Here is a 57058-nt window from a genome sequence, read left to right on the forward strand (position 1 = left end):
TTATGTGTCAAACATCAGCTCATCGTGGGAAGGAATCGGCAATGAGCAAGAACGTGAACAAGAACATCAATGGCGGCGCTGCGGGTAAGGCGAAGGCCGCCGGGCGTATGGGACAGTTGCTGCGGCAACGATCGCCATGACGGGCGGGTCGCTGCTGTCTCCGCTGACTGCGGTGGCGCAGGGTGCGAACGGTGCCGACGCTACTGCGAAGCCGGCTGCGGTGCTGTCTCCGTTGACGAGCGCGGCTGCTGCTAGCGCTGGCGCGGGCACGGTGTCAGCGGTGCAGAAGGTCGCCAACCTGCAGGCTGCGGTCGATGCGGCTCGCGCTAAGGCCGCTGCTGCCAAGGCCGATTTGGATGCGGCCGCCGCTCCTTACGACGCCGCCGCTGCCAACCAGCAGCAGGCTCAGAGCGCCTACGATGCGGCCCGTGGCACAAGCGACGCTGCCGCTTCTGCAGCTTCGGCCGAGCTGGAGCAGCAGATGGGTGCCGCGCAGGACAAGGCCGATGCGGACGTGAAGGCGCTCGAGGACGCTCAAGCTGCACTCGATGCCGCAAAGAGGGATCTGACGGACAAGGGTGAAGCCCTGACCGCTGCCCAGAAGACCGCCGACGATGCCCAGGCTGCGCTCAAGTCCGCGCAGGCCGCTGCTGCCGATGCCACGCCCGAGGCTGTTGCCGCGGCTCAGGCCGCTGCCGAGCAGGCCGCGAGCGAGCTGGAGCAGGCAAAGCAGCAGGCCGCCGACGCGCAGGTCAGGCTTTCGAATGCCCAGGCTGGCGTTGATGCCGCCGCGGCCAAACAGCAGGACGCGCAAGGCAAGCTTTCGGCAGCTCAGCAGGCAAAGGATGCGGCCGATAAGGATGTGAATGCCGCTCAGGCGAGCTATGACGCCGCCAAGGCCGATCTCGACCGTGCCGAGCAGGGTGCCGCGGGCCCGGAGTACGAGGCTGCCAAGGCCAAGGTGGACGCCGCCGCTGCCGCGCTGGACGCCGCCAAGTCGGTCCAGGCGCAGCGCGAGGGCGAACTCGCTGCTGCCTCGCAGGAAGTGACCACTGCCGAGGGTGAGGTGCAGGCTGCTCAGCAGGCGCTCGCCGTCCAGCAGCAGGCTGCGGCTGACGCGCAGTCCAAGTTGGACGCTGCCACGGCTGCTGCGACCGCGGCAGACGCCGCCGTCGATCAGGCTAAGGCCGAGCATGCCAATGCGCTTGCGGCGCTGGCCGACGCTCAGGCCAAGCTCTCGGCCGCTAAGGACGAGAAGAACGCTGCCGACAAGGCGCTCGACCAGGCAAAGGCTCAAAAGCAGCAGGCCGATCAGGCTGTAGCTCAAGCGCAGGCCAAGCTCGACGCCGCTCAGGCTACGGCGAACGCCTCGGCGGAAAACTACCGCCAGGGCGCCATTGCGTTCTTTAAGAGCGTGGGTGCCGACGATGCGGCGGACCTGATTCTCAACTGCAAATATGCCAGCCTCACCAAGGTGGGCGAGGAGGTTGACGCGACGAGTCTGACCAACATGAAGCAAGCGATTGTGTGGCTCAAGGCGTGCAACAAGTATCGTGCGAGCGTTGGCCTGGGTGAGCTCAAGGTGACGTATGCCATGATGGCGACCGCGATTGCCGATGCGAATTTCTCCGATACCAAGACTGCGCACGCCATGCAGTTCAACGTGGGCGAAAACGTGGCGTGGAACTACGGAAGCGACCCGTTCATCCAGTGGGTCGATCAGGAGAAGGCCGTCTTTGACCGCGCTGCGGCTACGCTGGGAGCGACGGGCCTTACGGGAAAGGCTGCTTTTGATTTCTACGAGCAGCATGGCGACGAAATCGATCGCTACGTGGCTGCGCATGGCGGGAGCGTGCATACAGTCGGTCACTACATGAATGTGATCGATCCCGATTACACCGTAACGGGTATGGGGGTTTGCACGCGCGGGACGATGAACCGTTGGCTTACGCAGGCGCAGACGTTCTCTATGTCTGGAGGATGGTACACGAATGCCGCCAATCCGATGACGGTTGCCGAATACGAGGCTGCGCTTAATGCGTGGTGTGACTCGTTGGCAAATCCTGGGCAGGGCGTGGACGCGGCTCGTCAGGAGCTTTCTGCCGCTCAGGGCGCGGCTGCGCAGGCTGGCGGCAAGGTGAGCGCCGCGTCGCAGGCCGCCGCTGCAAGGCAGGCTCAAGTCGATGCTGCTGCCGCCGATGTTGACGCTGCTGCCGCTGGGGCCTCGGATGCCCAGGCTGCCGTGGGGGAGAAGCAGGCCGCGGCTGAGGCCGCTGCGCGTGCCGTGGCTGATGCCCGCGCCGACGTGGACGCTGCCAGCGCTGCGGTTACCGCGGCGCAGAGTGTCGTGACTGCCAAGTCTGATGAACTCGATGTCGCCAAGGGCAAGGCTGCCGCTGCCCGGCGTGCGCTGGATGCCGCTCGCGCCGGCGTTGGCGACAAGGAGAGCGCGCTTGCTGCCGCCCAGGACGAGCTGGCTGCGTACTCTGCCGACGTTGCCGCTGCTCAGCGTGCATTTGATGCGGCCTCGGCGGTGCTCGAGGGGGCGCGTGCCGTTCAGGCTGACGCGCAGGCTGCAGTGAATGCCGCGCAGGGTGCGGCAGGCCAGGCAGATGCCGACGTCGCTGCTGCCCAGGCCGAGCTTGTTGCCGCCCAGGCTGCTGCGAGCGGTGCCGGCACGGCTGTGACCGCGGCTCAGGCCGCATCCGTCGCGGCTGCTGCTCGTGCGGCTCAGCTACATGATGCCGCCGCGGCGCTTGCTCAGGCGACGGAGGACAAGGCCGCTGCCGATGCTGCTGTTGAGGCAGCGGCTTCGGCGAAGACCGATGCCGAGTCTGGCGTGACTGCGGCGGACGACGCCGTAACGGATGCGACCGCTGATCGCGATGCTTCTGCCGCCGCGGTTGCCCGCCTGCGCAGGATCAACCTTGCCGACGCCATCGCTAGCGGCCGTGCCAACGATGCGGATGAGGCGCTCAACGCTAAGATCGCTGCAGCCCACGATGCCGCCGAGCGCGCCGCAGCTGCCAAGATTGAGCTCGACGCTGCCGTTGCTGCGACGGATGCTGTGGCACCTGCCTACTTGGAGGCGCTTGCCAACTATACCGCCGCCAAGGCCGAGCTCGACCAGGCTATTGTCGAGCTCAACGCCGAGATCGCTCGCCAAGAGGCCGCCGAGCGCGGGAATGGCGAGCAGACTCAGCCTGCGACGCAGGTGGCGTACCAGGCCAAGCACATGACCTCGGCGTCCGAGGCCACCACGCAGCAGACGACGATGCCCGCCACGGGCGACGTGTCCAACCTGCTGGGCGAGACGTTCGTAATTGGAGGCACGGTCCTGGTTGCCGCCGGCGTCTTCCTGTCCGACAAGCGCCGCCAGCTGATCCGTTAGGGACGGAGGAAAGCGGATCATTTTCGGCGCGCGCCGCAAGGGCATGGGTCCTGCGGCGCGCGCCGCTTTTATCTTCAAGATTAATTAAGGAGGGACATATGCAAATTAGAGGAGAGGCCGCGATTGCCTGTGGGTTCATGGCGGGCTTGGCAACGGGGCTGCTGTTCGATGGATGTTTCGACAGCTACATCAATCGATTCTGCGATTCTGATTTTCCGAGAGGCTGGCCTCGGAAAACGGCACCGGCTCGTCAAAAGGCGGATGCGCCCATCAAGTCCCGCAGCGTGGCTGCTTCAAAAACCAAGGTGATCGTCATCAAGAACGGCAAGATTTATCACCGTTCTGGGGGATGCAAAAACCTTCCTCAAAATGCCATTAGAACAAGCGTGCCACTGGCGACCGCGCTCAAACGAGGAAAGACCCCCTGTTCAGTATGTTGCCCGCCAGCGGCTTAGACGATTCTTCGGGGGTGTTCTGCAAGGACATGGGTCCCTGCGGATACATGGGTTTAAAAACGTGTCCGCACGGCATGGGACACTTACCCTGCCGCCCTGCTCTGTCGCGGCGGCATGTACCCAAACAACGATCCTCTAAGGAGTTCGATACCAATGAGCGATAACACCAAGCATCTCGCAAAGAAGTGCGTCAAGGACGCGGGGCCGTGCCTCGCGTTGTGCCTTGCCGGCGCAGCGGTCGCGCTGCTGGCTGTTCTGGGGCCATTCGACGTGCTCCGAAGTGCCAGTTCTCTGCACGTTTGCATGGCCCTTGCCGGCGCCATGATGACCGGCGGCGTACTCGATCTGATTTTTTGGGTGCTCGACCCGTTTGGATGGAAGAACGAGGGGTAAGCCCTAAGGGATGGATACCCCGCAGCAACAGGAGGTCCCCGTGATCTGGTTTACCGGCGATACTCACTTTGGACACGAGAACATGCTACGGCTTAGCGATAGGCCTTGGTCGACTGTTGCGCAGATGAACGATGCCATGGTCGCCAACATTAACAGCAAGGTTGCTGCGGATGACGAGCTCTACATCTTGGGTGACTTTAGCTTTAAGATGACGGTCCAAGACGCCTACGAGCTGCGCAAAAGCATTGTCTGCAAGCGCGTCCACCTACTGCCCGGCAACCACGACAAAGACTGGACGCAGCCTGCCGTAGCGGATGCTTTTATCGTCGAGCCGCCCATTTGCGTGCTCAAGATTGACCGCCAAAAAATCGTGCTGAGCCACTATCCCATGGTCGACTGGCAGGGCATGTCGCACGGTAGCTGGCATCTGCACGGGCATATCCACAGCTGTGGCGACGCGTACAACAAGTTCAACCTCAGACAGGGGCTGCTGCGCTATGACGTGGGCGCGGACGCTAACAGCTACGCCCCGGTGAGCCTGGAGGAGCTCAAGTCGTGGTTTGTGCAGGTAGACGAGCCGGTGAGCTGCGTCAAGTGGCCGTGGTGGGTCAACGCCACGGGCAACGAGCAGATCGAGCACGATCTCGAAACCTATAAGAGGGAAGTGGTGATCCGATGACGGTCTATGTGACGGGCGACATTCACGGTGGCGTCGACATGCAAAAGCTGCGCGACTGGGATCTTGGGGATAGTCTGACGAGTGACGACTATCTGATTGTTGCGGGCGACTTTGGCTTTCCCTGGGATTTCTCTGCCGAGGAGTGCGCCGATATCGCCTGGCTGGAATCGCGTCCCTATACCGTGTTGTTCGTCGACGGCAACCACGAACGCTTCGACCATTGGGCGGAGCGCCCTATGGAGCTGTGGCATGGTGGTCTGACGCAGCGCCTGTCGGACACCTCGCCCATACGGCGCCTGACGCGCGGCGAGGTTTTTGAGCTCGACGGCTCAACGATTTTTACCATGGGCGGCGCTACGAGTGTGGATAAGGAATACCGCATTCCCTATTCCAGCTGGTGGCCGCAGGAGCTGCCGGATGAGCGCAACTTTGAGGAGGCGCGGGCAAAGCTCGACAGCGTGGGTTGGAAGGTCGACTACGTGATCACCCACACCTGCTCTACGCGCATGCTTTCGCCCACGCTCTATCCGGGGCCTGGCTGGAATTATCCCGCCGTTGATCGGCTGACGGCATTTTTCGATGAGCTGGAAGACCGCTTGGATTACAAACGCTGGTATTACGGGCATTTTCATCGGGATGCCAACCCGGCCGAGCGCCACACCGTGCTCTACGACTGTATCGTTCGCCTGGGCGACGAACTCCAGCCCTGGGATGTTGCGTAGGGGTGGAGTGAGCGGCTACTCGGCCGTTACGGTGATGTTTTCCCGGTGTGCGCGGATGACGTCCCAGCTAAAGTGCTCGACCAGTTGCTCGGCAGAGCGCGGTGTGGCGTCCGGTGCGATGCCCGTTTGCCTGGCGAGCCAGCCCAGCAGTGCCTCGGGCGTGCCAAAGCGGGCGCGGAGCTCGCCCAGGTCCAGGTCGCGGTCGCGCTTGGAAAGGCGGCGGCCGTCCGGCGACATGAGCAGCGGAATGTGCGCGTAGTGCGGCGTGGGAAGTCCCAGCAGATGCTGCAGGTAGATTTGGCGGGGCGTGGAGCCAAGCAGGTCGCATCCGCGTACGATCTCGGTAACACCCATGGCGGCGTCGTCGACCACCACGGCCAGCTGATAGGCAAAAACGCCGTCGCTGCGGCGCACCAAAAAGTCGCCGCACTCGGTGGCGAGTGCCTCGCATTGGGCCCCGTACGTGCGGTCCACGAATTCGACCACATCGTCTGCGAGGTTATCGACGGAGGGCACGCGCAGGCGCGTGGCCGGGGCGCGCAGGGCACTGCGGCGGGCAACCTCTTCGGCAGAAAGACCTCGGCAGGCGCCGTGGTAGATGGGCGTGCCGTCGCTGGCGTGCGGCGCGCTTGCGGTGTGGAGCTCAGCGCGCGTGCAAAAACAGGGGTAGGTGAGGCCGGCGTCTTTCAGCTGATGCAAGGCGTTCTCGTACAGATCCAGGCGATCGTGCTGGTAGTAGGGGCCTTCGTCCCACTCCAGTCCCAGCCAGGCTAGGTCGTCGATGAGCTGAGCGGCAAGTTCCGGGCGCTTACAGCGATCGTCCAGGTCCTCGATGCGCAACACGATGCTGCCGCCCTGACTGCGGGCCGAAAGCCACGCGCACAGGCAACTGAACACGTTGCCCAGGTGCATGCGGCCCGAGGGCGACGGGGCAAAGCGGCCCACGACGGGGGTGGGAACGGGGGCGGGCTGCGTCGTTGGCGCGTCCGCGGCGGGCGTTGCTATGTTGCGTGTTTTGATATCCATGCGGACGAGTATAGCGCGGGGCGCGATGGGGAGGCGTCACTGTGGTCCGCAAGTTGTTGAGGACCCGCATTGTGTATTGTGGGCCGCAGGCTCGGTGCTTTGATTCCTGTCCATCAACTCAGCACCTTAGACAACAGAAACCCCGGCAGCTCTTCGCAACTGCCGGGGTTTCCGCGGAAAAGGGGGACATGATCCTCGAGCGAACGGGAAAGGGGCAACCGTTATCGCTCAACTGCTTTATGCCCCTTGCTCACAGGCTCAATCAGCGCGTGCCGCAGCAACACAAAGCCGCTACACCTGTGACGGAGCTGTGAAGTGGTATCTATTGCTGGCGCAGGACTCGGCCAAAGAGCGTCCCAAACGACAAATTTGTTGCAGTCCGTCGGTTCAACCCAATGATCCGTTTTCCTCCGTCCCCAATAGATCATTAGGAACGTCCCTAAGTGCCAGACTCGGGTGGGACTTTTGTCCCATTTGACGTTCCGTTGGCCCAGATATTCGTCATGCGTACCCGCAAACGTGGGACAATGGCGCTGTTGGTTTTACAGACAAAGGATGTGCCTATGAACACCCTCGCCGCCAAAGTCAGCCGGCAGCGCCGCCCGTTTGCGCGATTTGTTTCCATTTGCGCGCTCGTCGCGTGCGCACTGCTGCTGTTGCCCGCCGTTGCACGTGCCGACGGCTACTCCATGACCCAAACCTATATCGGCGCCACGGTTGAGGCCGACGGCTCGCTGACCGTTGTCGAGGGACGCCAGTTTGATTTCGATGACGACATCAACGGCGTGTTTTGGGAGATCAATACAGGCTCTAACCAGCAGGGCGGCGCGGCGAGCGTCGACGTGCTGGGCGTTGAGGAAGGCGACGCCGCATTTAACAAGGTCGACTATGCAAACAAGGGCGACCGCGGCGTGTATACGGTTGAGCAGACTGGTGACGGCGTAAAGATCAAGGTTTTCAGCCCCCACGAGAGCGGCGACAGCGCGATCTATTACGTGAGCTACACCATGACCGGTGCGGTTATGAACTGGGCCGATACCGCCGAGCTCTACTGGAAGTTTGTGGGTGACGGCTGGTCCGCGGATTCCGATGACGTCGAGATGGAAGTGCGCTTCGCAAATGCCGCTGCCGGGACGGCGGCCGTCAAGGGCGATAACTTCCGCGCGTGGGGCCACGGCCCGCTGACGGGCGACGTGTCGCTCGATGAGGACGAGCCCATGGTCACCTATGCCATTCCCTGCGTGCATCAGGGCGAATTTGCCGAGGCACGCATCGCCTTCCCCAGCGACTGGGTGCCGCAGCTTGCCGCTTCGGGCGAAGAGCGCATGTCAACGATCCTGAGCGAAGAGAAGGAATGGGCTGACGAAGCTAACGCCCGACGTGCTCACGCTCGCATGATCGCCAATGCACTTGCCGTGCTAAGCGTTGTCGCGGCGATGGCCTTTACCGGCACAATCGTTGTGCTCAAGCTGCGTAAGCGCAAGCCCAAGCCGCTTTTCCAAGACGAGTACTTCCGCGATGTGCCCTCCGCCGACCATCCCGCGGTGCTTGCAACTCTTATGAGCTGGAACAACGTGCCCGATCAGGCATATATCGCCACGCTGATGAAGCTGACCGACGACCGCGTGATCAAGCTGGAAGAAGCGACCGAGGCCAAGAAGAAGGGCCTGCTCCGTCGCGAAAAAGAGGAGCAGACGTATCGCATCACGGTGACCGACGAGGCCTGGAAGGCTGCCAAGAAGGACGGCATCGATCGCGATGTGCTCAAGGTCTTCTTCGCCGGCGTTAAGCCCGATAAGGACGGAGTCCGTTCGCGCACGTTTAGCGAGCTGGAGGAGTACGCTAGCGAGCGCACCACATCTGTTGGCGACAAGCTCGAGGACTATCAGAGCACGGTTAAGGGCAAGCTGGAGGCGCGCGAGTTTATCGCATCGGATGGCACTATCGCGATGGTGGCCGGCCTGGTTCTCGGCATCATCATTGTCTTTGGCATTCTGGGCTCTCTGATCTATACCGACTTTGCGGACGCCAACGTCGGCGCCGCTATGATCTCGATTCCCGTCACGATCGTGGGCTTTGTCCTGAGCTGCACCTTCCGCCGTTACACGCCGGAGGGCGCCGAGGTGGCGGCTCGCTGCAAGGCGCTCAAGCATTGGCTCGAGGACTTTACGCGCCTGAAGGAGGCTATCCCCAGCGACCTGATCTTGTGGAACAAACTGCTGGTGATGGGCGTTGCCCTGGGCGTTTCTAAAGAAGTGCTGCGACAGCTGGCCGAGGCCGTGCCTGCGGATCTGCGCAACAGCGACGATTTCTACGACAACTACCCCTGCTACTGGTGGTATTACCATCACTACGGCAACGAGTCTCCGCTCGATTCGTTCAACGATGTGTATCACGAGACCATCCGCGAGCTGGCTTCGAGTTCCGATAGCTCGAGCGGCGGCGGTGGCGGTGGCTTCTCTGGCGGCGGAGGCGGCGGCGTCGGCGGAGGCGGCGGTGGAACGTTCTAGCGGTCCTAAATTATGGGATGGGCTTTTCTCGACAGCCGTCGGGGGGAGCCCATCTCCTTTTTTATGCGCTACCTACGAAGACTGTCCCCAACGACTAGTCACTGGGGACGTTCCTAAATGACTAGGTATGGCTGCTGGGCCTAGGCTGTTAGGTCCAGCTCGTAGAGGAAGCTTTCGCGCGGCATGTCGTGACGGCGCTCTTCGCGGTTGGCGCGGTGCGTGGCCGCGCGCTTAAAGCCGTGCAGCTCGTAGAACTTCCACGAGCAGTTGGAGTCGGTGTACAGGTGCGCCCTCGTCGCCCCGCGCGAGGACAGGTACGATACCGCGGCGTCGAGCAACACCGAGCCAACGCCCAGGCCGTGGACATCGCGATCCACGGCAAGCAGCGTGACCTCGTTGTCGTGCGGCAGCGGGCTGCTCTCGAGCAGGCGGTTGTTGGTTCGGATAGTTGCGCGCACAAACGAGAGATACTCGGCGCAGGCATCGGGCTCCAGCTCACGCATTTGCGATAGCAGCGCGCGTTCGGTATCCATCCAATGTTCCTTAACGGTGGCGCCGGAGCTCTGTCCCGCACGCGCGAGCGAAATGCCACGCGCCTGACCGTCGATTACGGCAACCTGCGAAAACGTCGACGACGAAAGGCAATAGGCGAGGTCGCACGCGGCCTCAAGGCGGTTGTACTCATCGTTATCCGAATTGTTATGCCAAAGCTGCTGCAGAATCAGCGCGATGGCGTCGAAGTCTTCGGTATCAAACGGTCGGTAGAGAACCCGCGAGACCATGGTGCCTCTTTCTTTTGCGGATGCATATCGAGCACAGTTCTACCACGCTATTGGCATCTAATTATGGTGCCCCTGTGTTCCATGAACTCACCGTGCCCGGTGCTGTGCCCATCCTCTCCGCTCACAAACTTTTTCTGCACATGCGCCCGTTGCGGGGTGCATCGATGCGCTCGATGCGCTACATTGAATCAGTATTTTCAATGCCGCTGCGCGAGCGCTGCAGATCGACGTATCACCGACTCACAGAGCACGGCGGCGTACCAGACAGGAGGACTGCATGGGATCTGATGTGAAGATCGCACGCGCGTTGATCTCGGTTACCGATAAGACGGGCGTCGTCGATTTCGCACGGACGCTGGTTGACGACTTTGGCGTCGAGATCATCTCTACGGGCGGCACGGCTCGTGCCATCGAGGACGCGGGCGTTCCCGTAACCCCCATCGAGGAGTTCACGGGCTATCCCGAGATGATGGACGGCCGCGTTAAGACCTTGCACCCCAAGGTTCACGGCGCGCTGCTTGCTCGTCGCGATTCCGAGCAGCACATGCAGGAGGCCGCTCAGCACGGCATCAAGCTGATCGACTTGGTCGTCGTCAACCTGTACGAGTTCGAGAAGACCGTCGCCAACCCCGAGGTCACCTTCGCGGATGCCATCGAGCACATCGACATCGGCGGTCCCTCTATGCTGCGCTCCGCCGCCAAGAACGCCGCGAGCGTTACCGTCATCTCCGACCCGGCCGACTATGATGCCGTTCTGGCCGAGATGCACGAGACCGGTGGCTGCACCACGCTTTCCACCCGTCGTCGCCTGCAGGTGAAGGTCTACCAGACCACCGCCGCCTACGACACGGCTATCTCACGTTGGCTTGCCGCCCAGGCAAGCGATGTGGCGGACACTTCTGCCAAGCTCGAGATCTCGCTGGAGAAGGTCGACGACCTGCGCTATGGCGAGAATCCTCAGCAGAAAGCTACGGTCTACCGCTTTGCCGAGGGCTGCGAGAACACCGCGAGCTCGCAGTTCCCGCTCGTTGGCTCCGAGCAGATCCAGGGCAAGCCGCTCAGCTACAACAACTATCTGGATGCCGACGCCGCTTGGAACCTGGTCCGCGAGTTCGACGAGCCGGCCTGCGTGATCCTCAAGCATCAGAACCCCTGCGGCTCCGCCGTGGCCGAGGGCATCACGGCCGCCTACGACCGCGCCTTCGCCTGCGATCCCAAGAGCGCCTTTGGCGGCATCATCGCCTGCAACCGCGAGGTCCCCTATGAGCTGGTTGAGCACTTTGCCGATCAGAACAAGCAGTTCGTCGAGGTTATCATTGCCCCGAGCTACACTGCCGAGGCGCTCGAGCGTATGGCCAAGCGCCCCAACCTGCGCGTGTTGGCTACCGGCGGCGTGGACCACGGCGCCCAGGTGGAGCTGCGCTCCGTCGACGGCGGCATGCTGGTGCAGGAGGTCGACCACGTGACCGAGGATCCCGCGACCTTTACGTTCCCCACCGACCGCAAGCCCACCGACGCCGAGATGGCCGAGCTCGAGTTTGCCTGGAAGGTCTGCAAGGGCGTCAAGTCCAACGCCATCCTGGTCTCCAAGGGTAAGGCCGGCATTGGCATGGGCCCGGGTCAGCCCAACCGCGTTGACTCTGCACTGCTTGCCTGCGAGCGCGCCGAGGACTTCTGCGAGCGCGAGGGCGTGGAGAAGGGCGGCTTTGCCTGTGCAAGCGACGCGTTCTTCCCGTTCCGCGACAACGTCGACGTGCTTGCCGCGCACGGCGTGACCTGCATCATCCAGCCCGGCGGCTCCAAGCGCGACGACGAGAGCGTCCAGGCCTGCAACGAGCATGGTATTGCGATGGTCTTCACGGGGGCCCGCCACTTCCGCCACTAAGTAGGGAACCGGCGCTGCGGCTTGCCCAGCCACCGCACCTTGCCGTTCATTCGTCGCTCGCGTACCCAAGTACGCGTCGCTCCTCTTTCACGGCAATCTGCGGCACCTGGGCAACCCTCGCCGACCTGTTAGGTTGACTGGGGAGGATGGGATGTTATCTCGTCCCTTGGATTGGCCTCGCTTCTAAAATAATCTCCGCAAAAGACGGTCGCTCCGTTTGGAGGGCCGTCTTTTTGGTATAAGAGGACGGAATGACTAACACGAAAGGTATGACCATGCCCCAGATTGATGATGCCGAGCTGTTTGGCAATGCCGAGGACCAGCGTGCGTACGAGGACTTTTGCGCCAATCAGGAGGCGGTCGAGAAGTTCACGCTCGACAAGCCCGCGCTTGTCTGCCGTTGGCGCATGTCCAACAAAAAGGTGCCCATGCTCAACCGCCACATCCGCGCACTGTCCGAGCGCCTGGTGCAGGGCGAGCCGCTTACCCATAACATGCTCAGCTGGGCCAAACAGCACGTTGAGTGGTCGCTTGCCGAGGGCGATTACACCGCGCGCGACGGCGTGCTCATGCTGGTGATCGACATCAACGGCAACGCCGCCATGACGGTGGGGGAGTACGAGCCGCTCGCCGATACGTCGGCCAAGGCGCTGCGCGCCCGCTCCGCTGAGGCCCGCTCCGAGGCCGACGAAACCGGCGTGGCGCCCGAGCTGCTCGCCGCCGTCAACAACGGCGAGCTTGCCTTTGTGGCGCCGGCGGACGAGTGCCTGTGCGGCACGGCGACGCTCATCGAGCAGCTGGCCCAGACCAAGGGCATCCCGGTCACGCGCGTAGACATTCCCGCGCAGCTTAAGGGCGCGCTGTTCCTGGTGAGCGACGAGCACGGCGTGGTCCCTGCCACCGACGGTGACGCTGCCGACTCCGATGCCGCCACGGTCGCCTTCTTTGCCGACGGCTACGAAAAGCTTCGTGCCCGCCGCTAAATGATTTTTCTGGGACGGGGATTTAATAATCACTTGATCCTCGCTCCCGTTGCGAGCGAGGGGCGAACCAAACGCTTTCGTTCGCGAACAGTTCTGTCACCTTGGCGCCGCGCGCGGTGCACACCTGCAGTTTCGCAGCCATAATGGTGGCAAGACAACCAAGAGGGGAGCGGAACCCATGCCGCTGATCTATATCGTTGAGGACGACGAGACCATCCGTCGCGAGCTCGCCGACATCCTCGCCCGTGCCGGTTTTGGGGTTGAGGCCTGCGGATCGTTCGAGCACGTCTCGCGCGATATTCTCGCCGCCGCGCCCGACCTGGTGCTGCTCGACCTGACGCTTCCCGTCAAGGACGGCCAGCATATCTGCCACGAGGTTCGCCGCGAATCCGAGGTTCCCATCATCGTCCTCACGTCTCGCACGACCGAGATCGACGAGGTCATGGCCATGACGCTCGGCGCGGACGACTTTGTTCCCAAGCCCTACAGCGCCCGTGTGCTCGTGGCGCGCATCAATGCCTTGCTGCGTCGCACCGCAGCGGCGGGCGAGTGCAGCACGCTCGTCCACAAGGGACTGGAGCTCGACCTCGCCCGCTCCATGGTCACCAACATGCAAACCGGCACCAGTACCGAGCTCACCAAAAACGAGCTGCGTATCCTCTCGCTGCTTTTGAGCCGTGCGGGCAAGATCGTTTCGCGCTCGGCCATCATGCAGGACCTGTGGGACTCCGATACCTTCGTGGACGACAATACGCTCACCGTCAACATCAACCGCCTGCGTACTACGCTCGAAAAAATCGGCATCAAGGGATATCTGACCACGCACCGCGGCCAGGGCTATTCGGTCTAGGGGCCGGTCATGTCGTTTGCCAAGTTTTTTAAAGATGCACTGCTTCCCGTCGCCGTGTGGACGTGCGGCGTGCTGCTGAGCTGCTTTGTGCTGACGGTCGCTGGCGCTTCCGTTTCTATCGTGGTCGTGGCGGTCTGCGTGTCCTTTGTCTTTGGCATGCTCGGCATTGTGATCGAGTACGCGCGCCGTCGCCGTTTTCTGCGTCAGCTGGAGCGTGCGGCCGAGGAGCTCGAGAGTCCCGCATGGGTGCAGGAGATGGTGCAATGCCCGACCTATGCCGAGGGCGAGCTCGAGTACGAGGTCTTGCGTCGCGTGGGCAAAGCTGCTTGCGACGAGGTTGCCGAAGGCCGGCGTCAGACCGATGACTATCGCGACTATATCGAGAGCTGGGTCCACGAGGCCAAGCTGCCCCTGGCGGCGGCCCACCTGATTTTGGAAAACCTGGACGGCAGCGAAGACGACCTGTCGCGCGTGGATGACCTGGGCCGTGAGCTGGCTCGCGTGGAGCGCTATATCGACCAGGCACTGTACTACGCGCGCTCGGAAGTCGTGGAGCGGGACTACCTGATTCGCCGCTGGGATCTCAAGACCTTGGTGACGGGCGCGATTAAAGCCAACGCGCGCGAGCTCATCGCGGCGCACGTGGCCCCGGTGTGCGAGAACCTCGACTTTGAGGTCTTTACCGACGAGAAGTGGCTCGAGTTTATCTTGGGGCAGCTCATCCAGAACAGCATTAAATACGCGTGCGAGGACGGCGCGAAGATCGTGTTTTCGGGCGCGTTGCTGGACGAGGGTCTGGCGAGTGAGCGCATTGAGCTCACTGTTGCCGATAACGGCTGCGGCGTGAGTGCGGCAGACCTGCCACGCGTGTTCGAGAAGGGCTTTACCGGCGACAACGGCCGCACCACCAAGCGCGCAACGGGCATCGGCCTCTATCTGGTGGCACGCCTGTGCTCCAAGATGGGCATCGACGTCACCGCGGCATCCGATTCCGGCGAAGGCTTTGTTGTCACGTTTGCCTTCTCAACCAACAAGTTCCAATACTTTGAGTAGTCAGCCCGTATAGCGTAGACGTTCAGGATCTTCCCATTTAAGAAGAAATCAGGCTTTTCGGCAGCTATATTCCCGAACGGGAACATTGCTAATGTAGTCAACACTATATTCCCGTACATGAACATAGTGCTACAGTTTTATACTATGTTCACGGGCAGGAATATAGCTGGAGGCGTTATGAGAACGGTGACAACGATTAAAAAGCTGGATGGGCGCGTCAAGCTCAAACCGTCGGAAGCCGCTTTCTCGGAGCGCACGGTTTTCGATCCCTCTGAGATAGGGAAGGCCCTTAGGCTCAGAAGGCGTGAGCTCGGCTTGACTCAACGTGACGTCGCGACTATGACGGGTCGCAGCCTTCGTGTGATTGGTGATATCGAACGGGGGCGGACAACGGTCGAAATTGGTGTCATTTTCGATTACGCCTCCATCGTGGATATTGATTTTATTCTGAAGGTGAGGGGGAAGTAATGGATGGCACGCTGTTCGTTCACCGTGAGTTTAATGGGTCTTACCAGCTGGTCGGCATATTGGAGGAAAATGCGGGGTTTCCGATATTCACCTATAGCCCCAAATATCTCGAGAGCGGTGATGCGGCGCCGATTTCGATCTCGCTGCCGTTGACGGCCGAGACATTTAGTCCGGACGCAACGGGTTCCTTTTTCTCCGGCATTATTCCGGAGGGGCAGCTCAACAGGGACCTTGAGAAAAGGGCGCGAGCGGAACGCGGAGATTACTTCAAGGTACTCGATTTGGTCCGCGATGAACCCGTCGGCGCCCTGGTTCTGACGCGAGAGCCTTCGGGCGACAGCCTCGAAATGGACTATGAAGAGATAGGTGCGGAACAGCTAAGCGGGCTGGCATACGCACCGGCGGAGGTTGCTTTTGATTTAGCGCTAGAGAGTCGAATCTCCCTTGCAGGTGCTCAGGCGAAGATCGGTCTCTACCATACGGGCGATGACCCATGTGGTGGATGGTACCTGCCTCATGGAGCGGCTCCATCCACGCACATTCTCAAGGCGGGGTCGAAAACGTTCCCGGGCGAGACAGTGTGCGAAGCGATGTGCGTGAGAGCCGCCTCTCTGATGGACCTATCGGCCGAAGAGTGTTTTCTTATCCGAGTTGAGGATGCCGAGCCAATTATCGCCGTGAAGCGATTTGACCGAGTAACGTCTGATGCCGGACGCTCGGTTGACGGATTGCCAATTCCATACCGTTTGCATCAGGAAGATGTTTGTCAGGCCAAGGGCGTCTCGCGTGAGCTTAAATATGAGCCGACGGGCGTCAATTACCTGGGGCTTATCGTCGATGCGGTGCGAAGGGCGTCGACGAATCAAATGGAGGACAGGTTCCTTGTCGGCTATAACCAGCTGTTCGACTATGCCGTAGGTAACTGTGATAACCATCTAAAGAACTGGTCGCTCGTATGGGACGAAAGTTGGAAGCAGGTGAGGTTGGCGCCGCTCTATGACGTGCTGTGCACAACGGTTTACCCCAGTCTCGTTCGTGAGATGGGCGTCTCGTTTGGTGGGAGCCGCAAGATTGACGAAGTAACGCGCGGGTCGGTGATGAGCCAAATGATTGGGGCGGGTTTGCCCGGGGGAATTGTCGCCGGAATGATTGCTGATACCTGCAATGAGGTTCCAGACGCGCTAAGAGACGCCGCGCGCGGTCTCAAAGAAGAGGGTTTTCCCGAAGCGGAGGTAATGTTCGAGAAGATCATTCCAGAAGTGCAAGCTCGTCTAAGCAGGATCGCCTTATAGTAAAAACGTGCCATCCCAAACAAAACGTGCCGCCCCAAACGGGGCGGCACGCCATTTTTCTATCAGACAACTCGCTGAAGTAAGGCTGCGAAGGCCGCGAGGCCGGGAGGGGTTTCCTAAGGGCACATCCCGCAGCCGCGAAGCGGCGAGGACGTGCCTGTGGAAACCCCGCAGGCCCCGCGGCCGGTGGGAGCAACGCTACTTTACGACCAAGATGTCGCAGTCCGTATTGCGCAGCAGGAACGTCGAAATCGAACCCAGGAGCGCGTACTTGATCGAGGACAGGCCGCGTGCGCCGCAGAGTACCAGGTCGGGCTTGACCACGTCGAGCATCTCGTCTTTGAGCGTCTCGCGAATACGGCCGGCGCGAATCATGACCTCGACCTCGGGAATGTCGGGATTGGCCTTGGCCTCTTCGAGCTGCTTGGCGATGGAGTTCTTAAATGCCTCCTCCAGTCCGTTGACCAGATCGACCGGATAGGAACCAGCGCTCTCGAGTGCCGTGGAATCGATAACGTGGCCGATGATTAGCTTGGCGCCGTTGTTCGCGGCGACCTTGATGGCGCGTGCGAGCACAAAATCCTGCTGCTCAGTACCGTCGAGTGAAACAAATACCTTGGTGTAGCCCTCGTTCATGGTTTCCTCCTTGGTCTATCGCACGGGCGTGGGGCTCGTGCATCGGGCGGGCGCGGATGCGTGGCCGCCGGACACTTTATCTTGTTGCAGTTATACCCAAGGATTTGGGTTTGACCGCTCGCAATTCTGTGAACGGGCGAGTTTTTTGGTAAGGGTAGGCGCAGGCGCGCCGCCAACGGTTGATAATGGGACATCGCCCGCACCGTCCGCAGAACAATATCGGCGGGTGTCTAACGAGGGGGTCCCTTTGGATATCATTGAGCTTCTAAAATCTGCCTTCATGGGCCTGGTCGAGGGCATCACCGAATGGCTGCCTGTTTCGTCGACCGGTCACATGATCTTGGTGGACGAGTTCGTCAAGATGAACGTGAGCGAGACGTTCTGGAATATGTTCCTGGTCGTGATTCAGCTTGGCGCCATTTTGGCCGTCTGCGTTTTGTTCTTCTACGACCTCAACCCGTTTTCTCCCAGCAAGGGCAAGGAGGGCCGTCGCGACACCTGGGTGCTATGGGGCAAGATTGTGCTCGGCTGCATTCCCGCCGCGGCGATCGGTCTGCCGCTCAACGACTGGATGGAGGAGCATTTCTACAATGCTCCCGTCGTGGCGCTGGCGCTCATTGTGTACGGCGTGCTGTTTATCGTGATCGAGAACTGGCGCGCGAACAAGCGCGACCAGGCTGCTCTTGCCGGTTCGTTTGGTTCGCGTGCCGTGGTGGTGGGCGGACGCCCCGCCGGCGCGCATTTTGCCGCGCCCGCTGCGGCTGCCGCTTCAGATGATGACGATAACCTTGACTTTGGCTCCATCACTACGCTCGAGGATCTGAGCTGGAAGACCGCGCTGGGTATCGGTTGCTTCCAGGTGCTTTCGCTGATTCCGGGCACATCGCGCTCCGGCTCCACCATCATCGGCGGCCTGCTACTGGGCTGCACGCGCTCGGTGGCGTCTAAGTTCACGTTCTTCCTAGCCATTCCCGTCATGTTTGGTGCGAGTGCGCTCAAGCTGGTCAAGTACTTTATTAAGGGCGGCACGTTCGGCACCAACGAAATCGCCATCCTGGGCGTGGGCTGCGTCGTCGCCTTTGTGGTGTCGCTCATTGCCATCAAGTGGCTTATGGGCTTCGTGCGCCGTCACGACTTCAAGTGCTTCGGCGTCTACCGCATCATCCTGGGCATCGTGGTGCTCGCGTACTTCTTTGTCCTGGAGCCTATGCTCGGCCTGTAACTTGGTTGACGCTGCGCGGCGACCAGAGCGACAACTTGTCATTCAAAGGGGGTGGCATGACCAAAAGGTCTATGCCGCCCCCTTTTCATGCCAATTTGTTCGCTCTGGCCGCCGCTCGCTGCTGCTGTCATGACATCGGCGGTTTCGTGATTGTCAATAGATTGGTGCAAAGCAACCTGACCCCAATGCACCAAATTCGCTGGGGCGGGCCTGACGGTGGCGCACGGAGTCGTGGTGTGATTTGCGTCGGTGTCCGCGCGGCTCGGTATACTGGTACGGCTCAAACTATGGCGCCGCCCGCAGGCGCGCCGTCCGTCAGATGAGGAGTCGCCCATGACCCAGCCCCTGCCCTGGGAAAAGAACGCCGCGGTACCCGTACCGCCCGCGCCGGAACCCGTGCCGCTCGATGCATACACCGCCCCTGCTGCGCCGGAGCCCGAGCTCGTTCCGCTCGACATCTACGACGCTCCCGCGCCGGCGCCCAAGCCCGCCAAACCGCTCGTCGACATCGACAGCCTTAATCCCGCCCAGCGCGAGGCGGTCCTGTCCACCGAGGGCCCGTTGCTGGTGCTCGCCGGCGCCGGCTCGGGCAAGACCCGCGTCTTGACCTTCCGCATCGCACATATGCTCGGCGACCTGGGTGTTAAGCCTTGGCAGGTTCTTGCCATTACGTTTACCAACAAGGCCGCGGCAGAGATGCGCGAGCGTCTGGCGGCACTCATTCCCAGCGGCACCCGTGGCATGTGGGTGTGCACCTTCCATGCTATGTGCGTGCGCATGCTGCGCGAGGACGCCGACCTGTTGGGCTACACCGGCCAGTTCACCATCTACGATGACGATGACTCAAAGCGCATGGTGCGCGACATTATGCAGGCGCTCGGCATCGAGCAAAAGCAGTTCCCCATCAACATGATCCGCAGCAAGATTAGCTCGGCCAAAAACGCCATGATCGGCCCCGAGGACATGCTCAAGAGTGCCGATAGCCCCAACGACAAAAAGGCCGCGCAGGTCTACCTAGAGCTGGAGCGCCGCCTGCGCGCCGCCAATGCGATGGACTTTGACGACCTGCTCGTGCGCGCGCTCGAGCTGCTGCGCACCCGTCCCGAGGTGCTCGATAAGTACCAAGAGCGCTTCCGCTACATTAGCGTCGACGAGTATCAGGACACCAACCACGTCCAGTACGAAATCGCCAACCTGCTGGCCGCTAAGTACCAAAACCTCATGGTCGTGGGCGACGATGACCAGTCCATTTACAGCTGGCGTGGCGCCGACATCACCAACATCCTGGACTTTGAGAAGGACTTTAAAAACTGCAAGACCGTCAAGCTGGAGCAGAACTATCGCTCTACGGGTCACATCCTGAGCGCCGCCAACGCCGTGGTGCGCCACAACTCGCAGCGCAAGGACAAGCGCCTGTTTACGGCCGAGGGCGATGGCGAGAAGATCCAGGCCTTCCAGGCAAGCGATGAGCGCGACGAGGGTCGCTGGATTGCCGGCGAGATCGAGAAACTGCATGCCAAAGGCACGAGCTACGACGACATCGCCGTGTTCTATCGCACCAACGCCCAGTCGCGTATCCTCGAAGATATGTTCCTGCGCGCGGGCGTGCCCTACAAGATCGTGGGCGGCACGCGATTCTTCGACCGTGCCGAGATCCGCGACGTCATGGCCTACCTTAAGATGATCGTGAACCCGGCCGACGAGATGAGCGTCAAGCGCGTCATCAACACACCTCGCCGCGGCATCGGTTCCACCTCGATCCAAAAGATCGAGCAGCTGGCGCGCGACAACCGCTGCTCGTTCTTCCAGGCTTGCGAGATCGCGTGTGCCGAAACCGGCATGTTTAGCGCCAAGGTGCGCAACGGCCTGTCGAGCTTTGTGTCGCTGGTGCGCGAGGGTCGCCGCATGGACGGCGAGCTCAAGGACGTTGTCGAGATGATCGTCGATAAGACGGGCTTGCTGCAGGCGTTTCGCGCCGAGGGCACCATGGAGTCCGAGAGCCGCGCCGAGAACATCCAGGAATTCCTGGGCGTCGCTGCCGAATTTGAGGAGACGCACGAGGACATCGAGGGTACGCTCGAGAGCTTGGAAGAGCTGCGCGCAGCCGGTGTTGCCGACGTGCCTGCCGGCGCCGAGCCCGAGCCCGTCGTGGTGAGCGCGCCTGCGCCCGAACCGGGGCCATCTGCCCCGGCATCCTCGTTTGAGGCACTCGTCGGCGCGCGCGATGCCGCGGGCTCCAATCCGCTCGATAGCCTGGCTGCTCCGGCGCTGTCTCCGCAGGATGCCCTGGCTGCTGCCATCGCGGGCAACGCGTATGCCGCGCCGACGGAGATGCCGGCGGGTGCCGTGCATGCCGACGAGATTGAGCGCACCTACGGTCCGCTCACCTGTAAGGCGCTGCCGGCACTCATGGAGTGGCTGGCCCTGCGCTCCGACTTGGATTCCCTGGCCGGCGAGACGCATGCCATCACCATGATGACCATCCACTCCGCCAAGGGCCTGGAGTTCCCTGCGGTGTTCGTGGCCGGCATGGAGGAGGGCATCTTCCCGCACGTGCACGACTTTGGCGGCAGCGATGACCCGGGCAAGCTCGAGGAGGAGCGTCGCCTGGCCTACGTTGCCATCACGCGCGCCCGCAAGCGCCTGTTCCTGACCTATGCGGCCACGCGTCGCACCTACGGCTCGACCTCTGCCAACCCACGCTCGCGCTTTCTCAATGAGATTCCGTTTGAGGATATCGAGTTTAGCGGTATCGGTTCTGCCGGTTTTGAAGGCACGGGCTGGGAGAAGCGCGGCGACCGTCACGGCACCTTTGGCTCGGGCATGGGTTCGGATATGTATGGCGGCAAGGTGTTTGGCTCGCATACGCGCTCGACCGGCGGTTCCGGTTCGCGCGGTGGATCGAGCTTTGACGATTTCTGTGGCGGCAGCAGCTACGGGACCGAGCGCCATCGTGGGGTCTCGCCCGACGCCGGCCGTGTTGCATCGACCTTTGGCTCGGGCGCGCCGCGAGCCAAAAAGCCGTCGTCCAAGGTGTCCCCGACGGTGGAGCGCAAGGTCGATCGCGCCAGCGCATCGCAGGACTTTGCCGCGGGCGATACCGTGAGCCATAAGACCTTTGGCACGGGTACCGTGATCTCGGTCGCCGGAGACATGATCGAGGTCCAGTTCGAAAAGACCGGCCAGACCAAAAAGCTGATGAAGGGCTTTGCGCCGATCGTCAAGCTGTCGTGATTCCGGCGGACCTGGGCGGGCGTATAGGGCAACATCGCCTGCTCGGACAGTCCTGCGCAAGACGGAGAGCACATTAAGTGCTCTCCTTTGCGTGCGGAACTCGCGATCGATGTTGCCCTATACGCCCGCCCAGGTCCTTAGATAACGTTGCTTGCGAACGTCGCTCTGCTCGTTCGCTTTTTGATCTGGAGAGCCGGGTGGGCTGATAGATTAATAGATATGAGTAGGGGCTCCCCCGTTAAAGAACGGGGGAGCCCCTTGTTGCGTTTGGGTTGTTGGTGCGACCTAGAGGTGCGAGACGATCAGTTCCATCTTGCCTTCGAGTTCGATCTGGTCCACGGTGCTCGGAGCTAGCAGGTGGCTTCCCTTGTGGACGGGGTCGCCGCAGACGGTGCCTTCGCCGTCGATGACCGACAGGCACATGAAGGGCCAGCGCTGGTCGATGGTTTTGCTGCCGTCGACGCGCACGCGATCGACGGTGTAGCAGGGGTTGGACTCGAGCTCGGTTACGCCGTCCACCTCGGGCGCGGTCACCGTGCCGTCGGTCGGAGCCTGAGCATCAAAGTCGATGCAGTCGAGGCTCTGCTCAATGTGCAGCGGGCGCAGGTTGCCGTCGGTGCCGGGACGGTCGTAGTCGTACAGACGATACGTCACGTCGCTCGACTGCTGCGTCTCCAAAATGAGCGTGCCGGTCTTGATGGCGTGCACGGTACCGGAATCAATCTGGAAAAAGTCGCCCTTGTGAATCGGCAACACGTTGAGCATGTCGTCCCAACGTCCTTCCTCGATCATTTGTGCGGCCTCGGCGCGGTCCTTGGCACGCTGGCCGACGATGATCGTGGCGTCGGGCTCGCAGTCCAGCACATACCAACACTCGGTTTTGCCCAGGCTACCGTTCTCGTGCTCGGCAGCGTACTCGTCGTTGGGATGAATCTGGATCGAAAGGTCGTCCTTGGCGTCCAGAATCTTAATGAGCAGCGGGAACTCCTTGCCCTCGCAGTTGCCAAAGAGCTCGCGATGCTCGGCCCACAGCCACGACAGCGTGTGGCCGGCATACGGGCCCTCCGCAATCTGGCAGTCGCCGTTGGGGTGGGCCGAGATGGCCCAGCACTCACCGATGGGGCCATCGGGAATGTCGTAGCCAAATACGGTTCCGAGCTGGCGACCGCCCCAGATCTTCTCGTGGAAGATCGGCGTCAGCTTAATCAAATCGGACATGTTCATACCCCCATTGTGTTGCGCGGGCGCTGCACAAAACAGCTCAAAGCGAGCGCCCGGATGACTACAAAAACCTATGCCAACGTTACGTTGTGCAACTCAAAGCGGTCGCCAACGTTGCGCGAGACCGAATACTCAAAGGCGGTGCCGCTGTCCAAAAAGCCAATCTGGGTGAGCTCGAGCAGGGGAGAGCCAGGCTTGGTGTCCAAGCGCTCGGCTTCTTCCTCGGTTGCTGCCACGGCGCGAATGGTACGGTGGAAGCTCGAAATCTTCAGCCCACATTGCTCGCGGATGAAGTGGTAGACCGATCCGTACAGGTCCTTCTTTTTAAGGCCTGGAATCAGCTCGAGGGGCATGTAGGTGTACTCGATAACGATGGGCTTCCCATCGGCCTGACGCACGCGCACGATGTGATAGGCAAAGTCATCCTCGGCAATTCCCAGCTGGGCTGCGATGTCCGCTGGTGGATTAACAATCGAGAAATCGTAGACCACCGAGGTCACCTTCTCCCCGCGGTGCTCATACGAAAAGCCCTGGGCACGGTCGTTTTTGCCCTGGAAAAACGCCTGACCGGGAAGTCCCGCCGTGTCCTTAACGTAGGTACCCGATCCGCGTCGGCTGGTAATAAGACCTTCCTCGGTGATTTGCTCGATAGCTCGTTTGACGGTGATTTTGGAAACGCTATAGAGCTCGCAGAACTCAACGACGGTGGGAAGCTTGTCGCCCGGTTTAAGAGTGCCATCCTCGATGCTTCGACGAATATCTGCAGCTATCGCCTCGTATTTGGGAATCATTGAACCTCCTTTCCGACATATATCAATACGCAAGTAAGTATAACCCTTAACAAGGCACCCATATAACCTTTATCTAAGAAGCTCGAGAAAGAAAAAAGAAAAAGACGCTTTACTTTTAGAATTAGAGCGCTATAGTTTAAGCAACGAACGGAATCTTTCCGCAGAACAGGATCGACCGTTTGGGGACGGTTTTGTTTTGGCGGGTTGGATATCGGTATGACCGGTGCGCGCCCGCGCCGGATAACCTGCCAAAGCAAACCCGTCTCCAACCGGAAGCTCTAGAACACGAAAGCGAGGACTTTGATGGCACAGTATCAGCTGCCCAACGACTTCTTCTTTGGCGCTGCTATGTCCGGCCCGCAGACTGAGGGTCAGTGGAACCAGGGCGGCAAGCTCGAGAACCTGTGGGACACCTGGTCCATCCAGGATCTGGGCTCGTTCTACAACTGCGTTGGCTCTTACGCCGGCAATGACTTTATGGCCAAGTACCAGGAAGACCTTCGCATTTTGAAGGACTTGGGCCTGGATACCTATCGCACTTCCATCCAGTGGAGCCGTCTGCTCGATGCCGACGGCAACCTTAATGAGGAGGGCGCCGCGTGGTATCACGAGTTGTTCCGCGCCTCTCGCGAAGCCGGCCTGGAGCCGTTTGTCAACTTGTACCACTTTGACATGCCCACCTACCTTTTTAACCGTGGCGGCTGGGAGAGCCGTGAGGTTGTCGAGGCTTACGCACATTACGCCGACGTCGCCTTCCACGAGTTTGGCCAGGAGATCAAGTACTGGTTCACCTTTAACGAGCCCATCGTCGAGCCCGAGCAGCGCTATCAGGAGGGCGTGTGGTTCCCGCAGCTCCACGACTTTAGCCGCGCTCGCACCGTGCAGTATCACATCTCGCTGGCACATGCGCTGGCCGTGGCCAACTACCGTCGCGCCTATGACGAGGGCGCCGTTCGCAGCGATGCCAAGATCGGCATGATCAACTGCTTTACCCCGGTCTACACCAAGGAGAACCCCAGCGAGGCGGACCTCGAGGCCGTGCGTATGACCAGCGGCATCAACAACCGCTGGTGGCTCGACCTCATTACCAAGGGCGAGCTTCCCGCCGACGTGCTCGACAGCCTGGCCGAGGGCGGCGTTAAGCTTCCGTTCCGTGCCGGCGACCAAGAGATTCTTAAGCAGGGTGTTGTCGACTGGCTCGGTTGCAACTACTACCACCCCACGCGCGTTCAGGCGCCGGCGAGCAAGATCGACCAGTACGGTCTGCCGCACTTTGCCGACGAGTACGTGTGGCCCGACGCCGTTATGAACGAGAGCCGCGGCTGGGAGATCTACCCGCAGGGCCTCTACGACTTTGGCATGGACTGCGCTAAGAACTACCCCGATCTTGAGTGGTTCGTTTCCGAGAACGGCATCGGCATCATGGACGAATACAAGAACCGAGACGCCGAAGGAACCATCCAGGATGACTACCGCGTCGACTTTGTACGCCAGCACCTGGAGTGGGTTGCCAAGGCAATTGCCGAGGGCGCCAAGTGTCGTGGATACCATTATTGGGCCGTCATCGATAACTGGTCTTGGGCGAATGCCTTTAAGAACCGTTACGGTTTTGTCGAGGTCGACCTTATGGACGGCTACAAGCGCCGCCTTAAGAAGTCGGCAGCTTGGCTCAAGCAGGTCGCCACGACTCACGTGGTTGATTAGCGAACGGGCGAACGCCCAGACCGCGCGCCGCTGCGCGCAACACATGGCACATCTGGTGGCAGAGGGCGACAGACCACCGTGCGCATAGGAAAAGGCCGGATTTGAAAGTTAGGAGCAATCATGGCCAGTGACAACGGAAAGAGCTTCCTCGACAAGTTTGCCGAGGTCTCTGCGAAGGTGGGAAACCAGGTTCACCTGCGTTCCCTGCGTGACGCCTTCGCGACCATCACGCCGCTCTATATCCTTGCGGGTATCGCGGTTCTTATTAACAACGTCGTGTTCCCTCTGTTCCCGCTCGATGCGGCGGGCCTTGCCAACCTTCAGACGTGGGGTTCGGCAATTACGCTGGGCACCCTCAACGTCTCTGCCATCATCTTGGCTGGACTGATTGGCTACAGCCTCGCTAAGAACGAGCGCTTCGATAACCCGCTCGCTTGCGTGGTCGTCGCCATCTCCGCTTTCGTCATCATGATGCCGCAGCAGATCACCGCCACGCTTGCCGCCACGAGTCCGCTGCTCACCGACAAGATTACCTCTGCCGAGGTCACGGGCGCCCTTTCGACTGCCAACACCGGTACCAACGGTCTGTTCGCGGCCATTATCATCGCCCTGCTCTCCGTTACGCTCTTCATTAAGATTTCCGGCGTCGAGAAGCTCAAGGTCAAGCTGGGCGAGGGTGTGCCTCCCGCGGTCTCCAACTCCTTTAACGTCATGATCCCGATGCTGCTCAACCTCTCGATCTTCGCCATTGCCGCGGCTCTGCTCGCCGTGTTTGCCGGCACCGATCTGTGCACCATCATCTCCACGTGCATCTCCAACCCGCTCAAGAGCATCATGAACGCCGGTCCGTGGGCTGTTATCCTCATCTACACCCTTGCTAACCTGCTGTTCTGCGTCGGTATTCACCAGTCCACCATCTCTGGCGCTACCGTCGAGCCGATCCTGACCATGCTCATCGTCGACAACATGGCTACCTTTGCCGCCGGTGGCACCATCCAGCCCGATCACTACATGAACATGCAGATCGTTAACAGCTTCGCCCTCATCGGCGGCTCGGGCTGCACCCTCATGCTTCTGCTCGACACGCTCCTGTTCTCCAAGAACAAGGCTTCCGAGACCGTTTCCAAGATGGCTATCCTGCCTGGTCTGTTCAACATCAACGAGCCGGTTATCTACGGTTACCCCATCGTGTACAACCTGCCGCTCATGATCCCGTTCGTCCTTCTTCCCGATCTGTTCATCGGCATCACCTATGGCCTTACCTGCGCAGGCATCATCAGCCCCTGCATCGCCCAGGTGCCCTGGACCATGCCTCCCGTCATCAATGCCCTGCTCGCTACGGGCTTTGACTGGCGCGCCGGCGTGTGGCAGGCTATCGAGCTTGTCATCGGTATGGCTGTCTACCTGCCCTTTATGAGGATCTCCGAGAAGGCCATCGCCAAGCAGGAGGCCCTTGCCGAGCAGAACGCCTAAACGTTCGTTTTCCCTTTCACCTTTGCGGGCGCCGGTACGCGGTGCCGGTGCCCGCACCTCTCTTTTGCGTAAGGGCGCAGAAGGAGGGCACAATAACCGCAAGGAATACAACCAGTCGTCGTCTGCGCGCCGCGCAGTTATAAGGAGGAAACCATGAAGAAGATCATGCTCTGCTGCAATGCCGGTATGTCCACGAGCCTGCTGGTCCAGAAGATGCAGGCCGAGGTTGCGAACCGTGGTCTGGATATTGAGGTCGAGGCTCGTCCCATGAACGAGGCCCACGATCACCTGGACGAGTGCGACATGTTGCTGCTTGGCCCGCAGATCGGCTACACCAAGGGCGATTTTGAGAAGGAGGCCGCCGGTCGTTTTCCGGTCGAAGTCATCAACATGGTCGACTACGGCCGCATGAACGCTGCCGGCATCATCGACCACTGCGTCAGCGTGATGGGCTAGGTGCTCCGCATGGACGATATGAACGAACTGCAGATGACCTGCTTTGAGATCATCAGCTACGTCGGTACCGCCAAGAGCATGTACATCAATGCCGTGCAAAAGGCCAAGGAGGGCGATTTTGACGCCGCCGAGGAGCTTATCAAGCAGGGCGACGAGGCCTATAACGGTGGTCACGATGTTCACATGGGGCTTCTGAAGAAGGAGGCCAACGGCGAGCGTAACGGCGAGGCCCCGTTGATTCTGCTGCATGCCGAGGACCAGATGGCCGGTACCGAGACCATGCGAGTCATGGCGACGGAGCTCATCGAGGTTCACAAGCAGCTGCAGGCACTTCAGGCCTAGTCGGCGTTATCGCCGCGATGGACCGTGCGGTCCAACAGACAACATAGTCCCTTTGACGGGCGCCGGGAGTCACCGCCTCCCGGCGCCCTTATTTTTGGGAATGGTCTTGCGTGGCCTGTTGGGCAGCCATTTGCGTTTTCCCAGATAAAACCTGCCAAAACAAACCTGTCTCTTTTTGGTAGGTTTTTGCCTTGGGAGCGGTACCATACAGGCAATGTTTAAACGAGAAAGGTGGGCTCCCATGGAACCTAAACAGTACTACATCGGCATCGACGTCGGCGGCACTTCGGTTAAGGAGGGCCTGTTCGACGAGGACGGAAACCTGCTTGCCAAGGCCAGCGTGCCCACGCCTCCCATCGTTGACGCTGCGGGCTTTGCCGCGGTGACCGAGGCTATCGACCAGGTGGTCGCCAAGGCGCAGATTCCGCGTGCCTTTGTGGCAGGCATTGGCCTGGCCGTTCCGTGCCCCATCCCGGCGTCGGGCGATGCCAAGGTCAAGGCCAACATTGCCATTAACCTGCCCGAGCTGAGGGTCGCCATTCAGGAGCACTGCCCCGATGCGGTCGTTAAGTATGAGAACGATGCCAACGCCGCTGCCATGGGCGAGGCCTGGCTCGGTTCTGCCAAGGGCGTGCAGAACGTGGTGATGGTCACCATCGGTACCGGCGTGGGCGGCGGCGTTATCGTTAACGGCGACGTGGTATCGGGCGTTGTGGGTGCCGGCGGCGAGATTGGCCACATGTGCCTGAACCCGGCCGAGGAGCGCACCTGCGGCTGTGGCGGCCATGGCCATCTGGAGCAGTATTCCAGCGCCACCGGCGTGGTGAGCAACTACCTTGCCGAGTGCAAGAAGGCGGGCGTCGAGCCCATTGAGCTCACCGGCCCCTCCGATTCCAAGGACGTGTTCCAGGCCTGCCGCGAGGGCGACAAGCTCGCGCTGGCCGCAGCCGACACCATGGCCGACTACCTTGGCCGCGCCCTGGCGCTTATCGCCAACGTGGTCGACCCCGAGATGTTCCTGATCGGTGGCGGCGCGTCCGCTTCGGCCGATGTTTATCTCGACAAGGTTCGCGAGCACTTTAAGCAGTACGCGCTCTCTGCCTCGCGCGAGACGCCCATTAAGGTCGCTTCGCTCGGAAACGACGCCGGCATCATCGGTGCCGCCTACGTAGCCCTGCGCGCCGCCGGTAAATAGTCGGTGCAGGAGGGCGGTGGTACAAGGGGGCAGACTTCGCCCCCAGGCTCGCCCCAAATTGCGCCGCGGCCCTTGCGTCTCATAAGGTTCGGCGCCAGCGTGCTACCATAGCTACGTCCAAGTACACATATCAAGTGGAGGATATCCATGGCAAACGTTCTTGTCTTTGGTCACCAGAACCCCGATAACGACGCCATCATGAGCGCCGTCGTCCTGTCCCAGCTGCTCAACCAGGTTGAGTATGCCGGCAACACCTACGAGGCCTGCGCCCTTGGTCAGCTTCCGGCCGAGTCCGCCAAGCTGCTCGCCGACGCCGGCATCGCCGAGCCCCGCGTGATCGAGTCCGTCGAGGCCGGTCAGCTCGTCGTCCTCACCGACCACAACGAGTCTGCCCAGTCCGTCGCCGGCCTTAAGGATGCCACGGTCTTTGGCGTTGTCGATCATCACCGCATTGGCGACTTCGAGACCGCCGGCCCGCTGCACTACATCTGCCTGCCCTGGGGCTCCAGCTGCACCATCGTCACCAAGCTCGCCGGCGTGCTCGGCGTTGAGCTTTCCGACGTCCAGGCCAAGCTGCTGCTCTCGGCCATGATGACCGATACGCTCATGCTCAAGAGCCCCACCACCACCGATGTCGACCGCGCCGTCGCCGCCAAGCTCGGCGAGCAGGTGGGCGTCGACCCGGTCAAGTTCGGCATGGAGGTCTTCCTCACCCGTCCGTCCGGCTCCTTCACCGCAGCCGAGATGGTCGGCAACGACATCAAGATGTTCGAGCCCGCCGGCAAGAAGCTGCTCATCGGCCAGTACGAGACTGTCGACAAGAGCCGCGCGCTCGGCATGATTGACGAGATCCGCGAGGCCATGCGCGCCTACGCCGCCGAGAAGGGTGCTGACGGCATTGTCCTGTGCATCACCGACATCATGGAGGAGGGCTCGCAGGTCCTGCTCGAGGGCGAGACCGAGGCTGCTCAGAAGGGCCTGGGCATTGCCGACGAGCACGACGGCGTCTGGATGCCGGGCGTCCTCTCCCGTAAGAAGCAGGTCGCTGCCCCCATCATGGCCGCCTGCTAGGTTTAGTTGACCGAACGCCACGACCGGATCGCGGACGCCCCGCGCTCCGGTCGTTTTTTGTGCATGCGCCGCGTCGTCTCTTGGACAGGCGTGCCCGTGCCGTTGAGCAAATAATGTTCAACCTGTGGTTCCGCTTTTCGGCCACGCCTGCGTGCTTGTCGTGCAGGGTAGGCTAGATGCAAGCGTAATACGTTAGAGCGCGGCGCCGCCACTTGGGCGGGCCGTGCTTTTTTAAGACGGGAGCTTTCCCGTGAAAGGAGCCGCCCATGGCAGCAACCGAGCAGCTGTTCAACGTCCGTGAGCGCAAGCGCTTTGAACGCCACGACATTTGGGAGCGCATCGCCGAGAACGGCACGATTTCCGCCGCGGTTATGGTCATCGCCGCCATCGCCGCCGTCATTTGCGCCAATACCGATGCCTACGAGGCCATCCATCACTTTTTGGAGACCCCGCTGTATGTGGGTCTGGGCAACCTTACGGCCGGTCTTACCGTTGAGCTTTTCGTCAACGACTTCCTCATGGCGATTTTCTTTTTGTTGGTGGGCATTGAGCTTAAGTACGAGATGACGGTCGGCGAGCTCAAGAATCCACGTCAGGCCATGCTTCCCATGCTGGCGGCCGTGGGCGGCGTCGTCGTTCCCGCCTGCATCTACCTGATCTTTAACCATGCCGGCGCCCGCAACGGTTGGGCCATCCCCATGGCAACCGATATTGCCTTTGCGCTGGGCGTGCTATCGCTTTTGGGCAACCGCGTGCCCAACGGCGTGCGCGTGTTCTTCTCGACGCTCGCCATTGCCGACGACCTCATCTCCATCGCCGCCATCGCCATCTTCTACGGTCAGAGCCCCAATCCGTTTTGGTTGGGCGCCGCCGCGCTTGTGACCTGCGCGCTCGTGTGGCTCAACAAGACGCAGCATTACCGCCTCGCCCCGTATTCGGTACTGGGTCTGCTGTTGTGGTTCTGCATGTTCAAGAGCGGCGTGCACGCTACGCTTGCTGGCGTCATCTTGGCCTTTACCATCCCGGCCAAGTGCGGTGTTAAGCTCGATAGCCTCACTGATTGGTTGGGCGAGTGCCTGCCGCTGCTCGATGACCGCTACGACGACGAGGCGCACATCTTGGGCCAGCATGACTTTACCGTCTCGACCACCAGGGTCGAGCGCGTCATGCACCGCGTGACCCCGCCGCTCATCCGCATGGAGCGTCTGATCTCCACGCCGGTCAACTTTGTGATTCTGCCGATCTTTGCGTTCGTGAACGCACAGGTTCGCCTGGTGGGTGTGGATATGAGCACGTTGCTCACCGACCCGGTGACGCTCGGCGTGTACTTTGGCATGCTGCTGGGCAAGCCGATCGGCATCTTTGGCATGACGTTTGCCCTGGTTAAGTTTAGGGTCTGCGAGCTGCCGCATAACGTTAACTGGCACATGATTGCCGGTGTGGGCATTCTGGGCGGCATCGGCTTCACCATGTCGATCCTCATCAGCGGCCTTGCCTTCCCGACGGCCCAGTTTGAGGTTCTGGCTGCCAAGGCCGCCATCCTTGCCGGTTCGGTCACCGCTGCCGTGCTCGGTATGATCTACATGAGCGTGGTCTGCAAACACCCCGCGCCCAAAGACAAGTAAAAGCACATACAAGTTTGAAAACGCCGCCTGTGAACACCATCACAAGCGGCGTTTTAGTCATTGGGGACGTTCTTAAACGACTAGGTTTATTCCACCGTTCCGTAGACGGCGCCCCAGCCGTGGGCGGCAAGGGCGGAGTTGAGCTGGTCGCAAAGCGATTGGCGGTCGTAGTAGCCGGGCGGCAATAGGTTCACGATTTCCATGAGATCGGGCGCCAGGTCCAAGATCTCGGCCTGTACGATGAGATCCAGGCGGTCGATGGCGCGGCGGTCGTAAAACAGCCCGTCGACCAGGCGCTGCAGGTCGCCGAATTCCTCGGCCTGAAACGATCCGTACTCCATAGTGCCTCCTTGGGCGCCCCACGCCGGCATGCGCGGCGATTCGTAAATCATTGCGATGAACTTAATCTATCACGGCTTCATGCCGTTGCGGCGGTGGCGGTCTATACTTAGACGAACTGCAACGTCCCGCTTCGCGAAAGGTCGCACCCATGCAGACGATCTACCAGAAGATGGAAACCACCGAACTCGATGCCGCCATCGAGGCGCTCAAAGCCGAGGTCGCCGAGGTCAAGGCCAAGGGCCTGGCGCTCGACATGGCCCGCGGCAAGCCGTCGCCCTCCCAGGTGGACATCTCTCGACCCATGCTCGATATCCTCAATGCCGATGCCGATCTGCACGACGGCAACGTCGACTGCTCAAACTACGGTTGCTTTGAGGGCATTCCCTCGGCGCGCAAGCTGGCGGGGGAGTTCCTGGGTTGCCCTGCCGAGCAGACGCTCGTACTGGGTTCGTCGAGCCTTCTGATCGAGCACGATATCGCCGGCATGTTTTGGCGCTGCGGTTCGTGCGGCAGCGAGCCTTGGGAGGCTTACGAGGCCGCGCACGACGGCAAGAAAGTCAAGTTCCTGTGCCCTGTTCCCGGCTACGACCGTCACTTTGGCATCACCGCCGACCTGGGTATCGAGAACGTCCCCGTCGCGATGACCGACAACGGCCCCGACATGGACGAGATCGAGCGCCTCGTTGCCGCCGACGATTCCATCAAGGGTATCTGGTGCGTGCCCAAGTATTCCAACCCCACGGGTATCACCTTTAGCGAGGACACTGTGCGCCGCCTGGTCGAGATGCCCACGGCCGCGCCCGATTTCCGCATCTTCTGGGACAACGCCTACTGCGTGCACGACCTGTACGACGAGACCGACGAGCTCGCAAACATCTTTGACCTCGCTCGCGCGGCGGGCACCGAGGACCGCGTGGTGGCCTTTGCCTCGACGTCCAAGATCACCTTCCCGGGCGCCGGCATCGGCTTTATCGGTGCGAGCCCCGCGGTTATCGCGGAGTTCTCCAAGCGCCTGAAGGCCGGCCTTATCAGCGCCGACAAGCTCAACCAGCTGCGTCACGTGCGTTTCCTTCCCACCATCGAGGCGGTCAAGGAGCATATGAAAAAGCATGCCGAGTTCTTGCGCCCGCGCTTTGAGGCCGTCGAGCGCAAGCTCACCGAGGGTTTGGGCGACACGGGCTGCGCCACTTGGACGCATCCCCGCGGCGGCTACTTTGTGAGCTTTGATGGTCCCGAGGGCTCGGCCCAAAAGGTCGCAGCGCTTTGTGCCGACCTGGGCGTCAAGCTCACGCCGGCTGGTGCTACCTGGCCTTATGGCAAGGATCCGCGCGACACCAACATCCGCATCGCGCCGAGCTATCCCACGGTCGAGGACCTGGAGGCAGCACTCGACGTACTGGTGCTGGCCGTCAAGCTCGTCGCTGCCGAGCTCGTTCGTGCCGAGCGCGCCTAACGCCTAGGGCCCCGCAAGTCCGCGCCCAGTACTATCCGCATTTTCGATACGTAAAGGAGCGTATACATGGATTTGGGTATTTCCACCAACCCCACACCGGAGATCTACACCATTAAGGTAACCGGCGAGATCGATATCTCTAACGCCGATAGCCTGCGCAATGCCATTGACCTGGCGCTCGAGCAGCCCACTGAGGCCGTTGAGCTCGATTTTGCCCAGGTGAGCTACATCGATTCGACGGGCATTGGCGTGCTCGTGGGCGCCGCGCACCACGCGGTCGACCACGGTAAGCGCTTTAGCTGCACTAATGTGCAGCCCCAGGTGATGCGCGTGGTTCAGCTGCTGGGCGTCGACCAGGAGATTTCGATCACGGCGGCATAATCTTTGCCCCCAAAAGGGCGTGCCGTTTGGCATATGTTTGTGATGCGCTCGGACGTTTTGGCGTCCGGGCGCTATACTTGACCGAATGAATAGACGAGTTCCGGCCGAATGGCGCGGTGCGGGCTCGACTCACATCGAGCCTTGGAGGTATGTGTGTTTGGTATTGGAGAGGGTGAGCTCGCGATCATCGTGGTCTTCGGCTTTTTGCTGTTTGGCCCGGATAAGCTCCCGCAGATGGGCCGCACGATCGGCCGTGCCATCCGTCAGTTCCGCGAGACGCAGGAAAAGATGACGGCCGTTGTTCAGTCCGAGATCATCGATCCGGTAAGCGAGGCCGCGTCGGCTCCGGTCAAGCCCAAGAAGGCTGTCGTCGATGACGATTCCGATGCGGACGAGGATGCCGCCGGGACGGCTGCACCCGCAAAGAAGGAGACCTTTGCCGAGCGCCGTGCCCGCCTTGCCGCCGAGAAGGCTGCGAGCGAGGGTGCCACCGAGGGCGAAGGCGCTGCTGATGAGGCCGAGAGCGCCGAGCCCGCCAAGGCCGAGCCTGCTGCTGCCGCCGTCGAACCCGAGCCAGCTGCAGAGCCGGAGCCCAAGCCCGAGCCGGCAGAGCCCACGACGGCTGACCTCTACGCCCGTCGTCCCCGTAAGCGCAAGGCCGTCGTCGACCAGCTCGCTCGCGAGCTCGAGGCCGAGGACGACGCTGCTGCCGCCGACGCCCCGAAGGGAGGTGATGAGTAATGCCTATCGGACCTGCGCGAATGCCGCTTTTCGATCACCTGGGGGAACTCCGTCGCCGCCTGACCATCGTGGTCGTGTCGGTGTTTGCCGCCGCTATCGTGCTGTATTTCGCCACGCCTGTAGTGCTCGACATCCTGGAAGATCCCATCCGCTCCTTTGTGCCGGACGGTAAGTTCTACATCACTACCACGCTCGGCGGCTTTGGCTTGCGCTTCTCGCTGGCCATCAAGATGGCCGTGGTCATGTGCACGCCCATGATCATCTGGCAGATTCTGGCGTTTTTCCTGCCGGCGCTTCGCCCCAACGAGCGCAAGTGGGTCGTGCCCACGGTGCTCGCCTCGACGGTGTTGTTCTTCCTGGGCGCCATTTTCTGCTATTTCATCATCATTCCTGCGGGCTTTGAGTGGCTCATCGGCGAGACCTCGGCCGTCGCTACGGCGCTGCCCGATCTGGAGAACTACGTCAACATGGAGCTGCTCTTTATGATTGGCTTTGGCGTGGCGTTTGAGCTGCCGCTCATCATCTTCTACCTGTCCGTCTTCCACATCGTGTCCTACGCGGCCTTCCGCAGTGCCTGGCGTTATGTATACGTTGGCCTGCTGGTGGGCTCGGCTGTGATTACGCCCGACGGCTCGCCCGTTACGCTGGGGCTCATGTATGGCGCCCTGCTCTCGCTCTACGAGATTTCGCTCGCCATCGCTCGCGTGGTCATTACCGCGCGCGAGGGCAAGGAGGGCTTGTTTGTGAGCCGTCTGGACCTGTTTTCGGACGACGAAGAGGACGACGAGGAGTAAATCGGTATGCACGAGGTTGGCATTGTCAACGGCATACTCGATACAGTGATTCGCGCGGCGCGTGGGGCGGGGGCCTCGCGCGCCGTTTTGGTAACGCTGCGTATCGGGGATATGACCGAGGTCGTGCGCGAGGCGCTCGACTTTGCCTGGGAGACGTTTCGCGACGAGGACCCGCTCACGCGCGGCTGCGAGCTTGCCGTGGAGGAGGTCCATCCACAAAGCGAGTGCCAGGACTGCGGTGAGGTCTTCGATCACGACCGTTTCCATTGCCGCTGCCCTCAATGTGGCGGCGCCAACGTGCGCCTGCTGCACGGCAGCGAGCTCGACATCGCCAGTATCGAAATCGAAACCCCCGACGATTAGCCCGCTAGCCATCTGGTGATGGGGTATAAAGGGGCCAAATTAAGGAGCGCTAAGTATGGCTGAGAAAACGATTGATATCGCGTCGCCGATTCTGTCGCGCAACGAGCGCCTGGCAGATCAACTGCGCAAGCGTTTTGAACAGACAAACACCTATGTGATCAATGTGCTGTCGAGCCCCGGCTCGGGTAAGACAACAACGATTCTGGGCACCAACGAGCGCCTGCGCGACAAGGCCGGCTTGCGCTGCGCCGTCATCGAAGGCGATATCGCCTCGGACGTCGACGCCATCACCATGAAGGAAGCCGGCATGCCTGCCATCCAGATCAACACGGGCGGCCTGTGCCACCTCGAGGGCAACATGATCATGGAGGCCGTTGACGCGTTCGACCAGGCCGTGGGTCTGGAAAACATCGACGTCATCTTTATCGAAAACGTGGGTAACCTGGTCTGCCCAGTCGACTTTGACCTGGGCGAAAACCTGTCCATCATGATTCTCTCGGTGCCCGAGGGCGACGACAAGCCCATCAAGTACCCGGGCATCTTTCAGCACGCCGGCGCGCAGCTGCTCAACAAGGTCGATGTGGCCCCGGCTTTCGATTTTGACATGGATAGGTATACTAAGACACTCGATGACCTCAATCCGCAGGCGCCGCGGTTTGCCGTGAGCGCGCGCAAGGGCGAGGGCATGGATGCCTGGTGCGATTGGCTCATCGGGCAGATTGAGCAAGCAAGGGCGTAAGTCGGCCGCCATACGGGCGGGCGTAGCCGCAGAGATACGAGATAGGAGCCTCTTTTGAAGCTCATCATCGCCGAGAAAAACGACGCCGCGCGTCAGATTGCCGAGCGTCTGTCCACGGGCAAGCCCAAAAAGGACAAGGTGTACAACACCGCCATCTACCGTTTTGAGTGGAAGGGCGAGGAGTGCGTGACGATCGGTCTTGCCGGTCACATCCTTGCGCCCGATTTTTGCGACAGCGTGCTGTTCGATAAAAAGCTGGGCTGGTATTCGGTCACCGAGGACGGCGAGATGCTGCCGGCCGACATACCCGATGGCCTGGCGCGTCCGCCCTACGACACCAAGCGCAAGCCGTTTCTTGCCGATGGCATCTCAATCAAGGGCTGGAAACTCGAGAGCCTGCCTTACCTCACCTGGGCGCCCGTCATTAAGCTACCGGCCGAGAAGGAACTCATTCGTTCGCTCAAGAACCTCGCCAAGAAGTCCGACAGTGTCATCATCGCCACGGACTTCGATCGCGAGGGCGAGCTGATCGGTTCGGACGCCCTCAACAAGGTGCGCGAGGTTGCGCCCGACCTGCCGGTCGCCCGCGCCCAGTATTCTTCGTTTACCAAGGCCGAGATCACGCAGGCCTTCGATAATCTCGTCTCGCTCGACCAGAATCTGGCCGACGCCGGCGAGAGCCGCCAGCACATCGACCTCATTTGGGGTGCGGTGCTCACGCGCTACCTAACGCTCGCCAAGTTTGGCGGTTTTGGCAACGTGCGTTCCGCCGGCCGCGTGCAGACGCCGACGCTTGCCCTGGTGGTCGAGCGCGAGCGCGAGCGCATGGCGTTTGTGCCCGAGGATTATTGGCAGATTCGCGGCATGGGCGCCGCGCAGGGCGCAGCCGAGGACGATCGCTTTAAGATCGCGCACAAGACGGCGCGCTTTACCGACAAGGATGCTGCTGAGGCGGCGTACGGCCACGTTGACGGCGTTGCGACGGCAACCGTCGCCGCGGTGACCAAGCGTTCGCGCAAGCAGCAGCCACCCACGCCGTTTGCGACCACCTCGCTGCAGGCTGCCGCCGCGGCCGAGGGCATCTCGCCTGCGCGCACCATGCGCATCGCCGAGTCCCTCTACATGGCCGGCCTCATCAGCTACCCGCGTGTCGACAACACCGTGTACCCCGCGACGCTCGATCTGGGCGCCGTGGTGAGCGACCTGGCAAAGATCAACCCGGCGCTGGCGCCCGTGTGCAAAAAGGTGCTCGCCGGTCCCATGAAGCCCACGCGCGGCAAGGTCGAGACCACCGACCACCCGCCGATCTATCCTACGGGCGAGGGCGACCCGTCCGCGCTCGATGGCGGCCAGCGCAAGCTCTACGACCTCATCGCCCGCCGCTTCCTGGCGACGCTCATGGGGCCTGCGACCATCGAGAACACCAAGCTCGAGCTCGATGTGAACGGCGAGCCGTTCGTGGCTTCGGGCGATGTGCTCGTGACCCCCGGTTTCCGCGAGGCATACCCGTACGGTCTCAAGCGCGACGAGCAGATGCCGCCGCTGGAGCAGGGCGATACGGTCGACGTGTTCGACATTAAGCTCGAGGCCAAGCAGACCGAGCCGCCCGCGCGCTACAGCCAGGGCAAGCTCGTGCAGGAGATGGAAAAGCGCGGCCTGGGCACCAAGTCCACGCGCGCGAGCATCATCGAGCGCCTGTACGCCGTGCGCTATCTCAAAAACGATCCCGTGGAGCCGAGCCAGCTGGGTATCGCCATCATCGATGCGCTGTCGCGGTTTGCCCCGCGCATCACGAGCCCCGATATGACCAGCGAGCTCGACGGCGACATGACCCGCGTGGAGCGCGGCGAGGACACCGAAGAGCATGTCGTGACGCACTCGCGCGCGCTGCTGGCCGGCGTGCTCGACGAGCTGCTCAAGCATACGCAGGAGCTGGGCGACGCCATCAGCGACGCCGTCACGGCCGATGCGCGCGTGGGCGCCTGCCCCAAGTGCGGCAAGGATTTGGTTATGAAGACGAGTGCCAAGACCCGTGGCAGCTTTATCGGCTGCATGGGATGGCCCGACTGCGACGTGACCTATCCGGTGCCGAGTGGCGTCAAGGTAAGCCCGCTCGAGGGCGAGGCCGCCGTGTGCCCCGAGTGCGGTGCGCCGCGCATTAAGTGCCAGCCGTTCCGCCAGAAGGCCTTCGAGATCTGCGTGAACCCCACGTGCCCCACCAACTACGAGCCCGACCTTAAGGTGGGTGAGTGCAAGGTGTGTGCCGAGGCCGGACGCCATGGCGACCTGATCGCACACAAGAGCGAGAAGAGCGGCAAGCGCTTTATCCGCTGCACCAACTATGACGATTGCGGCGTGAGCTATCCGCTGCCGGCGCGTGGAAAACTCGAGGCGACGGGCGAGACCTGTCCCGAGTGCGGCGCCCCCATCGTGGTGGTCAACACGGCGCGCGGTCCGTGGCGTATCTGCGTCAACATGGACTGCCCGACCAAGGAGAAGAAGCCCGCCCGCGGCCGCAAGACTGCGACCAAGGCGAGCACGGCGAAGAAAACCACGGCAGCAAAGAAGACTTCGACCGCCAAGAAGTCGACTGCCAAGAAGGCTGCCGCCGACAAGTAACGGCGCAGTCGAAACATTGCCCAAAAAACGAGCGAGGGTCCCATGATCCTCGCTCGTTTTTTGACCGGCAGTTAGGGACATTCCTTTTTCTGCCGGCAGTTTAGGAACGTCCCTAACTGCCGGCTCGGAAACGACAAGGCGTTAGTTCACTTCGACGGGTTTGGCGCCGGGATAGCGCTCCTCAAAGTCTAGGCGGTACTTATTGTCATTGGTGCCCGCCACGTTGTCGCGCGACAGCGGCGCCACGATCTCGTTCTTATGGTCCGCGGGCTTTGCGTACTTTAAGCTGATCTCCCAGGCATCGCAGATCGCATCGATGCGGTGATCCAGGTCGTCGTACAGAGCAATGATGTCCTTCCACGAACTGTAGTTCTTAGAGCTTGTGGGGACGTCCAGGTCCTCGACGATATCGTAGTACTGCTCGATGGTGTCTTCCGTGCGCTCGGCGACGTCGGCGAGATTTTGACGGGCGGTACGGTCCTCTTCCAGATAACCGCCATTGAACGCCTCTGCGCAGGCACGGACCTGGTTATCGAGATCTTCGAGCAGGTCGTAGTATTCGCTCAGGCGACGGTAGAGGTTTTGCTCGGAGAGGGTCGCCTGGCTGCCATCCTCGTCATCATCGTCGTCATCGTCAAAAAGGCTATTGGGGTCGTCGAGAGGCTTGAGGTCATCATCGTCAACATCATGGTGCAGCTTAGTAATCTCGGCAGTCGTTTGCGTGGCGGCGTTGTCGAAAGGCTTGATCACAAAAAAGATGACCAAGGCGATGATAATTGCCACGAGCACAACGATAACGGCGATAAGCGCCTTGGTGCTGCTCTTTTTGGCGGCGGGGGCCTGCGGTGAATCAGGCGCGTACGTAGATGCCGGTTGCTGTTGGGGCGGGGTGTCCGCGACGGGTATGCGCTGCGTCGTTTCGACCGCTGCGGGGCTGGCGGCGGGGTCGGGGCGATAGGCGAGGGGGTCGTCCGGCTTAGCTTGCGGCGTATCGAGGAAGCCGGTCTGCTCAAACGCGGGTTGGCCATTGCTTGCGGTTGTCTGCTCAACGGGTGCACCGCATGAGGTGCAGAACTTGGCATCATCTGCAAGAAGTTTGCCGCACGAGGCGCAATACCGAGACATTGCCACTCCTTTCGCCACATTTCAAATCAATACGACGATTATACCCAGCGCTCAAAAAAGTCGGCAGCTAGGGACGTTCCTTTTCTGCCGGCACTTTAGGAACGTCCCCAATGACCCAATGACTAGGTCCGATTTGGGGTGCGCCTGCCCCTGGGGTATCATGGCTTGGTTGATATATCTGCATTTACGCGCCTTGTAGGAAGGGGCTGCGCCCATGGCTTTTGAGCCCGCTCAACATAGCTTTATCACGCTCGAGGGCGTCGATGGTGCCGGCAAGTCCACGCAGGCGCGCCTGCTCGCCCGTGCGCTCGAACTTGCTGGCTACCAGGTTGTGAGCCTGCGCGAGCCGGGTGGCACTGCCATCAGCGAAAAGATCCGTGCTCTGCTGCTCGATCCCGCCAACACGGCGATGGGAGACACCTGCGAGTTGCTGCTCTACGAGGCGGCGCGCGCTCAGTTGGTGCACGAGGTCATAGCTCCCGCCCTCGCGGCCGGCAAGGTGGTCCTGTGCGACCGCTTCTACGATTCCACGACCTGCTACCAGGCATTTGCCGACGGCCTCGATCGCCAGATAGTGTGCGATGCCAATAACCTGGCCGTCGCGGGAACACACCCGGCGCTCACGCTCGTCTACCACATCACGCCCGAGCAGGCGGCGCTACGCATGGCAGCCCGTGGCGCGGCAGATCGCATGGAGGCAAAAGGCATGACATTCCAGGAGCGTGTTTACCAGGGATTTTGCGCCATTGCTGCCGAGGAGCCAAACCGCGTAAAGCTCATCGACGCCACTGCGACCGTCGAGGAAGTCTTCGAGAAGACGGTCGAGCAGATTCGCGCGTACGGTCTCGTCATTTCGCAAGATGCTGTCGTCGCCGCGCTTGCCAAGGAGGCCGAGTAACATGGCCCCCGCTCAGGCAAGCCTGCTGGCCAAGCTCGACACCCAAGAGCGCGTTCGCGATTTTTTGACCAACGCCGTCGCCAGCGGCCGCGCATCGCACGCCTACCTGTTTTTGGGCGCTCCCGGTGCCGGCAAGCTCGATGCCGCATGGGCGCTCGCCCAGGCCTTCCTGTGCGAGCAGGACGGCTGCGGAGCATGCGACAGCTGCGTACGCGTTGCTCGGCATACGCATCCTGACGTGCACTATTACACGCCCGAGAGCGCCACAGGCTACCTCATTGCCCAGACCCGCGAGCTGCTCGATGACGTGCCGCTGGCGCCCATCCGTGCCAAGGCCAAGGTCTACATCATCGATCGTGCCGAGCAACTGCGCGCTAACACCGCCAACGCGCTGCTCAAGACACTCGAGGAGCCGCCCGAGGGCGTTATGTTCATCTTGTTGGGCACCTCGGCAGACGTGATGTTGCCCACCATCGTGAGCCGCTGTCAGTGCGTGCCGTTTCGGCTGGTGTCGCCCACCGTGGCCGCGCAGGCCGTGAGCCGCGCGACGGGTCAGGATCTCGCGCGTTGCCGCATGGCGGTCGCCGTGGCGGGAAGCCCCACACGCGGCATCGAGTTCCTTAAGAGTGCCGAGCGCCAGGATGCTCGCCGCCAAATGGTCCGCGCCATCGATTCGCTCATCGCTGCCGACGAGGCTGATGTGCTCAGCCGCGCCAAGTCGCTCATCGTCGCCGTTAAGGCGCCGCTCGCCGAGGTCAAGTCCACACAGGAAAAGGTGCTCGAGCAAAACGCCGACTACCTGTCGCGTGGAGCATTGAAGCAGCTTGAGGACCGCAACAAGCGCGAACTCAACGCGCGCGAGCGTTCGGGTATCATGGAAGCGCTGGCGAGCGCGCGGACGCTCATGCGCGACGTGCTGCTGACACTTCAGGACGAGGCGGCCGACGTCGTGAACGAAGACGTGCGCGACACGATCGGGCGGCTTGCCGCCGCGACGAATGTTGCGGGTGCCACCCGGGCGCTCGAGGCGGTCGCGACCGCCGAGCGCAACATCGCCAGAAACGTTACTCCCCAGCTGGCCATCGAGGTCATGCTGTTCGATATCAGGAAGGCACTGAAATGCCGTTAGTCGTACCCGTTAAGTTTACCTACGCCTCGCGCGACCTGTGGTTTGATCCGCAGGATCTGGATATCCTCGAGGCCGATTATGCCATTTGCTCCACCGAGCGCGGAACCGAGATCGGCCTGGTCACGGCCGATCCCTTCGAGGTGCCGCAAGATGAGATCGGCCAGCCGCTCAAGCCCGTGCTGCGCGTGGCGAGCGATATCGACCTGCAGCTTGCCGACGACCTGGCCATCCAGGGCGACGAGGCCATGGTCGATTTCCGCCGTCTGGTCAAAGAGCTCGACCTCGAGATGAAGCCGGTCGGCGTCGAGTACCTGTTTGGCGGCGAGAAGGCTGTGTTCTACTTTGCGGCCGAGGAGCGCGTCGATTTCCGTCAGCTCGTCAAGGACCTGTCCTCGACGCTGCACATTCGCGTCGACATGCGCCAGATCGGCGTGCGCGACGAGACCCGCCTGGTGGGCGGCTATGCCCAGTGCGGCCAGGAGCTCTGCTGCACGCGCTTTGGCGGACAGTTTGAGCCGGTTTCGATCCGCATGGCAAAGGAGCAGGACCTGCCGCTCAACTCGTCCAAGATTAGTGGCGTCTGCGGCCGCCTGATGTGCTGCCTGCGCTACGAGTTCGAGGCGTACAAGGACTTTAAGAGCCGCGCGCCCAAAAAGAAGACGCTTATCGATACGCCGCTTGGCAAGGCGCGCATCCAGGAATATGACACGCCGCGTGAGCAGCTGGTGCTGCGCCTGGAGAACGGCAAAGTCTTTAAGGTCAACCTGGCCGATATGACGTGCTCGGAGGGTTGCAAAAAGAAGGCCGCCGAGCAGGGCTGCAACTGCCGCCCCGACTGCGTGACGCGCGACGTGCTCGAGCGCATCGAGTCGCCCGAGATGCGTCTGGCGCTCATGGAACTCGATCGCGAAAACGGCGTCGACGTGGGCGATGGCCTGTCGAGCGCCGATCGTCTGGCCGGCACATCGATGCCCAAGCGCCGTCGTCGCGATGCCGAATCCGATGCTCGCACCGCTCAGGGCCAGGGCGAGGGCCGTGGCCGTGGAAAGGGCCGCGGCAAGGCCGAGGCGCCCGAGACCGAGGGAGCAGCCGATGGCCGTCGCCGCCGCAAGCGCACGGCGTCCGTCGACAATGGCGAGGCCGCGGGTAAGAACGCTTCCCGCGAGCGCGAGGCTCAGCAGCCCCAGCAGCAAAATCGCGGCGGTGGCATGAACCCCACGCGCCGTCGTCGCCGTCACCTGTCGAGCGAGGAGCGCGAGGACGCCTTCCGCGCCGCAGCTGCTCGCGAGGCCGGTGCCGCTCCCAAGGGCGCCTCGGCCTCCGACGCGCCTGCCGACAAGGCTGGCAAGCCGCGTGGCGAGGAGGAGCGCGCGTCACGTCCGCGTCGTCGCCATTCCTCGGGCGCGCAGCAGAAACCCTCGATTCCTTCTGTGGCCGATCAGGTTTCGGATGGCGAAGTCAAGGTCACGCGCCGTCGCCCCGGCGATGGCGGAGGAGCTGCCGCCAAGGCTTCGCACGGCGGCGCTCGCGACGAGTGCGAACCGCGTGAGGATCGCGGCGGCGAGGGCTCGACCGACCAGGGTCAAAAGCGTCGCCGTCGCCGTCGCTCCCGCAAGCCGCGCCAGGACGGTGGCGAAGGCTCGACCCGCACCTCGTCCGTACCGCAACCGCCTGCCGGCGAATAACGTCCGTAAGCGGATGTAACCCGCCTGACCCCAGCACCTCTGGGTATCATGGCTCTACACCGACAACCCTCCCTTCGCCTTCGCGTAGGGAGGGTTGTGTCATGAAGAGACATCTGAACGTATTGACTCGCTTGCAGGGCGCAGGCGTCCTACCGTTTGCGGACGAATTGCTACCGCTTGCCGAGCGCGCGACGTATGAGGCGCTCGAGGCGTTGTCGCCCACGCGATGCGCTGGCTGCGAGCGTTCCGGTGCGCTGATCTGCCAGGATTGTCTGGCATCGCTCGCGCTCATCGATCCGTGTCATAGTTGCATCCGATGCGGCGCCCCGTTTGGGGATTTGCTGTGTACCGAGTGCTCGGTCGAGGGCACGTCTTCGGCAATGGCCGAGGCGCTCGATCGCTGCCTGGCGTGTGCCGTCTATGCACATCCGCTGCCGCGCATCATCAAGGCGTACAAGGATGCGGGCGAGCGCCGTCTGGCACCGTATCTGGCGGAGTTGCTCTACGACACTGCCTTGCATGCCCAGGTGGCAGCATCCGATCGCTACGGCGGTGTGTTGTCCGGTGCGGACGCGGTGGTGTTTGTGCCCGCGACTGCGGCGGCGTTTCGGCGGCGTGGATTCGACCATATGGAAGCAATCGCGCGCTCGTTTTGCGATCTTTCGGGTGTCCCGTTGCTGGACGCCCTGGTCAAATACGGTCATGGTGACCAGCGAGAGCTCGGCCGCGATGAGCGCCGGGAGCATGCCCGGGGCATGTACGAGACGGTCGAGGATGTGCGCGGCCGCCGTCTGCTGCTCATCGATGATGTCATTACCACGGGCGCGACCATGGCAGCAGCCTCGGCGGAGCTCAAGCGTGCCGGCGCCGCAGCAGTCGATGGCCTCGCTATCGCACGCGTTTGGTAGGGGGTGGTTTTGTGGCAGTGAAGATAGCGCGGCGCATCGAGCCGACAAGCGAGCAACTGGCGGCCTCCGTAGTCCTGACCGGTGCCTCGGCGCTGCGCATGATGCGCGCCGAGCGCCGACAAATGGGTTACATCAGCTGGAGAGACCTCGATCCCGATGAAGAGCGCCGTGTGCTGCATACATCGTCTCCCTCGGCCGAGGACATTTATCTTCCCGATTTGGTGCGGATCGGGGCCGTGAGTGGCGAGGTCCAAGAAGACTTGTGCCTGCTGGTGGGGTCGGCGAAGCAGCGTCGCCGCATGCCTGGTGCAAGCTGGTCCGTTTGTTCTACAGACCTGCCGGACGCCTCGATTTTGGAGGTGGAGCCGGGAGTGTACAGCTTGTCTCCCGAGGCCCTCTGTGCCGCCGTTGCGCGCGAAGTCGGCTGTATCCAGGCATTTGCCCTGGCCCAGGAGCTGTGCTCCAAGATTTCGCTGAGCGATCGCGGGCAGTATCTGCCCCCTTACAGCTCGCCTACCGTGAACAGGCTTGCAAAGGATAAGGACCAGCCGTCAGATGTGGGCTACTTTGAGGTCGAGCCAGTGCTGACGCCCGATCGCCTGGCAGATTACCTTGCGGCATGCAAGGGGAGCGCGGCCAAGCAGCTGCGGCGGCTGTGCCCCTTTCTGTCGGAAAACCTGCGCTCACCCATGGAATGCATCATGCTTGCCATGTTTTCGCTTCCGTTTTCTTATGGCGGATTTGCCTGCGGTCCCTTTAAGACCGACCACAAGATCGAGTTCAACGACCGTGCGCAGGCGATCTCGGGGATGCCGTATGCGGTTTGCGATGCCTATCAGGAAGCAGCTCGGTTTGACCTGGAATACAACGGTGAGCAGGGCCATTCGTCTCGCGGCGGGCGCATTCACGATGAAAAACGCAATACGGGTTTGGCGTCCATGGGAATCGAGGTCGCGACGGTCAACAACGAGATGCTCTGCGACATGGAAGCGATGGAAGCGCTCGCATGGCGCATCCACCAGCGTATGGGTAAACGATATCAGAATCGTGTAGAGGCTCGTCGAAAGAGGCAAGATGCTCTGCTGAATACGCTCCGAGCGTGCTTTGGGCTCAAGCCGGCGTAAAACTATGGCTTTATAGGGGGTCTGTTTATATGCCATGTGCAAAAAACGGCAAATATGAGTACTGTTACTAGATTAGTGACAGCAAAAATAAAGAAACTTGGGCCGAAAAACTGGATTCAGCGAAGAGATAATAAACGAATGTGGAATATCTTGGCGCCAAGCGGGCTGTGCGGAACTCAAAAAGGGCTCGTGGGGCGGAAATACGCTGCTACTAAATTGGTAGCAGTACTCATATTTGCCGTTTTTTGCACACGGCACCCTGAGACGGGTGCCCCGGAGCTCCCCGTGGGGGAGCTCCGGGCTTCATGGGGGCACGAATGGTCCGCCCCGACCTGCGAAATCTGTGCTCGCGATGCGAATAACGTCCCTAACCTTAAACTATAGCTTGAACTTAGCTATAATGCGCTACGTTCCTGCCAGGCTGTGGTTGCGGACGGACGAAATGCCCATCCTAGTCCAAGACAGACGCGGTCAAAGGGATCCACGTAAGCGACCGCGTGCGCGCGGCGCGATCATGGCGCGTCCTAGATGTAAGCCGCACCGTCCGTTCTACTTTCTTTGGGGCAATACCGCCTCGCGGGCGAGCGGGCCAGTCGTGAAGGTGGCTGCGGCCTCCCGAGCAAACGCCCCGGTGCGCAAGTGTGGGGTCAAATACCAGGTCAGCTGGTGGGAACAACCCGATATTCCGTGCGGGGCACGGATCGTATACGACACAGAAGGCAGGGTAGTGGACATGGTGAGGGGCAGCTTGATGCATGCGGCTCGGTTAGGTGCTGGGGCCGCGGCGGTCATTGCCGTTTTGGGCCTGAGCGGATGCGCGTTCAATCCACTGTCCACGTTCACGACGCCCACGATCGACCAGATCGAGCGCGAGACCGTTACCCCCACGGTATCGGACGATGCCCTGGTCACGCCGGGAACCCTGACGGTCGCCCTCGATACGTCCGATGCACCGCAGGCCATGCAGGATGCCGACGGAAACCTCACGGGCTATGCGGTCGATGCCGCTCGTGCCCTCGCATGCCGCATGGGTCTCAAGGTCGCCTTTGTCGATGCGTCCTCGGCCGATTCCGCGCTCAGCGATAAAAAGGCGGACATCTTCATTGGCGACATCAAGTCTGCGGGCGGCGACATCAGCTCGCTTGGCACCTGTCTGTACGATGCCGCCGCCGTATTCGGCAAGAGCAGTGACGGCGAGTCGCTGAGCGTTTCCACCGAAACGCTTAACACCGCTACCCTGGGCGTTCAGACCTCCTCGGCCTCGCAGGAGGCGCTCGCCAAGCAAAGCATCACCGCCAACCAAAAGACCTTTTCCAACATCAATGAGTGCTTTGAGGCGCTCGAGTCGGGCGAGGTCGATTACGTGATCTGTGATTCCACGGCTGGTGGCTACCTCGCGCGTCTGATGAGCCAGATCTCCTATGTCGGTACGCTCGAGGCGCCCTCCACGCTTGGCGTCGCAGGTCTTAGCTCTAATGATGAGCTGTGCCGTGCCGTGAGCGATGCCCTCGATGGCATCACGGTCGATGGCACGCTCGAGGCAGTCCACTGCGTCTGGTACGGACAGATGCCCTATGACCTTACCGCCAAGACCGTTTCGGGGGCCAATGTGCAGGCATCCGACTCCACGTCCAACGAGACCGAGTCCTCCGATGACGACGCCTCTGATAACAACAGCGACGGCCCGTCGTCTAGCCAGGAGGGCACCATCACCGACGATGACATCAACAAGCTCAATAGCTAGTTATTGGTAGGGGTGGCGCCTGCCACACGCTGAACAAGGCGCTTCTTCACGGTTTCAACACGCATGGCCGGGTCTCCCCAATAAGGGAGCCCGGCTTTTCTATTTTGGTAAAAACGGCAGGTAAGAGCTGATTTCCAGGAAAAAACTAGCTTTGCCGACGCCCTCCTATAGCGCACTTTGTCACGGAAAAGTGCGAGACTTCGGTATGCGGTATCAAGCAGTCGTTATTCGGGTCTTTGGGAATTCGCGTGATTAAATGCACGGCAATGGGTACATAGCCAGTACAGTAAGTCCCCGAGGCAGATTGGAGCCACGTATGGATATCAAGGTTTCTGGACGCAAGACGACGGTAACCGATGCTCTGCGTGCGCATGTGGATGAGAAAATCGGCGAGGCGCTCAAGGTTTTCGACATCGAGCCCATGACAGTCGACGTCGTGCTTCGTTATGAGAAGAACCCCTCGAACCCCAACCCGGCAATCGTCGAGGTCACGGCTCGTGCCCGCGGTTCGGTGATTCGCGTTGCCGAGCACGGCGCAGATATGTATGCTGCCATCGACCTCTCCGCCGATAAGGTCACCCGCCAGCTGCGCAAGTTCAAGACCAAGGTCGTGGACAACCGCCAGGGTGGTGCCAGTGCCGCGGATGTCGCGCCGGTCGAGCGCGTTGAGGATCTGGCCGACCTGCTGCTGCCCGAGGAGGACGATGACCTGCTCGTCCGCGAGAAGGTCATCGATGTCACCCCGATGACTGAGGAGCAGGCGCTGGTGCAGACCGATCTGCTCGGCCACGACTTCTACGTGTTCGAGAACGCGACGACTGGCCTCATCAATGTGGTGTATCACCGTAAGAATGGTGGATATGGCATCATCAAGCCCCGTATCGAAACACTTGACGAGTAAAATACGTTAACTTGCATGAGTTAACGGCTGGCGGCCATCCCATGCGGATGGCCGCCTTTTTTACGTAAGGAGTCGCTTTGATGGACAAGGCTGCATCTACCGGCCATTCTGACCGCTGCCGCATCGTCGTCGATACCTGCTGCGACTTTAGCCCCGAGGTCGCCGCGAACCTCGATGTCGATATCTTGGGCTTCCCCTTTATCATCGATGGCGAGGAGCACACGGACGATATCTGGTCGAGCATGAGCCCTAAGGAGTTCTACGACCGCATGCGCGCCGGCGCTCGCGTGTCTACTTCCGCCGTGTCACTCGGTCGCTATATCGAGTTCTTTACCGAGTGCGCCAAAGAGGGTACGCCCACGGTCTACCTGTGCTTTACCTCGGCGCTGTCGTCGAGCTACAACTCCGCGTGCCAGGCGGCAGATGCCGTGCGCGCCGAGTATCCCAACTTTGAGCTCTACGTGGTCGACAACGCTCTACCCTGCGCGACCGGCGCGCTCTTGGCGCTCGAGGCCGTGCGCCAGCGTTCGGCGGGACTGACCGCCAAGCAGCTGGTCGATTGGGCAAACGAGGCAAAGACCTACGTCCACGGCTACTTTACGCTCGAGAGCTTCGACGCACTGGCTGCCGGCGGCCGCATTCCGCCCGCGGCGGCGCAGCTCACGGCAAAGCTCGATGTCAAGCCCGAGCTCTCCTACGACCTTGCCGGCTCGCTGTCGCTGATCGGCGTCAACCGCGGCCGCAAGAAGGCGCTCAAGTCCATCCTCAAGTCGTTTCGCGAGAACTACGTGCCCGACCGCACCATGCCCATCGCCATCATGACGGCTGATTCCGACAAGGACGGCGACTGGCTCGAAGCCGCCATCCGCAAGGAGGAGGGCTGCGCCGACGTCACGATCATTCGAAGCTCCGTGGGCCCCACCATCGGCTCGCACGTGGGCCCCGGCATGGTGGCCTGCGCGTTTTGGGGTAAGAACCGCGCCGACAAGGCGTCGCTTTCCGACCGCATCGCCCGCCGCGTGCGCGGTCAGTAGGCAAGTAACGCGGCCGTAATCGATCCCAACTCACAGCCCAAACGCTGGCACCGAGTATTCAACCTGGTAATAACACCCAACCCAAAAGGAAAGGTTTCATGGCAAACAAGCTCTCTGTCGCATTTATCGGCACCGGAATCATGGGTGCCCCCATCGCCGGCCACATTTTGGACGCCGGCTATCCCGTCATGGTCAACAACCGCACTAAGTCCAAGGCTGCCGCGCTTATCGAGCGCGGTGCCGTCTGGGCCGATACGCCGGCAGATGCCGCGGCGAACGCCGATGTCGTCTTTACCATGGTGGGCTATCCCTCCGAGGTCGAGGAGCTCTACCTGGCGGGCGATGGCCTGCTCGCGTGCACCAAGCCGGGTGCGGTCTTGATCGACCTCACCACGAGCTCGCCCGAGCTCGCGCGCGACATTGCCGAGGCCGCCCAGGTTTCCGGCCGCATAGCGTTTGACTGCCCCGTCACCGGCGGCGAGTCGGGTGCTATCGCCGGCACGCTCACGGCTATCGTGGGCGCCACCGAGAACGACATCGCGCCGGTCCGCGACATCCTTTCCACCTTCGCGGCAACCATCTGCTGCTTCGATGGCGCCGGCAAGGGCCAGGCTGCCAAGCTTGCCAACCAGGTGTCGCTGGGCGCCTGCATGGTCGGCATGGCCGATGCGCTGGCGTTTGCCGAGCTGAGCGGCCTTGATCTGGAGAAGACCCGTCAGATGATCCTGGGCGGCACCGGCAAGTCCGGCGCCATGGAGAGCCTGGCACCCAAGGCGCTTGACGGCGACTACAAGCCCGGCTTTATGGTCGAGCACTTCATCAAGGACCTGCGCTTGGCGCTCGCCTATGCCGACGACCGCGAGCTTGCGCTGCCCGGCGCCGACGTGGCCTTTACGCTCTACGACATGCTCGATGCCATCGGTGGCGCCAAGCTGGGCACCCAGGCCATCACGGTGCTCTACAAGGAGGAGGCCGACGCCATCGCCGCCGGTCTTGACTGGTCGCAGTATCGTCCCGAGGAGCATGGTGCTCACGAGGAAGGCTGCGGTTGCGGCGAACATGGCGACGACCACGAGTGCGGTTGTGGCCACCACCATGGCGAGGACCACGAGTGCTGCGGCGGCCACGGCCATGACGACGGCCACGAGTGCTGCTGCGGCCACCATCACGGGGAGTAGCGCCCATGAGCTGGACGTTCGTGGTGCTTGCGCTGGTGCTCTTTCTCTTTGCGATCTACATCGGCTTTTTGTGCGGCCAGTGGGCGTGCGAAAAGCGCGTCATCACCAAGCGTGACTACTGGATTGCCAACTTTGCGGGAGCGGCGGCAGTCATCCTGCTGACCTGGGTGTTCTCGCTGTTCCCGCTAGTGCAGTTTGCGCCGATCGGCTGGCTCGGCGGCTTTATCGCCGGCCTTAAAATGAGCTTTGGCGAATCCGTCGGCCCGTGGCGCAAGCACGACGAGGTCTTTAACGTCAACAAGGCTCACCGCGCCGCCGCCGACGCGGGCGACGCCGAGGAGCGACGCCGCGCGCGTCGCAATGGCGCGGCCGACCGACAGCTCATCTCGGTCACCGATGACAGCAAAGGTGCTGGCAAGCACGCTAAGAAATAGTAAAAAGAGGTAACTATGGCAGAAAACAAAGACGAACAGCTCACCGACGAGGAGCTGGCACAGCTCCAGCTGGCAGAGGAGAACGAGAACGCCGTCGACCGCCTGGTCAAGGAGCTCGGCTGCCCCACGCGCCGTATCCGCCAGTTTGCCGCCCGCGTGCTGCACCTGCTTGCCGAGCGCGATCCGCAGCGCGTCGTGCCCTGTGTGCCCGCGCTGATCGAGGCGCTCGATCGCCCCGAGGCTCAGACCCGCTGGGAGGCCCTCGATGCCCTGACGGCGCTCGCCACCACTTGCCCCGAGCAGCTGGGCGATGCCTTTGAGGGCGCCGAGACCGCGCTGTTCGACGAGATTTCCTCCACGCTGCGCTATGCCGCCTTCCGCCTGCTGTGCGTGTGGGGCGCCACGAGCGTCGAGCGTTCGCGCGAGGCTTGGCCCATCCTGGACGAGGCCATCCAGTGCTACCACGGCGACCTTGAGTATCGCGATATGCTCGGTTGCCTGTACGAGTTTGGCCAGGGCGAGATCGACGCCGAGGTCGCCGAGAAGCTTGCGCTGCGCCTTAAGTTCGACGCCGAGAACGGCAAGGGCAGCTATCTCAAGGCCCGTTCGAGCGAGATTTGCGAAATGCTTGTTAAACGTTTTGGCCTGGATCTCTCCAAAAAGAAGAAGCGTGCTAGCGTTAAAAAATCTGACGACGCCGAAGACGAGGAGTAACAGATTATGGCGCACGATGTAGTCCTGATTCCCGGTGACGGTATCGGTCCCGAGATTACGCAGGCCATGCGCCGCGTGGTCGAGGCCACCGGTGTCCAGATCAACTGGAACGTCCAGGAGGCAGGTGCCGGCGTCATGGACGAGTTTGGCACGCCGCTGCCCCAGCACGTGCTCGATGCGGTCGCCGAGACCAAGGTTGCCATCAAGGGCCCCATCACCACGCCGGTCGGCACGGGTTTCCGCAGCGTTAACGTGGCCCTGCGCAAGCACTTCGACCTGTACGCCTGCGTGCGCCCCTGCCTGTCGCAGCCGGGCGACGGCTCGCGCTTCCGCGACGTCGACCTGGTCATCGTGCGTGAGAACACCGAGGACCTCTACGCCGGGATCGAGTTCGATGAGGGCGCTGCCGAGGTCGAGGAGCTCTCACAGCTTGTCGAGCGCTCGGGTCAGAAGACCTTCGCCGCCGATTCCGCCATCTCAATTAAGCCCATCTCCATCGCCAAGAGCCGCCGCATTGTGGAGTACGCCTTTGAGTACGCCCGCCGCTGCGGCCGTAAAAAGGTGACGGCCGTGCACAAGGCCAACATTATGAAGGCGACCGATGGCCTGTTCCTGCGCGTTGCGCGCGAGGTGGCCGCCAACTATCCCGATATTGAGTTCAACGACAAGATCGTCGACGCCACCTGCATGGGCCTGGTCCAGAACCCCAACGACTTCGATGTCCTGGTGCTGCCCAACCTGTACGGCGATATCGTCAGCGACCTGTGCGCCGGCCTGGTAGGTGGCCTGGGTATGGCCCCCGGCTCCAACATCGGTGCCGACTGCGCCATCTTCGAGGCAACGCATGGCTCCGCGCCCGATATCGCTGGCCAGGATATCGCCAACCCCACGGCCGAGATTCTGTCTGCGGCTATGATGCTCGATCATCTGGGCGAGAACGATGCGGCCAATCGTATCCGCGCCGCCGTGTCCGCCACGCTCGACGAGGGTAAGCAGGTTACCGGCGACGTGCGTCGTGCCCAGACCGGCTCCGTCGAGGGCGCCGTGGGCACGCAGGCCTTTGCCGATGCCGTTATCGCGCACCTGGCCTAAGACATGCAGGCTGCAAACGCCTAAATAGTACTTAAGTGTTTGCGTATAACCTAAGAATCAATACGCCCGGCACTCTGTCGGGCGTATTCTATTGAAGACTATGTTTCCTAACAAGGAGTAACTGATATGGGTCTGATTCAAAAGAAGGACGAGAAGGACGAGATCGACGGCATCCAGATCATCGAGCGCGGCGAAGGCCCCGACGGTGACGAGGACGAGAAGATCGATCTGGTCGCCGGTACGTCTGCCGAGCACATTGCCGCCGGCACGACGGCCGAGGAGGAGGACGCCCGACTGGAGGCTCAGATTGCCGCGGATGCCGCTGACGAGAATCTGATGCCCGAGGCCCAGGATGAGGACGACGATATTCTGGGTTCCGATGAAGACGACCATGCATCCAGGCACAAGAAGACGATGATTGCCGCCTTTGTGGTTGCCGTCGTGATCGCCGCCGTGGTCGGCTTCTTTATTGGCAATGGCGGCTTTGGCGGCAAGGGTGTCGGCTCGTCGACCCTGACCGAGGACCAGCTCGATTCGACCGTGGCAAGCTATAGCTACAACGGCAAGAAGAGCGACATCACCGCGCGCGAGGCCATCGAGAGCCAGTACAGCCTCGACACCGTCAAGGATAGCGATGGCAACTACACCGCTCCTTCTGCCGACGTCATCCTGTCCTACGTGCGCAACAAGATCCTGCTCGACGCTGCCGAGGACGAGGGCATTACCGTCTCCTCTAAGGAGATGAAGCAGTACGCCGAGGAATCCATCGGCACTTCGGACTACAAGACCATGGCCACGCAGTATGGCGTGTCCAAGGACCAGGCCAAGCAGATCGTCCGCCAGTCCGCGACGCTGCAGAAGCTCTACAAGAAGAAGGTGGGCGATAGCTCCGCAAGCATGCCGACCGCCCCGACCGAGCCTGCTGACGGCAACGAGGAGACCGCGAGCAAGGACTACGCCGATTACATCATCAAACTTGCCGGCGACGAGTGGGATAGCGAAAAGGGCACCTGGAAGGACGCCGATACCACCTACGCTAAGGCCTTCGCTGACGATGCCTTTACGGCTGATAGCGCTACCTACAAGCAGGCCATGACCGCCTATTACACCGCCTACCAGCAGTACTCTTCGCAGGCTTCGAGCGCCAGCTCCAAGTGGACCGAGTATGCTAACGGCCTCTACGCCAAAGCCAACATCAGCATCTACGGCCTGTTTGCGTAAGGTTTGCCTGCACTACTGCGCGCTAGCCGATCTGCCTGATTTAGCCCGCTAGAACGGACAACGTTCTAGCGGGCTTTTTGCTGCCGAAACCACTGGGGTAGGCCTCGCGCCCGCGCAAGCGCTCCATCGCGCTTCCCTAATTCATATGGGAAAACAACTGCAAACGATTGCAAGTAACCGGTGAACGGTCGAAAACTACCGTTCACCGATAATCTCAAAACTGGTTCTAACTGGTATTAAGTCAAAAAGACCAATTCACATATCTTCACAATGACCTGCAATTTTTCTTCACGCTATTTTTAGCCGCCCTGCGTTGTTTAGACACAGGAAAAGATCCGATCTTTTGCCAAAACATTTCGAAACGGTTTCAAAACCGCAGGTAGAAGTGTTAACGACCGGTAAACGGTCGAAATATCACCGTGAGCGGTGCAAAAACGTTTTACCGTATGAATCAACGAAAGCGACCTCTTCTGGGGTGATATAGTGACAACAACACATCACGTGGTTACTACCAGTTTAGAAACCACTGGTCTTCAAAGAACGCTTTCTAAGAAGCTTTAAGGGCGAGCGCCCGCTGGCTTCCGAAAATCATCGGACTCAGATTGTACACACCTTCGGAAGGGAAATTTGAATGGTTGGCTTTATTCTTACCGGTCATGGACAGTTCGCACCCGGCCTTGCAAGCGCTATCGCTATGGTTGCCGGCGACCAGCCTGCTTTTACCGTCGTTCCTTTTGAGGGCGACCAGGCTGCTTCCTACGGTGAGGATCTCCGCGCCGCTATTACCGCCATGCGCGAGGAGTGCGATGGCGTGCTCGTCTTTACCGACCTGCTTGGCGGCACCCCGTTCAACCAGTCGATGATGATTGCCCAGGATGTCGACAATGTCGAGGTTCTGACCGGCACTAACCTTCCCATGGTTATTGAGCTTCTGTTCCTCCGCGGCAACGCCACGCTCGCCGAGCTTGGCGAGCAGGCCGTGACCGTTGGCCAGACGGGCATCACCGCCCAGACGGTCGCATCCGTTGCCGGCTCCGACGAAGAGGATATCTTCGGCGACGAGGACGGCATCTAATGGCCGATTTCGGAGCCAACGTCCTGAGCTCCTCGGTCGCCCTTTTAGGCCTGCTTGCCATCATGGGCTTGATTTACACCATCTGGTCGCAAATCAACATGAAGAAGAAGCAAAAGTACTTCAAGGAGCTGCACACCGAGCTCAAGCCGGGTCAGGAGGTTCTTTTCGCCGGCGGTATCTACGGAACCGTCAAAGGCATCGAAGGCGAGAAGGTCCAGATCAAAGTCCGATCCGGAGCCGTCGTAGATGTTTCGCGTTACGCGATTCAGGAGATCAAGTAACTGTCGTCAGCAAATAACGAAAGGAAGCTGATCAACATGGCAGAACCCAACATTCTTCTTACCCGCATCGATAACCGACTGGTTCATGGTCAGGTTGCCACCCAGTGGAACTCCACCCTGGGCTCCAACCTCATCCTCGTCGCCAACGACGACGTGGCGTCCAACACCATGCGCCAGAACCTCATGAAGATGGCCGCTCCCGCCGGCGTCGCTACGCGTTTCTTCTCTCTGCAGAAGACCATCGACGTCATTGGCAAGGCGAGCCCGCGCCAGAAGATCTTCATCGTGGCCGAAACACCGGAAGACGTGCTTACGCTCGTCAAGGGCGGTGTGCCTATAAAGAAGGTAAACATCGGCAACATGCACATGTCGGAAGGAAAGCGCCAAGTCGCCACCTCCGTCGCAGTTAACGACGAGGATGTCGCTGCGTTTAAAGAGCTGCAGGAATTGGGGGTGGAGTTGGAGATCAGGCGCGTTCCGAGCACGCCTGTTGAGGACACGAGCAAGCTCTTCTCGTAATCCTCGTGATCCACGTTGTCAGGAGTGAAACCCTGACGTTCTGTACGTGAAATCCAAAGTGCGTACATACATTTTGAAAGGAGGAGCAAGATGGAATACTCGATCATCCAGATCGCTCTGGTCTTCGTCGTCACGTTCATCGCGGCAATCGACCAGTTTGACTTCCTCGAGTCTCTCTATCAGCCCATCGTCACCGGCGCCGTCATCGGTCTTATCCTTGGCGACCTTAACACCGGTCTTCTCGTGGGTGGTACCTATCAGCTCATGACGATCGGCAACATGCCGATCGGAGGCGCTCAGCCGCCTAACGCCGTCATCGGCGGCATCATGGCAGCCATTCTCGCTATCGCCACGGGCCTCGAGCCCAACGCGGCAGTCGGCCTCGCCATTCCGTTCGCTCTGCTTGGCCAGCTTGGCGTTACCCTGGTCTTCACGCTTATGTCCCCGCTTATGTCCACGGCCGATAACATGGCTCACAACGCGGACACCAAGGGCATCGAGCGCCTGAACTACTTCGCCATGGCTCTGCTCGGCCTGATCTTCGCTGTCGTCGTCACCCTGTTCTTCATCGCTGGCGCTACCATCGGTCAGACCATCGCTTCTGCCATCCCGACTTGGCTGCAGACCGGTCTCTCCGCTGCAGGCGGCATGATGCGCTTCGTCGGCTTCGCCGTCCTGCTCAAGGTTATGATGAACCGCGATATGTGGGGCTTCTTCCTCATGGGCTTTGGCCTCGCGCTCATCACCGTTGCCAACGATTCGCTGGCAACCCCTGCTCTGCTCATCCTCGCTCTCATCGGCTTCGGCATCGCTTTCTGGGACTTCCAGCAGCAGACCGAGCTGAAGGGTGCAGCTGTTTCTGACGGAGGTGACTTCGAAGATGGCATCTAATGAGTATGTGATCCCGGAGCACTACGAGGATCTCACTCCTGCTCCGCAGCTCGACCAGAAGACCCTCAACAAGATGGCTTGGCGCTCCTGCTTCCTGCAGGCATCGTTCAACTACGAGCGCATGCAGGCCGCTGGCTGGCTTTACTCCATCATCCCCGGTCTGGAGAAGATCCACACCAACAAGAACGACCTCGCGGCTTCCATGAGCCACAAC

General features: G+C 61.2%; 53 protein-coding genes (1 of these 53 running past the window's edge). 46 read left to right on the forward strand and 7 right to left on the reverse strand.

Translation table 11 applies throughout. The features are described from left to right. The first annotated feature begins 136 nt into the window (after positions 1-136). The 5 genes from DW823_RS07590 to DW823_RS07605 all read left to right on the forward strand — a co-directional run bounded on the left by DW823_RS07590 (position 137) and on the right by DW823_RS07605 (position 5640). Positions 137-3391, forward strand: a complete 3255-nt coding sequence (locus DW823_RS07590; protein ID WP_118081510.1) for a CAP domain-containing protein — start codon at positions 137-139, stop codon at positions 3389-3391. Positions 3392-3489: 98 nt separating this feature from the next. Then, a complete protein-coding gene (locus tag DW823_RS09730) occupies positions 3490-3846 on the forward strand; it encodes a hypothetical protein (RefSeq protein WP_147350675.1) in 357 nt (118 codons plus the stop codon). A gap of 153 nt (positions 3847-3999) precedes the next feature. Continuing rightward, positions 4000-4239 carry a hypothetical protein gene (locus DW823_RS07595; protein WP_118081513.1) on the forward strand — a complete coding sequence of 80 codons (240 nt, stop codon included), beginning with the start codon at positions 4000-4002 and terminating at the stop codon, positions 4237-4239. A 40-nt stretch (positions 4240-4279) separates the two neighbouring features. After that, entirely contained in the window at positions 4280-4918 is a 639-nt protein-coding gene (locus tag DW823_RS07600) for a metallophosphoesterase (protein WP_118081596.1), read from the forward strand. Then, entirely contained in the window at positions 4915-5640 is a 726-nt protein-coding gene (locus tag DW823_RS07605; protein ID WP_118081516.1) for a metallophosphoesterase, read from the forward strand. The genes DW823_RS07600 and DW823_RS07605 overlap by 4 nt, the downstream gene beginning before the upstream one ends. A 15-nt stretch (positions 5641-5655) precedes the next feature. Here DW823_RS07605 and gluQRS read toward each other — a convergent pair whose 3' ends face one another. Continuing rightward, positions 5656-6666 carry a tRNA glutamyl-Q(34) synthetase GluQRS gene (gluQRS, locus tag DW823_RS07610; protein WP_255415135.1) on the reverse strand — a complete coding sequence of 337 codons (1011 nt, stop codon included), beginning with the start codon at positions 6664-6666 and terminating at the stop codon, positions 5656-5658. A 563-nt stretch (positions 6667-7229) separates the two neighbouring features. Between gluQRS and DW823_RS07615 the strand changes: the two genes are divergently transcribed. Further along, positions 7230-9176: a DUF2207 domain-containing protein gene (locus DW823_RS07615; RefSeq protein ID WP_158567296.1), complete on the forward strand. Its 1947-nt coding sequence runs from the start codon at positions 7230-7232 to the stop codon at positions 9174-9176. A gap of 140 nt (positions 9177-9316) precedes the next feature. Here DW823_RS07615 and DW823_RS07620 read toward each other — a convergent pair whose 3' ends face one another. After that, on the reverse strand, positions 9317-9958 hold the full coding sequence (locus tag DW823_RS07620) for a GNAT family N-acetyltransferase (protein WP_118081520.1): 642 nt from the start codon (positions 9956-9958) through the stop codon (positions 9317-9319). 277 nt (positions 9959-10235) lie between these two features. Between DW823_RS07620 and purH the strand changes: the two genes are divergently transcribed. The 6 genes from purH to DW823_RS07650 all read left to right on the forward strand — a co-directional run bounded on the left by purH (position 10236) and on the right by DW823_RS07650 (position 16489). After that, entirely contained in the window at positions 10236-11843 is a 1608-nt protein-coding gene (purH, locus tag DW823_RS07625; protein WP_118081522.1) for a bifunctional phosphoribosylaminoimidazolecarboxamide formyltransferase/IMP cyclohydrolase, read from the forward strand. Between the two features lie 251 nt (positions 11844-12094). Continuing rightward, positions 12095-12826: a hypothetical protein gene (locus DW823_RS07630; RefSeq protein WP_118081525.1), complete on the forward strand. Its 732-nt coding sequence runs from the start codon at positions 12095-12097 to the stop codon at positions 12824-12826. A 178-nt stretch (positions 12827-13004) separates the two neighbouring features. After that, on the forward strand, positions 13005-13676 hold the full coding sequence (locus tag DW823_RS07635) for a response regulator transcription factor (RefSeq protein WP_118081527.1): 672 nt from the start codon (positions 13005-13007) through the stop codon (positions 13674-13676). Between the two features lie 9 nt (positions 13677-13685). Then, entirely contained in the window at positions 13686-14729 is a 1044-nt protein-coding gene (locus tag DW823_RS07640; protein WP_117769932.1) for a sensor histidine kinase, read from the forward strand. Positions 14730-14906: 177 nt separating this feature from the next. Then, positions 14907-15197, forward strand: a complete 291-nt coding sequence (locus DW823_RS07645) for a helix-turn-helix domain-containing protein (protein WP_117769931.1) — start codon at positions 14907-14909, stop codon at positions 15195-15197. Further along, the gene (locus DW823_RS07650; protein WP_117769930.1) at positions 15197-16489 is read left to right on the forward strand and encodes a HipA domain-containing protein; all 1293 of its coding nucleotides are present in this window, start codon (positions 15197-15199) and stop codon (positions 16487-16489) included. The genes DW823_RS07645 and DW823_RS07650 overlap by 1 nt, the downstream gene beginning before the upstream one ends. Positions 16490-16687: 198 nt before the next feature. Here the strand turns inward: DW823_RS07650 and DW823_RS07655 are convergent, their stop codons facing one another. Next, entirely contained in the window at positions 16688-17125 is a 438-nt protein-coding gene (locus DW823_RS07655) for a universal stress protein (protein ID WP_006235921.1), read from the reverse strand. Positions 17126-17372: 247 nt separating this feature from the next. On the opposite strand from DW823_RS07655, the gene DW823_RS07660 reads away from it, so the two are divergent. Together DW823_RS07660 and DW823_RS07665 are read left to right on the forward strand one after the other, a co-directional pair. Then, positions 17373-18347, forward strand: coding sequence for an undecaprenyl-diphosphate phosphatase (locus DW823_RS07660; protein WP_118081529.1), 975 nt, complete (start codon positions 17373-17375; stop codon positions 18345-18347). A 333-nt stretch (positions 18348-18680) separates the two neighbouring features. Next, the gene (locus tag DW823_RS07665) at positions 18681-21581 is read left to right on the forward strand and encodes an ATP-dependent helicase (RefSeq protein WP_118081531.1); all 2901 of its coding nucleotides are present in this window, start codon (positions 18681-18683) and stop codon (positions 21579-21581) included. A gap of 285 nt (positions 21582-21866) precedes the next feature. Here DW823_RS07665 and manA read toward each other — a convergent pair whose 3' ends face one another. Both manA and DW823_RS07675 read right to left on the reverse strand, forming a co-directional pair. Next, entirely contained in the window at positions 21867-22805 is a 939-nt protein-coding gene (gene manA / locus DW823_RS07670) for a mannose-6-phosphate isomerase, class I (protein ID WP_118081533.1), read from the reverse strand. Between the two features lie 68 nt (positions 22806-22873). Next, positions 22874-23593, reverse strand: a complete 720-nt coding sequence (locus DW823_RS07675) for a GntR family transcriptional regulator (protein ID WP_118081536.1) — start codon at positions 23591-23593, stop codon at positions 22874-22876. Positions 23594-23896: 303 nt separating this feature from the next. Here DW823_RS07675 and DW823_RS07680 point away from each other — a divergent pair, with 303 nt between their 5' ends. The 7 genes from DW823_RS07680 (at position 23897) to nhaA (ending at position 31459) form a co-directional block, all read left to right on the forward strand. After that, the gene (locus tag DW823_RS07680; protein WP_117769925.1) at positions 23897-25297 is read left to right on the forward strand and encodes a glycoside hydrolase family 1 protein; all 1401 of its coding nucleotides are present in this window, start codon (positions 23897-23899) and stop codon (positions 25295-25297) included. Positions 25298-25417: 120 nt separating this feature from the next. Continuing rightward, on the forward strand, positions 25418-26770 hold the full coding sequence (locus tag DW823_RS07685) for a PTS sugar transporter subunit IIC (protein ID WP_117769924.1): 1353 nt from the start codon (positions 25418-25420) through the stop codon (positions 26768-26770). Between the two features lie 153 nt (positions 26771-26923). Beyond that, positions 26924-27226: a PTS sugar transporter subunit IIB gene (locus DW823_RS07690; RefSeq protein WP_035137700.1), complete on the forward strand. Its 303-nt coding sequence runs from the start codon at positions 26924-26926 to the stop codon at positions 27224-27226. Positions 27227-27235: 9 nt separating this feature from the next. Further along, a complete protein-coding gene (locus DW823_RS07695) occupies positions 27236-27568 on the forward strand; it encodes a PTS lactose/cellobiose transporter subunit IIA (protein WP_199411361.1) in 333 nt (110 codons plus the stop codon). Positions 27569-27809: 241 nt separating this feature from the next. Beyond that, entirely contained in the window at positions 27810-28763 is a 954-nt protein-coding gene (locus DW823_RS07700; RefSeq protein ID WP_117820909.1) for an ROK family protein, read from the forward strand. A 147-nt stretch (positions 28764-28910) separates the two neighbouring features. Further along, on the forward strand, positions 28911-29834 hold the full coding sequence (locus tag DW823_RS07705) for a manganese-dependent inorganic pyrophosphatase (RefSeq protein WP_006235927.1): 924 nt from the start codon (positions 28911-28913) through the stop codon (positions 29832-29834). Between the two features lie 266 nt (positions 29835-30100). Next, a complete protein-coding gene (gene nhaA / locus DW823_RS07710) occupies positions 30101-31459 on the forward strand; it encodes a Na+/H+ antiporter NhaA (protein ID WP_118081538.1) in 1359 nt (452 codons plus the stop codon). An 86-nt stretch (positions 31460-31545) separates the two neighbouring features. Here nhaA and DW823_RS07715 read toward each other — a convergent pair whose 3' ends face one another. Further along, positions 31546-31800 carry a hypothetical protein gene (locus DW823_RS07715; protein ID WP_040359778.1) on the reverse strand — a complete coding sequence of 85 codons (255 nt, stop codon included), beginning with the start codon at positions 31798-31800 and terminating at the stop codon, positions 31546-31548. A gap of 149 nt (positions 31801-31949) precedes the next feature. Here DW823_RS07715 and DW823_RS07720 point away from each other — a divergent pair, with 149 nt between their 5' ends. The 7 genes from DW823_RS07720 (at position 31950) to DW823_RS07750 (ending at position 38891) form a co-directional block, all read left to right on the forward strand. After that, entirely contained in the window at positions 31950-33254 is a 1305-nt protein-coding gene (locus DW823_RS07720) for an aminotransferase class I/II-fold pyridoxal phosphate-dependent enzyme (RefSeq protein WP_118081540.1), read from the forward strand. A 66-nt stretch (positions 33255-33320) separates the two neighbouring features. After that, positions 33321-33635, forward strand: coding sequence for an STAS domain-containing protein (locus DW823_RS07725; RefSeq protein WP_117769921.1), 315 nt, complete (start codon positions 33321-33323; stop codon positions 33633-33635). A gap of 153 nt (positions 33636-33788) precedes the next feature. Next, the gene (locus tag DW823_RS07730) at positions 33789-34376 is read left to right on the forward strand and encodes a twin-arginine translocase TatA/TatE family subunit (protein WP_199574406.1); all 588 of its coding nucleotides are present in this window, start codon (positions 33789-33791) and stop codon (positions 34374-34376) included. Beyond that, positions 34376-35170 carry a twin-arginine translocase subunit TatC gene (gene tatC, locus DW823_RS07735; RefSeq protein WP_199574408.1) on the forward strand — a complete coding sequence of 265 codons (795 nt, stop codon included), beginning with the start codon at positions 34376-34378 and terminating at the stop codon, positions 35168-35170. The genes DW823_RS07730 and tatC overlap by 1 nt, the downstream gene beginning before the upstream one ends. A 6-nt stretch (positions 35171-35176) precedes the next feature. Next, positions 35177-35533, forward strand: coding sequence for a hydrogenase maturation nickel metallochaperone HypA (gene hypA / locus DW823_RS07740; RefSeq protein WP_118081547.1), 357 nt, complete (start codon positions 35177-35179; stop codon positions 35531-35533). Positions 35534-35588: 55 nt separating this feature from the next. Continuing rightward, a complete protein-coding gene (hypB, locus tag DW823_RS07745) occupies positions 35589-36272 on the forward strand; it encodes a hydrogenase nickel incorporation protein HypB (RefSeq protein WP_118081550.1) in 684 nt (227 codons plus the stop codon). 54 nt (positions 36273-36326) lie between these two features. Continuing rightward, a complete protein-coding gene (locus DW823_RS07750; protein WP_118081552.1) occupies positions 36327-38891 on the forward strand; it encodes a DNA topoisomerase I in 2565 nt (854 codons plus the stop codon). Between the two features lie 141 nt (positions 38892-39032). Here DW823_RS07750 and DW823_RS07755 read toward each other — a convergent pair whose 3' ends face one another. Next, a complete protein-coding gene (locus tag DW823_RS07755) occupies positions 39033-40016 on the reverse strand; it encodes a zinc-ribbon domain-containing protein (RefSeq protein ID WP_118081554.1) in 984 nt (327 codons plus the stop codon). 214 nt (positions 40017-40230) lie between these two features. Here DW823_RS07755 and tmk point away from each other — a divergent pair, with 214 nt between their 5' ends. The 18 genes from tmk to DW823_RS07845 all read left to right on the forward strand — a co-directional run. Beyond that, positions 40231-40914: a dTMP kinase gene (gene tmk, locus DW823_RS07760; protein WP_118081556.1), complete on the forward strand. Its 684-nt coding sequence runs from the start codon at positions 40231-40233 to the stop codon at positions 40912-40914. 1 nt (position 40915) lies between these two features. Next, positions 40916-42043 (forward strand): ATP-binding protein, encoded by a 1128-nt coding sequence (locus tag DW823_RS07765; protein ID WP_118081558.1) that lies wholly within the window; start codon positions 40916-40918, stop codon positions 42041-42043. Further along, positions 42034-43728: a regulatory iron-sulfur-containing complex subunit RicT gene (ricT, locus tag DW823_RS07770; RefSeq protein ID WP_118081560.1), complete on the forward strand. Its 1695-nt coding sequence runs from the start codon at positions 42034-42036 to the stop codon at positions 43726-43728. Before DW823_RS07765 ends, ricT begins: the two co-directional genes overlap by 10 nt. Positions 43729-43829: 101 nt before the next feature. Beyond that, the gene (locus DW823_RS07775; protein ID WP_118081562.1) at positions 43830-44636 is read left to right on the forward strand and encodes a ComF family protein; all 807 of its coding nucleotides are present in this window, start codon (positions 43830-43832) and stop codon (positions 44634-44636) included. 11 nt (positions 44637-44647) lie between these two features. Continuing rightward, entirely contained in the window at positions 44648-45760 is a 1113-nt protein-coding gene (locus DW823_RS07780; protein ID WP_118081564.1) for a hypothetical protein, read from the forward strand. A 733-nt stretch (positions 45761-46493) separates the two neighbouring features. Beyond that, complete coding sequence (locus DW823_RS07785; protein ID WP_230317467.1) at positions 46494-47504, forward strand: ABC transporter substrate-binding protein; 1011 nt, start codon at positions 46494-46496, stop codon at positions 47502-47504. Positions 47505-47820: 316 nt separating this feature from the next. After that, positions 47821-48405 (forward strand): ribosome hibernation-promoting factor, HPF/YfiA family, encoded by a 585-nt coding sequence (gene hpf / locus DW823_RS07790; protein WP_006236248.1) that lies wholly within the window; start codon positions 47821-47823, stop codon positions 48403-48405. An 80-nt stretch (positions 48406-48485) separates the two neighbouring features. Continuing rightward, positions 48486-49439 carry a DegV family protein gene (locus DW823_RS07795; protein WP_118081569.1) on the forward strand — a complete coding sequence of 318 codons (954 nt, stop codon included), beginning with the start codon at positions 48486-48488 and terminating at the stop codon, positions 49437-49439. 98 nt (positions 49440-49537) lie between these two features. Then, positions 49538-50617, forward strand: a complete 1080-nt coding sequence (locus tag DW823_RS07800; RefSeq protein ID WP_118081571.1) for an NAD(P)-dependent oxidoreductase — start codon at positions 49538-49540, stop codon at positions 50615-50617. Between the two features lie 5 nt (positions 50618-50622). Then, the gene (locus tag DW823_RS07805) at positions 50623-51051 is read left to right on the forward strand and encodes a hypothetical protein (RefSeq protein ID WP_118081574.1); all 429 of its coding nucleotides are present in this window, start codon (positions 50623-50625) and stop codon (positions 51049-51051) included. 15 nt (positions 51052-51066) lie between these two features. Then, on the forward strand, positions 51067-51765 hold the full coding sequence (locus DW823_RS07810) for a HEAT repeat domain-containing protein (protein WP_118081577.1): 699 nt from the start codon (positions 51067-51069) through the stop codon (positions 51763-51765). Between the two features lie 6 nt (positions 51766-51771). Next, positions 51772-52857, forward strand: coding sequence for an isocitrate/isopropylmalate dehydrogenase family protein (locus DW823_RS07815; protein ID WP_117802809.1), 1086 nt, complete (start codon positions 51772-51774; stop codon positions 52855-52857). A 126-nt stretch (positions 52858-52983) separates the two neighbouring features. Continuing rightward, positions 52984-54078, forward strand: a complete 1095-nt coding sequence (locus tag DW823_RS07820) for a hypothetical protein (protein ID WP_118081579.1) — start codon at positions 52984-52986, stop codon at positions 54076-54078. 631 nt (positions 54079-54709) lie between these two features. Then, positions 54710-55153, forward strand: a complete 444-nt coding sequence (locus DW823_RS07825; RefSeq protein WP_117743271.1) for a PTS fructose transporter subunit IIA — start codon at positions 54710-54712, stop codon at positions 55151-55153. After that, positions 55153-55434, forward strand: a complete 282-nt coding sequence (gene yajC / locus DW823_RS07830) for a preprotein translocase subunit YajC (RefSeq protein WP_117654923.1) — start codon at positions 55153-55155, stop codon at positions 55432-55434. The genes DW823_RS07825 and yajC overlap by 1 nt, the downstream gene beginning before the upstream one ends. Before the next feature lie 36 nt (positions 55435-55470). Beyond that, positions 55471-55953, forward strand: a complete 483-nt coding sequence (agaV, locus tag DW823_RS07835) for a PTS N-acetylgalactosamine transporter subunit IIB (RefSeq protein ID WP_022094611.1) — start codon at positions 55471-55473, stop codon at positions 55951-55953. Between the two features lie 90 nt (positions 55954-56043). Next, positions 56044-56844 carry a PTS sugar transporter subunit IIC gene (locus DW823_RS07840; RefSeq protein ID WP_022094610.1) on the forward strand — a complete coding sequence of 267 codons (801 nt, stop codon included), beginning with the start codon at positions 56044-56046 and terminating at the stop codon, positions 56842-56844. After that, on the forward strand, positions 56834-57058 hold the 5' end (the start) of the coding sequence (locus tag DW823_RS07845; protein ID WP_055251210.1) for a PTS system mannose/fructose/sorbose family transporter subunit IID. Its footprint extends 858 nt past the window's final position; only the first 225 of its 1083 coding nucleotides appear in the window; the start codon lies at positions 56834-56836; the stop codon falls past the right edge of the window. Before DW823_RS07840 ends, DW823_RS07845 begins: the two co-directional genes overlap by 11 nt.

The organism is Collinsella sp. AM34-10, assembly GCF_003469185.1.
Classification (GTDB): Bacteria; Actinomycetota; Coriobacteriia; order Coriobacteriales; family Coriobacteriaceae; genus Collinsella.

Bases quoted from the DNA above. Each gene is read 5' to 3' on its own strand.
- hypB (WP_118081550.1), top strand. From the start codon at position 35,589: ATGGCTGAGAAAACGATTGATATCGCGTCGCCGATTCTGTCGCGCAAC.
- DW823_RS07655 (WP_006235921.1), bottom strand. From the start codon at position 17,125: ATGAACGAGGGCTACACCAAGGTATTTGTTTCACTCGACGGTACTGAG.
- DW823_RS07590 (WP_118081510.1), top strand. From the start codon at position 137: ATGACGGGCGGGTCGCTGCTGTCTCCGCTGACTGCGGTGGCGCAGGGT.
- DW823_RS07825 (WP_117743271.1), top strand. From the start codon at position 54,710: ATGGTTGGCTTTATTCTTACCGGTCATGGACAGTTCGCACCCGGCCTT.
- ricT (WP_118081560.1), top strand. From the start codon at position 42,034: ATGCCGTTAGTCGTACCCGTTAAGTTTACCTACGCCTCGCGCGACCTG.
- DW823_RS07800 (WP_118081571.1), top strand. From the start codon at position 49,538: ATGGCAAACAAGCTCTCTGTCGCATTTATCGGCACCGGAATCATGGGT.
- DW823_RS07805 (WP_118081574.1), top strand. From the start codon at position 50,623: ATGAGCTGGACGTTCGTGGTGCTTGCGCTGGTGCTCTTTCTCTTTGCG.
- tatC (WP_199574408.1), top strand. From the start codon at position 34,376: ATGCCTATCGGACCTGCGCGAATGCCGCTTTTCGATCACCTGGGGGAA.
- DW823_RS07690 (WP_035137700.1), top strand. From the start codon at position 26,924: ATGAAGAAGATCATGCTCTGCTGCAATGCCGGTATGTCCACGAGCCTG.
- manA (WP_118081533.1), bottom strand. From the start codon at position 22,805: ATGAACATGTCCGATTTGATTAAGCTGACGCCGATCTTCCACGAGAAG.
- gluQRS (WP_255415135.1), bottom strand. From the start codon at position 6,666: ATGGATATCAAAACACGCAACATAGCAACGCCCGCCGCGGACGCGCCA.
- DW823_RS07700 (WP_117820909.1), top strand. From the start codon at position 27,810: ATGGAACCTAAACAGTACTACATCGGCATCGACGTCGGCGGCACTTCG.
- yajC (WP_117654923.1), top strand. From the start codon at position 55,153: ATGGCCGATTTCGGAGCCAACGTCCTGAGCTCCTCGGTCGCCCTTTTA.
- DW823_RS07795 (WP_118081569.1), top strand. From the start codon at position 48,486: ATGGACAAGGCTGCATCTACCGGCCATTCTGACCGCTGCCGCATCGTC.
- DW823_RS09730 (WP_147350675.1), top strand. From the start codon at position 3,490: ATGCAAATTAGAGGAGAGGCCGCGATTGCCTGTGGGTTCATGGCGGGC.
- DW823_RS07720 (WP_118081540.1), top strand. From the start codon at position 31,950: ATGCAGACGATCTACCAGAAGATGGAAACCACCGAACTCGATGCCGCC.
- DW823_RS07675 (WP_118081536.1), bottom strand. From the start codon at position 23,593: ATGATTCCCAAATACGAGGCGATAGCTGCAGATATTCGTCGAAGCATC.
- DW823_RS07620 (WP_118081520.1), bottom strand. From the start codon at position 9,958: ATGGTCTCGCGGGTTCTCTACCGACCGTTTGATACCGAAGACTTCGAC.
- DW823_RS07815 (WP_117802809.1), top strand. From the start codon at position 51,772: ATGGCGCACGATGTAGTCCTGATTCCCGGTGACGGTATCGGTCCCGAG.
- DW823_RS07645 (WP_117769931.1), top strand. From the start codon at position 14,907: ATGAGAACGGTGACAACGATTAAAAAGCTGGATGGGCGCGTCAAGCTC.
- DW823_RS07635 (WP_118081527.1), top strand. From the start codon at position 13,005: ATGCCGCTGATCTATATCGTTGAGGACGACGAGACCATCCGTCGCGAG.
- DW823_RS07695 (WP_199411361.1), top strand. From the start codon at position 27,236: ATGGACGATATGAACGAACTGCAGATGACCTGCTTTGAGATCATCAGC.
- tmk (WP_118081556.1), top strand. From the start codon at position 40,231: ATGGCTTTTGAGCCCGCTCAACATAGCTTTATCACGCTCGAGGGCGTC.
- purH (WP_118081522.1), top strand. From the start codon at position 10,236: ATGGGATCTGATGTGAAGATCGCACGCGCGTTGATCTCGGTTACCGAT.
- DW823_RS07630 (WP_118081525.1), top strand. From the start codon at position 12,095: ATGACTAACACGAAAGGTATGACCATGCCCCAGATTGATGATGCCGAG.
- hypA (WP_118081547.1), top strand. From the start codon at position 35,177: ATGCACGAGGTTGGCATTGTCAACGGCATACTCGATACAGTGATTCGC.
- DW823_RS07725 (WP_117769921.1), top strand. From the start codon at position 33,321: ATGGATTTGGGTATTTCCACCAACCCCACACCGGAGATCTACACCATT.
- DW823_RS07715 (WP_040359778.1), bottom strand. From the start codon at position 31,800: ATGGAGTACGGATCGTTTCAGGCCGAGGAATTCGGCGACCTGCAGCGC.
- DW823_RS07840 (WP_022094610.1), top strand. From the start codon at position 56,044: ATGGAATACTCGATCATCCAGATCGCTCTGGTCTTCGTCGTCACGTTC.
- DW823_RS07820 (WP_118081579.1), top strand. From the start codon at position 52,984: ATGGGTCTGATTCAAAAGAAGGACGAGAAGGACGAGATCGACGGCATC.
- DW823_RS07810 (WP_118081577.1), top strand. From the start codon at position 51,067: ATGGCAGAAAACAAAGACGAACAGCTCACCGACGAGGAGCTGGCACAG.
- DW823_RS07640 (WP_117769932.1), top strand. From the start codon at position 13,686: ATGTCGTTTGCCAAGTTTTTTAAAGATGCACTGCTTCCCGTCGCCGTG.
- agaV (WP_022094611.1), top strand. From the start codon at position 55,471: ATGGCAGAACCCAACATTCTTCTTACCCGCATCGATAACCGACTGGTT.
- nhaA (WP_118081538.1), top strand. From the start codon at position 30,101: ATGGCAGCAACCGAGCAGCTGTTCAACGTCCGTGAGCGCAAGCGCTTT.
- DW823_RS07605 (WP_118081516.1), top strand. From the start codon at position 4,915: ATGACGGTCTATGTGACGGGCGACATTCACGGTGGCGTCGACATGCAA.
- DW823_RS07705 (WP_006235927.1), top strand. From the start codon at position 28,911: ATGGCAAACGTTCTTGTCTTTGGTCACCAGAACCCCGATAACGACGCC.
- DW823_RS07765 (WP_118081558.1), top strand. From the start codon at position 40,916: ATGGCCCCCGCTCAGGCAAGCCTGCTGGCCAAGCTCGACACCCAAGAG.
- DW823_RS07665 (WP_118081531.1), top strand. From the start codon at position 18,681: ATGACCCAGCCCCTGCCCTGGGAAAAGAACGCCGCGGTACCCGTACCG.
- DW823_RS07680 (WP_117769925.1), top strand. From the start codon at position 23,897: ATGGCACAGTATCAGCTGCCCAACGACTTCTTCTTTGGCGCTGCTATG.
- DW823_RS07650 (WP_117769930.1), top strand. From the start codon at position 15,197: ATGGATGGCACGCTGTTCGTTCACCGTGAGTTTAATGGGTCTTACCAG.
- DW823_RS07595 (WP_118081513.1), top strand. From the start codon at position 4,000: ATGAGCGATAACACCAAGCATCTCGCAAAGAAGTGCGTCAAGGACGCG.
- DW823_RS07685 (WP_117769924.1), top strand. From the start codon at position 25,418: ATGGCCAGTGACAACGGAAAGAGCTTCCTCGACAAGTTTGCCGAGGTC.
- DW823_RS07615 (WP_158567296.1), top strand. From the start codon at position 7,230: ATGAACACCCTCGCCGCCAAAGTCAGCCGGCAGCGCCGCCCGTTTGCG.
- hpf (WP_006236248.1), top strand. From the start codon at position 47,821: ATGGATATCAAGGTTTCTGGACGCAAGACGACGGTAACCGATGCTCTG.
- DW823_RS07785 (WP_230317467.1), top strand. From the start codon at position 46,494: ATGGTGAGGGGCAGCTTGATGCATGCGGCTCGGTTAGGTGCTGGGGCC.
- DW823_RS07755 (WP_118081554.1), bottom strand. From the start codon at position 40,016: ATGTCTCGGTATTGCGCCTCGTGCGGCAAACTTCTTGCAGATGATGCC.
- DW823_RS07775 (WP_118081562.1), top strand. From the start codon at position 43,830: ATGAAGAGACATCTGAACGTATTGACTCGCTTGCAGGGCGCAGGCGTC.